The organism is Pseudomonas frederiksbergensis (assembly GCF_001874645.1).
Classification (GTDB): domain Bacteria; phylum Pseudomonadota; class Gammaproteobacteria; order Pseudomonadales; family Pseudomonadaceae; genus Aquipseudomonas; species Aquipseudomonas frederiksbergensis_B.
This window is the reverse complement of the sequence record NZ_CP017886.1, coordinates 5,247,882-5,305,552: the sequence shown is the minus strand read 5'-3', so window position 1 is coordinate 5,305,552 and position 57,671 is coordinate 5,247,882. Positions and strand designations below refer to the sequence as shown.

At 56.8% G+C, this 57,671-nt stretch carries 43 protein-coding genes and 1 pseudogene (2 of these 44 cut by a window edge); 16 read left to right on the top strand and 28 right to left on the bottom strand.

Annotated elements, in window-relative coordinates:
- A protein-coding gene (locus BLL42_RS25490) for an alpha/beta fold hydrolase (RefSeq protein ID WP_071555300.1) crosses the window boundary here: on the bottom strand, window positions 1-29 show its beginning. 796 nt of this gene lie to the left of the window's left edge; the window shows 29 of its 825 coding nt (coding positions 1-29); the start codon lies at window positions 27-29; its stop codon lies beyond the left edge, outside the window.
- A gap of 40 nt (window positions 30-69) precedes the next feature.
- Window positions 70-645, bottom strand: coding sequence for a flavodoxin family protein (locus BLL42_RS25485; protein WP_071555299.1), 576 nt, complete (start codon window positions 643-645; stop codon window positions 70-72).
- Window positions 646-1,020: 375 nt separating this feature from the next.
- Between BLL42_RS25485 and BLL42_RS25480 the strand changes: the two genes are divergently transcribed.
- Window positions 1,021-3,816 carry an ATP-binding protein gene (locus BLL42_RS25480; RefSeq protein ID WP_071555297.1) on the top strand — a complete coding sequence of 932 codons (2,796 nt, stop codon included), beginning with the start codon at window positions 1,021-1,023 and terminating at the stop codon, window positions 3,814-3,816.
- Here BLL42_RS25480 and BLL42_RS25475 read toward each other — a convergent pair.
- Together BLL42_RS25475 and BLL42_RS25470 are read right to left on the bottom strand one after the other, a co-directional pair.
- On the bottom strand, window positions 3,763-5,259 hold the full coding sequence (locus BLL42_RS25475) for an ATP-binding protein (protein ID WP_071555295.1): 1,497 nt from the start codon (window positions 5,257-5,259) through the stop codon (window positions 3,763-3,765). The genes BLL42_RS25480 and BLL42_RS25475 overlap by 54 nt on opposite strands.
- A 185-nt stretch (window positions 5,260-5,444) precedes the next feature.
- A complete protein-coding gene (locus BLL42_RS25470) occupies window positions 5,445-6,395 on the bottom strand; it encodes a GlxA family transcriptional regulator (protein WP_071555293.1) in 951 nt (316 codons plus the stop codon).
- A 223-nt stretch (window positions 6,396-6,618) separates the two neighbouring features.
- Between BLL42_RS25470 and BLL42_RS25465 the strand changes: the two genes are divergently transcribed.
- Window positions 6,619-7,341 carry a pirin family protein gene (locus BLL42_RS25465; protein WP_071555291.1) on the top strand — a complete coding sequence of 241 codons (723 nt, stop codon included), beginning with the start codon at window positions 6,619-6,621 and terminating at the stop codon, window positions 7,339-7,341.
- Between the two features lie 47 nt (window positions 7,342-7,388).
- Here BLL42_RS25465 and BLL42_RS25460 read toward each other — a convergent pair whose 3' ends face one another.
- The 5 genes and pseudogenes from BLL42_RS25460 to BLL42_RS25440 all read right to left on the bottom strand — a co-directional run bounded on the left by BLL42_RS25460 (window position 7,389) and on the right by BLL42_RS25440 (window position 10,898).
- Window positions 7,389-8,528 (bottom strand): FAD binding domain-containing protein, encoded by a 1,140-nt coding sequence (locus tag BLL42_RS25460; RefSeq protein WP_071555289.1) that lies wholly within the window; start codon window positions 8,526-8,528, stop codon window positions 7,389-7,391.
- Complete coding sequence (locus BLL42_RS25455; protein WP_071555287.1) at window positions 8,525-9,175, bottom strand: DsbA family oxidoreductase; 651 nt, start codon at window positions 9,173-9,175, stop codon at window positions 8,525-8,527. Before BLL42_RS25455 ends, BLL42_RS25460 begins: the two co-directional genes overlap by 4 nt.
- Window positions 9,176-9,302: 127 nt before the next feature.
- A pseudogene (locus tag BLL42_RS25450) lies at window positions 9,303-9,540 on the bottom strand (MFS transporter); the annotation flags it as partial.
- A 133-nt stretch (window positions 9,541-9,673) separates the two neighbouring features.
- Window positions 9,674-10,147, bottom strand: coding sequence for a DoxX family protein (locus BLL42_RS25445; RefSeq protein ID WP_071555283.1), 474 nt, complete (start codon window positions 10,145-10,147; stop codon window positions 9,674-9,676).
- A 106-nt stretch (window positions 10,148-10,253) separates the two neighbouring features.
- On the bottom strand, window positions 10,254-10,898 hold the full coding sequence (locus tag BLL42_RS25440; RefSeq protein ID WP_071555282.1) for a hydrolase: 645 nt from the start codon (window positions 10,896-10,898) through the stop codon (window positions 10,254-10,256).
- A gap of 887 nt (window positions 10,899-11,785) precedes the next feature.
- Here BLL42_RS25440 and BLL42_RS25435 point away from each other — a divergent pair.
- The 5 genes from BLL42_RS25435 to BLL42_RS25415 all read left to right on the top strand — a co-directional run bounded on the left by BLL42_RS25435 (window position 11,786) and on the right by BLL42_RS25415 (window position 15,981).
- Entirely contained in the window at window positions 11,786-13,474 is a 1,689-nt protein-coding gene (locus BLL42_RS25435; protein ID WP_071555280.1) for an FAD-binding protein, read from the top strand.
- Window positions 13,419-13,604: a DUF3761 domain-containing protein gene (locus BLL42_RS30815; protein WP_081427367.1), complete on the top strand. Its 186-nt coding sequence runs from the start codon at window positions 13,419-13,421 to the stop codon at window positions 13,602-13,604. The genes BLL42_RS25435 and BLL42_RS30815 overlap by 56 nt, the downstream gene beginning before the upstream one ends.
- Before the next feature lie 81 nt (window positions 13,605-13,685).
- The gene (locus BLL42_RS25425; protein ID WP_071555278.1) at window positions 13,686-14,228 is read left to right on the top strand and encodes a DinB family protein; all 543 of its coding nucleotides are present in this window, start codon (window positions 13,686-13,688) and stop codon (window positions 14,226-14,228) included.
- A 195-nt stretch (window positions 14,229-14,423) separates the two neighbouring features.
- Window positions 14,424-14,852 carry an N-acetyltransferase gene (locus tag BLL42_RS25420; RefSeq protein ID WP_071555277.1) on the top strand — a complete coding sequence of 143 codons (429 nt, stop codon included), beginning with the start codon at window positions 14,424-14,426 and terminating at the stop codon, window positions 14,850-14,852.
- 454 nt (window positions 14,853-15,306) lie between these two features.
- The gene (locus BLL42_RS25415; protein ID WP_071555275.1) at window positions 15,307-15,981 is read left to right on the top strand and encodes a DUF3313 domain-containing protein; all 675 of its coding nucleotides are present in this window, start codon (window positions 15,307-15,309) and stop codon (window positions 15,979-15,981) included.
- On the opposite strand, the gene BLL42_RS25410 is transcribed toward BLL42_RS25415, so the two are convergent.
- From BLL42_RS25410 to BLL42_RS29840, 8 genes are all read right to left on the bottom strand, one after another.
- Entirely contained in the window at window positions 15,974-16,702 is a 729-nt protein-coding gene (locus BLL42_RS25410) for a tRNA (adenine(22)-N(1))-methyltransferase (RefSeq protein WP_330220778.1), read from the bottom strand. The two genes, BLL42_RS25415 and BLL42_RS25410, sit on opposite strands and share 8 nt — an antisense overlap.
- 181 nt (window positions 16,703-16,883) lie before the next feature.
- Complete coding sequence (locus BLL42_RS25405; RefSeq protein WP_071555271.1) at window positions 16,884-17,096, bottom strand: DUF3079 domain-containing protein; 213 nt, start codon at window positions 17,094-17,096, stop codon at window positions 16,884-16,886.
- A gap of 1,632 nt (window positions 17,097-18,728) precedes the next feature.
- The gene (locus BLL42_RS25400; RefSeq protein ID WP_081427366.1) at window positions 18,729-19,691 is read right to left on the bottom strand and encodes an IS481 family transposase; all 963 of its coding nucleotides are present in this window, start codon (window positions 19,689-19,691) and stop codon (window positions 18,729-18,731) included.
- Between the two features lie 65 nt (window positions 19,692-19,756).
- Window positions 19,757-21,325, bottom strand: coding sequence for a hypothetical protein (locus tag BLL42_RS25395; protein ID WP_071555267.1), 1,569 nt, complete (start codon window positions 21,323-21,325; stop codon window positions 19,757-19,759).
- Window positions 21,318-26,180 carry an AAA domain-containing protein gene (locus BLL42_RS25390; RefSeq protein ID WP_071555265.1) on the bottom strand — a complete coding sequence of 1,621 codons (4,863 nt, stop codon included), beginning with the start codon at window positions 26,178-26,180 and terminating at the stop codon, window positions 21,318-21,320. The genes BLL42_RS25395 and BLL42_RS25390 overlap by 8 nt, the downstream gene beginning before the upstream one ends.
- Before the next feature lie 403 nt (window positions 26,181-26,583).
- On the bottom strand, window positions 26,584-27,798 hold the full coding sequence (locus tag BLL42_RS25385) for a cell division protein ZapB (protein ID WP_174553339.1): 1,215 nt from the start codon (window positions 27,796-27,798) through the stop codon (window positions 26,584-26,586).
- A 37-nt stretch (window positions 27,799-27,835) separates the two neighbouring features.
- Window positions 27,836-28,975 carry a hypothetical protein gene (locus tag BLL42_RS25380; RefSeq protein WP_071555261.1) on the bottom strand — a complete coding sequence of 380 codons (1,140 nt, stop codon included), beginning with the start codon at window positions 28,973-28,975 and terminating at the stop codon, window positions 27,836-27,838.
- Between the two features lie 89 nt (window positions 28,976-29,064).
- Complete coding sequence (locus BLL42_RS29840; protein ID WP_071555854.1) at window positions 29,065-29,847, bottom strand: DUF6650 family protein; 783 nt, start codon at window positions 29,845-29,847, stop codon at window positions 29,065-29,067.
- Between the two features lie 81 nt (window positions 29,848-29,928).
- On the opposite strand from BLL42_RS29840, the gene BLL42_RS25370 reads away from it, so the two are divergent.
- The 5 genes from BLL42_RS25370 (at window position 29,929) to BLL42_RS25350 (ending at window position 37,185) form a co-directional block, all read left to right on the top strand.
- Window positions 29,929-30,234 (top strand): pirin family protein, encoded by a 306-nt coding sequence (locus BLL42_RS25370; RefSeq protein ID WP_071555259.1) that lies wholly within the window; start codon window positions 29,929-29,931, stop codon window positions 30,232-30,234.
- Between the two features lie 2 nt (window positions 30,235-30,236).
- Window positions 30,237-31,103: an SDR family NAD(P)-dependent oxidoreductase gene (locus BLL42_RS25365; protein WP_129586980.1), complete on the top strand. Its 867-nt coding sequence runs from the start codon at window positions 30,237-30,239 to the stop codon at window positions 31,101-31,103.
- 362 nt (window positions 31,104-31,465) lie between these two features.
- Window positions 31,466-33,874 carry an ABC-three component system protein gene (locus BLL42_RS25360; protein WP_071555256.1) on the top strand — a complete coding sequence of 803 codons (2,409 nt, stop codon included), beginning with the start codon at window positions 31,466-31,468 and terminating at the stop codon, window positions 33,872-33,874.
- Window positions 33,867-34,436 (top strand): hypothetical protein, encoded by a 570-nt coding sequence (locus tag BLL42_RS25355; RefSeq protein ID WP_071555254.1) that lies wholly within the window; start codon window positions 33,867-33,869, stop codon window positions 34,434-34,436. The genes BLL42_RS25360 and BLL42_RS25355 overlap by 8 nt, the downstream gene beginning before the upstream one ends.
- The gene (locus BLL42_RS25350; protein WP_071555252.1) at window positions 34,429-37,185 is read left to right on the top strand and encodes an AAA family ATPase; all 2,757 of its coding nucleotides are present in this window, start codon (window positions 34,429-34,431) and stop codon (window positions 37,183-37,185) included. The genes BLL42_RS25355 and BLL42_RS25350 overlap by 8 nt, the downstream gene beginning before the upstream one ends.
- A gap of 139 nt (window positions 37,186-37,324) precedes the next feature.
- On the opposite strand, the gene BLL42_RS25345 is transcribed toward BLL42_RS25350, so the two are convergent.
- Window positions 37,325-37,930: a hypothetical protein gene (locus BLL42_RS25345; protein WP_071555250.1), complete on the bottom strand. Its 606-nt coding sequence runs from the start codon at window positions 37,928-37,930 to the stop codon at window positions 37,325-37,327.
- A gap of 202 nt (window positions 37,931-38,132) precedes the next feature.
- Window positions 38,133-42,014: a hypothetical protein gene (locus BLL42_RS25340; RefSeq protein WP_071555248.1), complete on the bottom strand. Its 3,882-nt coding sequence runs from the start codon at window positions 42,012-42,014 to the stop codon at window positions 38,133-38,135.
- Between the two features lie 569 nt (window positions 42,015-42,583).
- On the opposite strand from BLL42_RS25340, the gene BLL42_RS25335 reads away from it, so the two are divergent.
- The 4 genes from BLL42_RS25335 to BLL42_RS25320 are packed head-to-tail and all read left to right on the top strand — an operon-like array spanning window position 42,584 to window position 45,691.
- Window positions 42,584-43,114, top strand: coding sequence for an iron transporter (locus tag BLL42_RS25335; RefSeq protein ID WP_071555246.1), 531 nt, complete (start codon window positions 42,584-42,586; stop codon window positions 43,112-43,114).
- Entirely contained in the window at window positions 43,115-43,447 is a 333-nt protein-coding gene (locus tag BLL42_RS25330) for a cupredoxin domain-containing protein (RefSeq protein ID WP_071555244.1), read from the top strand.
- 22 nt (window positions 43,448-43,469) lie between these two features.
- A complete protein-coding gene (locus BLL42_RS25325; RefSeq protein ID WP_071555242.1) occupies window positions 43,470-44,324 on the top strand; it encodes an FTR1 family iron permease in 855 nt (284 codons plus the stop codon).
- A complete protein-coding gene (locus BLL42_RS25320; protein WP_071555240.1) occupies window positions 44,312-45,691 on the top strand; it encodes a 4Fe-4S binding protein in 1,380 nt (459 codons plus the stop codon). Before BLL42_RS25325 ends, BLL42_RS25320 begins: the two co-directional genes overlap by 13 nt.
- A gap of 36 nt (window positions 45,692-45,727) precedes the next feature.
- Here the strand turns inward: BLL42_RS25320 and BLL42_RS25315 are convergent, their stop codons facing one another.
- The 9 genes from BLL42_RS25315 to BLL42_RS25275 form a co-directional block, all read right to left on the bottom strand.
- Window positions 45,728-46,423 carry an anaerobic ribonucleoside-triphosphate reductase activating protein gene (locus tag BLL42_RS25315; RefSeq protein ID WP_174553338.1) on the bottom strand — a complete coding sequence of 232 codons (696 nt, stop codon included), beginning with the start codon at window positions 46,421-46,423 and terminating at the stop codon, window positions 45,728-45,730.
- Window positions 46,420-46,587: an anaerobic ribonucleoside-triphosphate reductase gene (nrdD, locus tag BLL42_RS30810; RefSeq protein ID WP_071555237.1), complete on the bottom strand. Its 168-nt coding sequence runs from the start codon at window positions 46,585-46,587 to the stop codon at window positions 46,420-46,422. Before nrdD ends, BLL42_RS25315 begins: the two co-directional genes overlap by 4 nt.
- 32 nt (window positions 46,588-46,619) lie before the next feature.
- Window positions 46,620-48,635, bottom strand: a complete 2,016-nt coding sequence (locus tag BLL42_RS25305) for a ribonucleoside triphosphate reductase (RefSeq protein ID WP_071555235.1) — start codon at window positions 48,633-48,635, stop codon at window positions 46,620-46,622.
- Between the two features lie 339 nt (window positions 48,636-48,974).
- Window positions 48,975-49,967, bottom strand: a complete 993-nt coding sequence (gene moaA / locus BLL42_RS25300; RefSeq protein WP_071555233.1) for a GTP 3',8-cyclase MoaA — start codon at window positions 49,965-49,967, stop codon at window positions 48,975-48,977.
- A 25-nt stretch (window positions 49,968-49,992) separates the two neighbouring features.
- Window positions 49,993-50,952: a peptidylprolyl isomerase gene (locus BLL42_RS25295; RefSeq protein ID WP_071555231.1), complete on the bottom strand. Its 960-nt coding sequence runs from the start codon at window positions 50,950-50,952 to the stop codon at window positions 49,993-49,995.
- Window positions 50,953-50,962: 10 nt separating this feature from the next.
- The gene (narI, locus tag BLL42_RS25290) at window positions 50,963-51,643 is read right to left on the bottom strand and encodes a respiratory nitrate reductase subunit gamma (RefSeq protein ID WP_071555229.1); all 681 of its coding nucleotides are present in this window, start codon (window positions 51,641-51,643) and stop codon (window positions 50,963-50,965) included.
- Window positions 51,636-52,391 carry a nitrate reductase molybdenum cofactor assembly chaperone gene (gene narJ / locus BLL42_RS25285; RefSeq protein WP_071555227.1) on the bottom strand — a complete coding sequence of 252 codons (756 nt, stop codon included), beginning with the start codon at window positions 52,389-52,391 and terminating at the stop codon, window positions 51,636-51,638. The genes narI and narJ overlap by 8 nt, the downstream gene beginning before the upstream one ends.
- Window positions 52,392-52,393: 2 nt before the next feature.
- Entirely contained in the window at window positions 52,394-53,932 is a 1,539-nt protein-coding gene (gene narH, locus BLL42_RS25280; protein WP_038982852.1) for a nitrate reductase subunit beta, read from the bottom strand.
- Window position 53,933: 1 nt separating this feature from the next.
- On the bottom strand, window positions 53,934-57,671 hold the 3' portion of the coding sequence (locus BLL42_RS25275; RefSeq protein ID WP_071555853.1) for a nitrate reductase subunit alpha. The gene runs 36 nt beyond the window's last position; the window shows 3,738 of its 3,774 coding nt (coding positions 37-3,774); the start codon falls outside the window, past its right edge; the stop codon is at window positions 53,934-53,936.

Sequence of the window (57,671 nt, the reverse complement as noted above, 5' to 3'; positions counted from 1 at the left end):
GTACCGTCGCGGGTGGTGAATGTGCTCATAGCGCTTGCTCCTTGACTAAGGTCGGGGTGTTTGGGTGAATCAAACCGTTGGATGGCCCATGCGTTCGGCCAGGCGCGCCACCCGCTCGCCAAGGTGCGCGGCGGTGCAGCGATCTTCGATCGGTGGCGCATGATCGGGGGACTGTTCGAGATTAGACTGGGCCATCGCCCCCAGGGAGCTGCCCAGGCGATTCAGCTGCCCATCGAACATGCCGGCGCTGGAGCGTGCCGGCAGCAAGTCGAGGCCAACCCAGATCATTGAGTGCTGAGCGGCGAAGACCGCCATCTGCAGCAAGGTGTTAAGTTTGTCGCCGCACAGACAACCGGAATTGGTGAATCCGGCAGCGAGTTTGTCGCGCCAGGGCTGGGCCAGGTAGAACGACGCGGTGGCCTCCATGAACCCTTTGAAGGACGCCGAGGCGCTGCCCATGTAGGTCGGGGCGCCGAAGATGATCGCGTCGGCGTGGTGCAAGCGCTCCCAGTGTTCGTCCACATCCTCGACCGGAATCAGCCAGCAGGTACTGCCCAAGTGCCGCTCCACGCCCAGGGCCACGGCCTCGGCAATGACCCGGGTATGCCCATAACCACTGTGATAGACCACCACCACGTTGCTCATTCCGGCATCCTCCAGAAGTGTTCGTCCTTTTGTTGCAAGAAGGCCAAGGCTTGCGTTGAACTTGAAAGATTGGATTTTTGAGCGTAGACCGGCACAGGACGAGTTAAACGTTGTTAATTTTCAACGGTGCGCGAAAAGCCCCGACGCCCCTATTCGCTGCTACAAGCCCAATAAATACGGAGCCTGTCGACGGTAACGGGAAGGCGACCCGGTGCAGGTCAACCCGTCAGCACATTGCGTTGACGAAAAAACCTGAGGAACATGCTCGGATACCGCGTGACAGACGGGGGTCAGACATAACACCTGCCCCTGATCCACCCTCCCCGCCAACGTGCAACGGGTGACGACCATCAGAGACGCAACAGGAGTGACCCGTTGACCCTTTCCCCCGAGCAGGCTGTGCATTTCGGCCCCTACCGGATTTACCCCGGACAACGTCTGGTCATGGAGGGTGACCAGCCCCTGCGCCTGGGTCGGCGCTCCATGGACATTCTGTTGATCCTGCTGGAGCACGCCGGAAATGTGGTCAGCAAGCAGCAACTGATCGCTCGGGTATGGCCCAAAAGTGTGGTGGAAGACATCAACCTGCGGGTGCATATGGCCGCACTGCGTAAAGCCCTCGGCGACGGTCAGGCTGGCCAGCGCTACATCATCACCGTCGCTCAGCGCGGTTACAGCTTTGTCGCGCCGTACTCCCTGGAGCCCGTCGAACACCCTCCGGAAAGTGATTCAGACGGCCCGTGTGACCATAACCTGCCGATCCGTCGAACCCGGATGATCGGTCGCCAGGCCCTGGTTGACAGCCTGGTAGGGCAACTGGTGCAGCAGCGCTTCATAACTCTGATAGGCCCTGGCGGCATCGGCAAGACCACCGTTGCCCTTTGTGTCGCCGAGCAATTGATCGGCCGCTATCGAGACGGCATTCGCCTGCTGGATCTGGCGCCGATCAACGACCCCGCAATGATCACCACTCACCTGGCAACGCTGCTCGATCTGTCCTTGCACAACGCCGAACCCATGAGTTGCCTGGCAACCTTCCTGCGCGAGCGGCAAATGCTGCTGGTCATCGACAACTGCGAACACCTGATCGACAGCGTCGCACTGCTCTGCGAAAGCATCCTGCGCGGCGCCCCACAGGTGCATATTCTGGCCACCAGTCGCGAGAGTTTGCGGGCCGAAGGTGAGTCCGTTCAGCGCCTCGAATCGCTGGACTGCCCGCCGCCCATCGCTGTGTTGGATCGCACCCAGGCCTTGACCTTTTCGGCCTTGCAGTTGTTCGTCGAGCGGGCAATGGCCAGCCACGACAGTTTCGAACTGATCAATGAAGAGTTGCCCCTGACGATTGAGATTTGCCGCCGTCTGGACGGTATTCCATTGGCCATCGAACTGGCGGCCGCGCAAGTGGGCAACCTTGGTCTGAGCGGACTGCTGGAGCAACTTCAGGGCAGCTTTCGCCTGCTAGCAAAGGGCTACCAAACCACATTGGGCCGTCATCAGACCCTGCGCGCGACGCTGGACTGGAGCTTCGCGCTGCTCGGCCCGTGCGAGCAGACCTGCCTGCGCCGACTGGGTGTCTTCAGGGGCGGCTTCACCCTTGAATCAGCGGCGGCGGTGATCGTTGGCGAACACATCGAGCCCAGCGCCGTGTTTGCCTCAATCACGCAACTGGTGGCCAAGTCATTGCTGAACGTGGAAGTGGGGGACGAAGAGGTGTTTTATCGCCTGCTGGACACCACCCGCAGCTATGCCCTGGAAAAACTCGACCAGGCCGCTGAACTGCCGGATACCCGCGAGCGTCACGCCGAACGTTGCCTGGCCTTGATGCATCAGGCTCAGAATGACTGGGAGCAAACCCCGTCCGGCCTATGGATCGAGCGTTACGCCCGAGGTCTGGAAGACATCCGTGCGGCTCTCGACTGGGGCTTGAATGCCCATGGCCCGCAGGTGCTGGCGATCCGCTTGGCCGCGGCCTCCGCGCCGCTGTGGCAGGAGCTGTCGCTGCTCGAGGAACACGGCGTGTATGTGCGCAAGGCTCTGGCACTGCTTGATGCAGCACCGGAGCCGTGCCCTCGTTTGACCATGGCCCTCAAGCTCGCCCTTGGCAGCTCCTGCTACCACGCCCAGGGTGGCACCGCCGAAACTGTCGAAGCCTTCGTGACCGCCAGAATCCTGGCCGAACGCTGCGATGATGTGGCCGGTCAGCTCAGGGCGGTGTCCGGGCATATGGCGGTCAACCTCTGTTGCGGCAACTATCAAATGGCTTTGGAGCAAAGCCTGCAATTCGATCGATTAGGGTCGCATGGTAATGCGGTGCTGTCCCTCAGCACCCACCGCTTGCGAGTGCTGGCCCTGCACTTTGCCGGAGATCAGCGGCTGGCCCGGGAAAACGCCGAGCTGGTCATCCAGCGAATGGCCCAGAGCGGGCACCTCAATCGCTTCACCCGTGGCTTTGGCGTGCAGTACGACCAGAGCGTCGCCGCCCTGACGATTCTGGCGCGGATCCTCTGGCTGCAAGGCCACCCGGAAAAAGCCTGGTACACCGCTCGCCAGGCCCTGGACATCGCGATCCAGATCAACCACGGCACCTCCATCTGCTACACCCTGGCACTGTCCGGCTGCCTGATTGCCCACTACAACGGCGACACTCGGACCGCCCGCGAGCTCTTGCGCCTGCTGCTGGAGCAAGCACAGAAGCACTCGGTGCTGCTGTTCTACACGTGGGCCCGGCACTATGCGCAGGTTATCGACAGCGCCGATGCGCACCCGACCTCGCAACCCGCTACCGGACTTATCAAGGAAATCATGGTCACCCTGGATAGCGGTTTCATCGATGACGCCTTGCTGGAACGCGCCGAAACCGGCACGGCGGGCTGGAGCACGGCGGAAATCCTTCGTGCCAGGGCTGACGCCTTGCTGTCAGACAATTGTCCGGGCGCGGCCGAGACTGTTCTGCTCAAGGCATTGAACGTGGCAAAGGCCCAAGGCGCATTAGCCTGGGAACTGCGCAGCGCCACCTCACTGGCACAGCTTTGGCAGCGTCAGGGCCACTTCCAGCAAGCCCATGACCTTCTTCAACCGATCTACGCCCGGTTCACCGAAGGCTTTGCCACGCCGGACCTAACCAACGTCCATCAATTGCTCGACGATCTGCAGCGACACCTTCCCGCCTGAACCCCAGCGGGCCCTGCTGATGTAGCGGGCATAACGCATTTCAAACACCCGCAGCAGCCCACTGCGTTCAAGCTTCTCCAGCGCGTAGGTGCGGGTGGTATTGAGAAAGCGGTAACGTGTCATGCCATTGCCCTGCTCAACCGACAGCAGCGATTTGCGCGCCAGTCGCTCCATCACCTCCACCAGACGGGTGGGCCGCAGCACCTCACAGCTGATGACGCCGATGGCCGCGTCCAGAGTAAAGGCCATTTTGAACACCGCCAGCCCCTGCAACACGGTTTGCTCCAGCGGGCTCAGCCGCTGATAGCTCCAGTCCAACGCGGATTTCAGGGTCTGATGCCGTGGAGCGGCGGTGCGCCGCCCCTGGGTCAGCAGTTGAAAGCAGTTGTCCAACTGGGCTTGCAGCCCCACCAGCGCCAGCGCATCGATCTGCGCCGCCGCCAGTTCGATGGCCAACGGCAAACCATCGAGCCGACGGCAGATTTCGCGCACGGCTTTGAGGTCCTGCTCACGCAGGGCAAACCCTTGCTGGCGGGCTCGAACGCGGCTGACAAACAGCTGTACCGCCGAATAGCCCATGACCTCGGCCACACTGTGCAACGACGAAGCCGGAGGCACCGAAAGGGCCGGTAAACGCTGCACTGTTTCCCCCAACGCCTGCAGCGGTTCACGGCTGGTGGCCAGGATAGACAGCCGTGGCGCCGACACCAACAGCGCCTCCACCATTGTTCGACAGCGTTCGAGCAGATGCTCGCAATTGTCGAGCACCAGCAAGGCATGCCGTGGTGCCAACGCATCCACACCAATGTCCAGTTCAAGGGTGTGAATCAGATGATCAACGACCTGCGCCGGTTCTTCGATTGCCGCAAAGTCAATGACCCAGACACCGTCGCGATAGTGCTGCAACAGCAATTCGGCCACGCGCAACGCGACCGTGGTCTTGCCGATCCCCGCCGGACCGACCAGCGTCATGAACCGGCGAACCGGCAACTGCCGGACCAGACTGCCGACCACCGAGTCTCGACCGGTGACCGGCGTGAGCCGTACAGGCAGGTTGTGCTGGTGCTTCTGAACGGTCTCGATCGAGACAAGCGCACCGTCCAACTCGCGCTGCACCGGGGCGATGAAACAATAACCACGCAGCGGAATGTTGACGATGTAGCGTTGCCCGCTCCGGCCGTCGCCGAGGGCCCGACGCAGGGCCGCTATATGAACACGCAGGTTGATTTCCTCGACTACCGAGGTCGGCCAGACGCGAGCGATCAATTCGCCCTTGCTGACCACGTTGCCGGCGCGCTCGACCAGCACCCGGAGGATATCCAGGGCTCGCCCACCCATGCGCAACGGCCGATCACCGTCCAAGATCAGCCGTTGCTGCAAGTGGAACACGTACGGGCCAAACCGCAGCACCGCATCGCTGTTTAAATCGCTGAGGCTGTTCATGCACACTCACGTGCTGAAAACCTGGCCCGGCCCAACGTACTGCATCATCCGTTGCGCGAGTTCGCCCAGGCTCCCGCACCTCCATTGCAAAAGTTCACCGGTATCTTGGCAGGCGTGGGTGACGGTACAACCACCACGGGAGGAGCGTGACAGCCATCGCGGTGCATGGAACGGACAAGAACGCTCTAGCTGAACTGTTCGCGGTACTGGGAGGGGGTCAGGCCGAGCTTTTCACTGAACAGAAAACGCATGTGCCGCACGCTGCCGAAACCACTTTTGTAGGCCACGGTCTTGAGCGGCAAGTCGCTGGTTTCCAGCAGATTCCTGGCGCAGTCGATCCGCGCGCTTTGCAAAAACTCCATGGGCGTCATGTTCACCTCACGAGTGAACATTCGGGCGAAGTGCCGCGCACTCATGTTCGCCAGGCTGGCCATGCGTTCGACGCTGAAGGCTTCATCAAGGTGTTCGAGCACCCGCTTCTGCACCCGGGTGACCGGGGTTTCATGGGGCGCCACCGCAGCCATCAGCGGACTGAACTGCGCCTGTCCGCCCTGGCGCTTCATGACCACCAGCAACACCTTGGCCACGTCCTGGGCGACTTTCTTGCCGTGATCCTGAGCGACCACCGCCAGTGCCAGGTCGATGCCCGCGGTGACACCGCCGGAGGTCATCAGGTTGCGGTCCTGAACGTAAATCTGGTCGGTCTCGACCGTTGCCAAGGGGAAGCCCTTGATCAACCGCTCCGTGTAATGCCAGTGGGTCGTCACACGATAACCGTCCAGCAAACCGGCATGCCCCAGCACGAAAGCGCCCGTGCAGATCGAGCCATAACAGGTCGACCGGCCGACGGCACCCTGAAGCCAGGCAAGCAGCGACGGATGTTTTTCGTTGTACGCCCCCGGGCCACCCGGCACCAACAGCAGGTCATAACCGTCACGCGCCTGATCGATATGCAGATCGGCCTGCACGCTGACGCCATTGGAAGCACGCAGCGCGCCGTGCTCAGTACCAAGCATCAACAGTTGATAGTGCTCGCCCGGTTCCAGATAACGATTGGCGATTGAAAACACCTCAATAGGCCCCGCCATGTCGAGCAGAAGAAAGTCTGGAAACAGCACCATTGCCACGGTTTTCATGGGTTGGAAATCACTGATATCAAAGAAAAAGACGCGTCACGTCGACACCGAACAGTATGGCCAAGTGTGGCGTGATCGTCGGATAAAAATACGTGATTTTCCGCACAAAACTGTCAACCTGAGTGAGACAGTATTTCAACTTTCACCTACTTATTGCACAAACCGGTAAACATTAACCTTCTCCTCACTCGGACGAACTCTCGTCCCCACAGGAGATTTCATCATGTTGACCCTTCGTAAAGCCTCTGATCGCGGCGCGGCCAATCATGGTTGGTTGAAGTCGTTCCATACCTTTTCCTTCGCCAACTACCGCAATCCGCGGGAGCAGGGTTTTTCTGACCTGCTGGTGATCAACGACGACCGGGTCGCAGCCGGCAAAGGTTTCGGCCAGCACCCTCATCGGGACATGGAGATTTTCTCCTATGTGCTCGAAGGCGCCTTGGAACACAAGGACACCCTGGGCACCGGTTCGGTGATCCGCACCGGTGACGTGCAACTGATGAGCGCCGGCAGCGGAGTGGCACACAGTGAATACAACCACTCGGCGACCCGGCCGGTGCACTTCCTGCAAATCTGGATCGTGCCGGAGGTCAGCGGCGCCAAACCGCGCTATCAGCAAGAGCACTTCAGTACGCAAAAGAAACGCGGTCGCTTGCAACTGATCATCTCCCCCGATGGGGCCAACGGTTCGCTGCGGGTGCGTCAGGATGCCCGGGTTTACTCCGGCCTGATCGACGGCAAGGAAAACGCTACCCTGGAGCTGGCTGCCAATCGCTACGCCTATGTGCATGTGGCCCGGGGCAGTGTCGAGCTAAACGGTGTGCAGTTGCAGGAAGGCGACGGCGTGCGGGTCCGGGATGAGCAGGCGCTGACCTTGAGCAACGGCGTGGATGCCGAGGTGCTGGTGTTCGATTTGCGGCCTCAGGAACTGCCTGAAATGCCATGACCTTAGTGGACCCGGGGGCTTCAACGCCCCTGGGCTTCATGTAGAGGTTATTGGGCTATGCCCATAATCCGGTTACCCATCCGCACGCCCCACTCGCCCATGCGCCCGCCTTCGTCAAGCTGTTGGTGCTGCCAAGCATGCAGCGCAGCATCCAGGTCGGTTTTTCCATCGAGGGCCTGGGCCAGCGCCAGAGCATTGGACGCTGCCTTGGCCGTGCTGCCGGCAGTGTGCGGGCGCGGTACGAAAGCGGCGTCACCCGTCAGTAGCACGCGGTCGAACACCATGCGCGGCACGCTGAAATCGAGGATCGCCTGGACGAAAATATCGTCGGTCTGACGAATCAGCTCGCGAAAGGCCGGATTGGCCAACGCTTCGCCCTTGGCGCGAATCCACGCCTCTTGTTCTACCGCCAGTGCACCCGGAGGAATGGAGTGGCTGCGTCGATGACCGTCGCGGTCAGTCAGCACCTTGTCCAGTTGCGGCCCTTGCTCCGCTTTCAGGTACCAGAGCCAGTTGAAGCGACGCTCACCAGGAGTTACCGATCCATCGATTCCCGGCACCATGTACTCCAGCATCATCGACTCGGGGTCATGCTGAAACACGAAGTCCTCGTAGATCTGCGCCTTGGCGAACTCGGGAAGGCGCGGTTCCTCGACCAACCCGCGCCAGACCACATAGCCCGAATACGACGGCCCCATGCCCGGCAACAACAGGCTGCGCACGGTCGAACCAGCCCCGTCGGCACCGATCAGCAAATCGCCCTCGGCGCTGCTGCCATCTTCAAACCGAGCGGTTACCCGGCCGTTGTGCTGGGCGAAACTGACCAGCTTCATGCCACGGTGGTAGGACTCGGCCGGAAACCCGGCGAGCAGCGTGTTGTAGAGGGTGTTCCAGGAGGTCTGGGTCTGCGGCATCGGTTGTTGACTGAGCACCGCGCCCAGGCGATCGAGGTAGAGCCGGTCATGGGAGCGCACACCTAATGCCTTGGCCGGTTTTATTCCGCTAAAGCGCAGGTGTTGGAGGACATCCGGTTGCAACACAATGCCACCGCCGCGGCTATCCATCGCCGCAGGGGAGCGCTCGTACACCTCGACCTGCCAACCAATGGCCCGCAGTGCCGTGGCGGCAAACAAGCCGCCGAGGGAGCCGCCGATCACCAGGGCCTTGGGTGCGTTTGCAAGGCTCATGAACGTTCTCCCGCGAGCAGGCTCTGGCTGATCACATCCACCGGCTGGGCACCACTGATAACGTCTGACCCCATCCGCAAGTGGGGGACCGAATGCACATCGCGGGCTTTGGCCGCCGCTTCCAGAGCCAGTACCTCAGAGATGCCTTCACTGGACTTCAGGAAACTCAGGGTCAAGTCGCGATCAAGGCCGTTTTCGCCTGCGATGTCGACCAACACGTCAACGTCCCCGATGTCACGCCCTTCGGCGAAATAGGCCTTGAAAATCGCCTTCACCAGTCCGGACGCATCCGTGCCGATCTGCTGTTGACGCCAGATCAACCGGTGCGCCGCGAGTGTGTTCGGGGTTTTCTCAGCGCGCTCGTAGTCAAAGACCAGGCCCACCGCGCGGCCGGCCTGGGTGACCTGTGCATCCATGGCCTGGCTGCGCGCCCAACTGCCGAACTTGCCCGAGCGGTAGGTCTTGCGATCCATTCCTTGCGCCGGCATGTTCGGGTTGAGCTGATAAGGGACATAAGTGATGCGGCGAGTGGCTGACAGGCCAGTAACGGCCAGAGCACGATCCAGATTTTCACCGCCAATCCAGCACCAAGGGCAGATGAAATCATAGGTCACTTGAATATCTGTGAGGGATGCTTGGCGTTTCATGGTGGTCTCCGTTGAAGGTGTTCAGGCCTTCACGTTAGGCCTGCACACTGACTCAGAGAATCCCGCGGTGGCGCAACGTTGCATTGCGCCGCAGGCAACGATCAGCGACTCGACCATGTTCGACCGGAAGGTGACGACGCAACCACGGCAAAAACATCGCACCCAGTACCGCCCCAATTCCAACGCAACCGAGCAGCACATTGCGCGGCACTGCCGTGCAACTCTCCCCGCACAATCAATGGCAATAGCGACATCCCGGCACTGGCGGGGCCCACTGCACGTGCCACATTGGTGCCCACACTGCTCAAGGCAATCGCCGCCGGCAACTCGTCACCGGGAACCAATTCTGGGGGCAGGGACGACCATCCCCGACCTCATGCATCCAGGTACCGATATTCGACGCGATACTGGCTAGCCACAAACCGCAGAAAATGCCATGGCGCTAAGAGCTCCAGGTTGAACGGACGGGTGTTGTGACGTGATTGTCGATGGTCTCGCTCATGAGCCGGATCTCGGCTGCAGCCATTTTGCAAACAGACGGGTCACCCGAGACATGAATACATAACGACGCGTCAAACGCTCGCCCAAAGCGAGTCGCCCTGCGCCGCCGATCAACAACGCTCCGAATACAATCACCAGCAACCAGGCAAACTGCCCTTCGCCCAGGCTCCACTCCGGGTGCACCAGCACCAGTGAAACCAACAGCAGGAAAAGGATCGGCAAACTGGCCAGTCGCGTCAGCACCCCAAACGCAATCAGCAGCGGGCAAAACACTTCGGCGAATATCGCCAGCATCAACGTCAAATGCGCTCCAAGCCCAAAGGGATCTTCGATCAGGCCCAGTTCATGCTGGAAGTTCAGCAGCTTGGGCAGACCGTGGACGCAGAGCAACAAGGCTGCGCCCGTGATCCGCAGCCAGAGCAAGGCCCAATCGGCCGGTGTGTTACTGGAAAACGTGGAGGTGGAGATCATGGCCTGACTCTCTGAAAAATCCGTGGCGTGAAGGCCTCTCTCACGATAGCCCTTGGCTGTGACGGCGCAGCGAACTGCGCCGTTGAGCCTCTGTTTTTTTTGCGGCTCACTTGACCTGACGTTGCGGCGCCTTGTGCACCATGGTGTAGGCGTAATCCACGCCCATGCCGTAAGCACCACTGTGTTCCAGTACCAGGCCCATCACTGCGTCGTAAGTCTCTTTGTGCGCCCAGTCACGCTGGTACTCAAGCAACACTTGCTGCCAGGTCACCGGCACCGCACCGGCCTGAATCATCCGCTGCACCGACATGTCGTGAGCTTCTTTGGTGGTCCCACCCGATGCGTCGGTGACGATGTACACCTCGTAGCCTTCGGCCAGCGCTTCCAGTGCCGGGAAGGTCAAGCACACCTCAGTCCACAGTGCGGCCATGATCAGCTTCTTGCGACCGGTGGCCTTCACCGCCTCCACCAGCTTTTTATCTTCCCAAGCGTTCATCGAGGAGCGCTCGATGGGCTGCTGATCCGGAAACACACTGAGCAATTCCGGCCAGATGTAGCCGCTGAAGCTTTCGGTTTCGACCGACGTCAAAATGGTCGGCACGTTGAAAATCTTCGCGGCTTTGGCCAGCGCAACGGTGTTGTTCTTCAAGGTTTGACGGTCGATCGATTGCACGCCGAACGACATTTGCGGCTGGTGGTCGATCAGGATCAGAGCGGAGTTGGTTGGGTTGAGCAATTCACGGATAGACATGGCGTGTTCCTTTTGATGTCGGTGTTCAGGATGAATGAGTTCGATTGACTGCAAGGCTCGGTGCGTACTCTCGTTGGAGGCGGTGCGCTACCGGCTTGGAACCTAATGTAGGCTCTGGATAAAACAGAAACAATCACCTAAAACCCATAATCATTATTTCCAAAATAGGGACAATCTTGGACCGGATCAAATGCATGCGTGCTTTTATGGAAGGTAACGCCCCAAACAGTTCAGTCGTAACAGGCAGACATCGGCCAGGAGCGGCCCCTCAAGGCAACATAATGTGGTGGCATGCATTCTTTCGATGCATGAGAGGAGACATGAAGCGATTTATTCGTCGGAAGACTGAGTCACGAATACGGCCCAATCCGACACCATGGCTTGACGTTTCTCAAACAAATCCCCGCGAAAATAGGCCACCTCCACCTGGTCTTGCCGCACAGGTGCCAAGGCCTGCTCACAGACCTCTCTTGGGTATTCAGTCGACTCCGCCGCCCAAAACAATCGAAAGATGACACTGCGCCCCTAGCCGCTACTAACCAACACAACCACCTTCACTAAAAGCATCGCGAAAAATTCACATCCATAAAATTCAACTGGCGCTTGAGCCTGTCGAACCGCCCCGCTCCAGAGAGACGGATATGTAGTACATCCTGCCATTATCTGCCACTACCAAATCCGGCAATCATCTATAACCATCCTAAATATAAACACAGGAGCAACATAACGTTAATTCACACACTGGAGACATGGACAGCCTGAAAATGTCGACTAAGGTGAGATGACTCCCAACGAAGCATGCATTTCAACGCCGTTGGGGCGAGAAGATTTCAGGGCATTTGCGCAAAGCATGAGCGCACAATTTTTCTGCAAGGAAGCGTACGTCCATGAAAACAACAAAGGGTAGTTCGGACTTCATTACAATAACTGAAGACAGCAAGACATTTTCAACCCTACAGAAAGGTTTCAATCTCCGCTGGCCCCCAAGCACCGGAACGGGCGCTAAGCGAATCTACGTATGCAAAACACCAGAGGAAGTGCTGGACGCTGCGAATGAAGCGCTATCGCAAGACTTTCGGATCACCGTTAGGAGCGGAGCACATTGCTATGAAGGTTTTGTATCAAATCAGTTAAACAACGAAAATTTAGCCATTATTGACGTGGGCGAACTCAAAGGTTTTTCTCATGACGCTGATGGCGAAATTCAGCCTTTATATGAGCATGACAGCCACAAACCCACACAGTATAAATACGCCGCTTTCACAGGCAATCAGAACTGGGACGGCTATGTGGCAATGTATAAACAAAGTGGCAAGACAATACCTGGCGGCTCATGCTACTCCGTCGGGGTCGGCGGTCACATTAGCGGCGGCGGATACGGTTTACTGTCCCGCCTTCAGGGTTTGACCGTCGACTGGGTGACTGGAGTGGATATTTTAATCCCAGACCCAGCCAATAGCGAAAAGATGTTGGTCCCTGTCCACGTCAGCCCAAACTCAAAACTTAAAACACATCGCGAGCTTTTCAAGGCTTGCTGCGGTGCGGGTGGCGGCAATTTTGGCATCATCATTCGATACTACTTCAATGATCTACCCGAGGCCCCACAAAAAGCTTACTGGACAACGCTCTCTTGGGAATGGTCGGACTTCGACAAAATCAGCTTTAGAAAATTCTTGCGCGGCTACTACGCCTGGTTCGCCAAAAACGACTCGAACGCCACCTCCAATATTTTGTCAACAGCAAACGGGGGGCTCTTCACTCTGCTGAAACTTAATCACATCGACTCCAACCCTAAAGTTATTCTGGCCATCCAATACACAGGACGTGATGGCATGGTGGGTGATCATGAGCGAGATGCTCCATTTAACAATTTTCTCTCCGCGATAAACAGCGCAGCGCCAGGCCACGGCAAACTGTATGACGGTTTCGTATTACCAAACATCGCCCCAAGGCCTCATAGCATGGCTGGCAGTACTATAACCAAAGCTTCGCCAGGGCTTCTTATGGACTGGTTTTACATCACCCAGATGATTAATGCATCCGGCAACAACCAAAGAGGCAAATACAAATCCGCCTACCAAGTGGACGATTTTACCGACGTTGAGTGTGATGCGTTTTACGATAACCTCAGCGTTCCCTCTACAGACGGGACCTTCAGTCAATCGCTAGTTCAGATTGACTCTTACGGTGGAAAAATCAATAGCCTTGGTCAAGGGGATACTGCCGTACCGCAGCGCAAATCCTTATTGAAGTCTCAGTATCAAACGTACTGGACCGACCCTGCACAAGATAACGTTCAACTCGCATGGATCAGTAAAATTTACGAAGACGTCTACGCAAGCCAACCTAATAAACGACCTGGCGTCGATGGTCGATATGAAGGTTGCTACATAAACTATCCAGACGTAGACATGTTATTAGTAAACGGCGTACCTAACGACAGTTGGCTTGAGCTTTACTATGGAAACAGGGGATTGGTAGAGGAGTTAATTCTCTTGAAAAACCAGGTAGACCCTAAAAATCTTTTCAGACACCAGATGTCGATTCCGCTGGCACGAGACAGGAAAAGACAATAAAAAACACGCTCGCCCTAGAGGCTGCCACCAGAAGAGCGCAACCGCCAAGTGTCGCGACAACACCTACAGTTTTAGCCAGCATCGACGCGGTGCGCGCTCACGACAGGGTGGCGTGATGGCGTGGCTTTAGATACGAAAAACCCTGCTCTAGCATGGGGCTTCGAGATGAGCATAGATCGCTTATCACATATTCACTCAAAGGATGAACACGATGAGCCGCACCCGCCATATCTGCCTGATGGCGACCTATAACGAGTGGATGAACGCACAGGTTTATGAGGCGGCCAGAAGCCTGCCCGATGAAGAGCTCTCAACGGACAGGAAAGCGTTCTTTGGTTCTATTCTCGGGACTCTGAACCACGTAGCAGCCGGAGATGCAGTCTGGCTAAAGCGATTCGCCAAGCACCCCGCGAATTACTTGGCTCTGGAGCCAATTCGACAGCGTCCTGATCCGAAAAACCTCGATCAATTATTATTCTCTAACCTTCGAGAGCTCTCAGTGCACCGGGAAGAGCTCGATCGGATAATCATCGAATGGGCTCGTTCCATTACAGAGCCCGATTTAGACCACACCCTCAATTACACCAGCATGAAAGGCGTACCCGCTGATAAGAACTTTTATAGCCTGGTCATGCATTTTTTCAACCATCAGACCCATCACCGCGGACAAGTTACTACCTTGCTTTCACAAGCGGGTATCGACGTAGGCGATACAGATCTGGTCGTTCTCATTCCATCCGAGTCCCACACCTAGCAAAAACGCCCAGCACTAGACTGGGCTTTTTCTTGCCCGTACAAACTCCTGAAGCCTCGGAGCTGTGCCCAGGTTTTGGTGCGTCAGAATTATGCCTCTCGGCGGCGTATGATGGAGGTCAACGCTCTTGGGCTCTCGTACTGGCAAGCTGCTGGCTTGAGCGTGGCATGAGACATAACGGATATCGAACTAAACATGATCAGAGCATTTGAAGCACGCGACGTAGAAGCCGTGCTGGACATCTGGTTAAAAGCATCACTGGTCGCCCATGACTTTATTGACGCCTCTTTCTGGCATTCACAAGTCGAGAATATGCGAAGCCTATACATCCCGGCTTCGGAGACCTACGTTATTGAGCAGGAATCAAGAGTGGTGGGCTTCTGCTCGCTGCATGAAAATCAACTTGCCGCTCTGTTCATTGCTCCTGAGTTTCAGGCCAAGGGTTTCGGCAAACAGCTGCTTGCTCATGCCAAAGCCCTGCGAACTGAATTGACTCTTGGGGTTTACAAAAGCAACACCGCCAGCTGTGCGTTTTATTTATCACAAGGTTTTGTTGTGACGTGCGAGCAGACCGATGAACAAACCGGGCACCCGGAGTACCTAATGCGCACCACCGAATGTTGAATGACTGAAACTTCTTGCGGAGCGCGGCGGTTCCGGCCATAGGTTTTCCTGCCTGCCAGAAACTCTTCAGACCCTGCATTTCAATTGAGTAACATTTTTACTGTATCGAAATAAGCTGGACATCTTCCAGCAAAGGACACGGGGCACTCTATGCAGGCCCCCTCATAAGGAATCTAGCGTGCAGGTTTAGCCCTACCCCCTATCACTGCCGTCGACTCCATGCGGTTCCGCCGTGCTCAGCCTGGAGTTAATCGACAGTGCTAGTGACCCCCTCTGACCGTCCCCGGCCCGATCAAGAAGGACGGCAGCTGCCCCAAACCAGTCAGTAGCGACAGACAGAAAGCGGCCACATCCGGGCAGTTCGATAACGCCTGGATTCAAGCCGTGACCGGCAACCTGGCGTTTCTGACGCCCTGCAACCGAATAGAACGTCTTAACCCATGGAGTACACAATATGAGTCTGTCCAAAAAATTGCTTGTTGGTATTGCCTTGACCAGCCTGCTGCTCGGCGGCTGCACCTCAAGAGTCACGGAGAAGGAACAGTACTCAGGGTTTCTTCCCAACTACAACAACCTGCAGGAAGTCACCACCTCCAGCGGCGAGAAGGCCATGCGTTGGGTGACTCCGTCCTGGAACCCGAACGCCTATGACACGGTGGCCTTCAAGCGACTGGAGCTGTACCCGACGCCACAGCCCAATGAACGGGTCAACCGTCAGACCCTGGACCAACTGCAAACCTACATGACAGACAATGCCAAGAGTGTACTGAGCCAAAAGTACCGCGTGGTACCGAACCTTCAATCGGCCCCTGCCGGTTCTCAAGTCCTGATCGTACGCGCCGCGATTACCGGGGTCAGCGCGTCCAACGAAGGCATGAAATGGTACGAAGTGGTTCCGGTCGCGGCCGCGATAGGCGCGACTCAGGCAGCCACCGGCCACCGCGATCAAGAGACCGAGTTGTACATCGAGGCCGAGATGATCGACGCGAGCAACGGCCAGACCGTGGCTAAAGTGGTGCGCAAGGTCTTCGGTGAACAACTGAAAAATGCAAGCCAACAGGTTACCGCCAACGATTTCAAAGCGGCGATCAAGAAGCTGAACAGCGATATGCAGGCATTCATCAAATAGCAATGAAGTGTCGCCCGGTTGAATCCACAGCCAGCAGCTCGGTGATCCACCGGGCCTGCCGGGCGATGTCTTGCACTTTTTCCTCGGGCACGGCCTGCCCCGCCCGGGCGAAGTGGGTCAGGGTCTGCTGTTTCTGGCGCAGCTTGCGCTGCCACTTGACCAGGAACGCCGGGCTGCGTACCTGCATCTGCAGCGGGCCGAAGTACAGCTCCTCGGCGGTGTACATCACCGGCCCGGCGCGCTCGGCGACGATGATTTCATAGTCGAAGCGGTTTTCCCGCAGCACTTCCTCGCAGAGGATGCGGTAGCCATTTTCCATCAGCCATTGGCGCAGTGGCTGCTCGCCGCCGTTGGGCTGCAGGATCAGGCGCTCCTGACCGCTCAGACGCGCCTTGCCGCTGTCGAGGATGTCGCGAATCGTCTCGCCGCCCATGCCGCAGATGCTGATCGCCGTGATCCCGTCTCCCGGCTCGATCGCCGCCAGGCCATTGGCCAGGCGCACGGTGATCCGCTGGTCCAGGCCGTTCTCGCGCACGGTGCGTTCGGCCGAGCGGAACGGCGTCAATGCCACCTCGCCGGCCACCGCCGCCGCGATGGCGCCACGGCGCATCAACGCCACCGGCAGGTAGCCGTGATCCGAGCCGATATCGGCCAGGCGCGCACCTGCTGGCATATGCGCCGCCACGCGCTCCAGGCGCATGGACAATGTCTGTTCGTTCAACTGCAGTTCCTTTTCACCACGAATGTCCGGCACCTTTGACATGAGTGCGAGCGGCCCATAATGCTTGGTGAGGGAAGCAGGGTAAAGCGCTTGCGCGGGTTATGTGATTGACATCCCTGTCGGCGTGCCCTGAGGAAGACAGGGCAATCCGAGCGTGGACTGATACGTCAAGGTCCAAAGCCTACCCGCCGTCATCCGGCGCCTTGTCTGTCGTGATGAGCGTCTCAATGCCCCAATCGACAGGCTGAGGCCAATCCTCTCCAAACATCTCGGCCGGATGCATCGTACGGTCGGAACCATTGCCGCAAGCCAAGGACTTCGCCGGGCAATACCGGTCGCAACCCCAACAGATCCGATCGGGGTGTTTAGGGTTGACGGGGAAGTTCTTGGCCATACCGATCTCCGATCATTGAGAGGCGTTCTCCCAACCTACAGCCCCTGCCCAAAGCCAGCCTTGATGCATATCAAGTTTCCCCCAGACCCGGTTTTACCCAGCATCCCTTGACCGCTCAAGCGGCAGCACAGATGACCCACAGCATCGAACGCGCCCGGCGATTTCGCAAACGTGACTGTAGGTTTTCAAAAAAAATGAGAAAAATGGCAAATAAATGATCCATTTTTTTCATTAACCAACTGTTTTATGTAGAAATTTTAAATCTGGTTGGTGCCGGAAATCGCGCGAACGACCACGTCTATTCGCTGCCGCCAGGGAAACTTGAGCAATGCTCTACATCTGCTAAATATCCATCTACGACAAAACGCGAAACTTAAATCAACGGTAACCATGAATGCGCAATGCACACTACGCACTGCACATTACGCACTGCACATTCACATAACAAAAAAACACAATAAAAAATTAGTAACAGTTACTTATAAACAACCTCGCCGCGAAGAAAATAAACGGGCTTCACTTAAAGAAAGGCATTGCCAGCGCGTTTTTCTATGTTTTAAGATCCAACCCTATCGGCGCGCCGACCTATTTCGGCGCGCAGGTGCTTATGCTCATATGTTGTCAGGAAGAAAAAGTACAGTTACGTGTTAGCACTTTTAAAGGCATGCGCCTGCATTACACTTACATGTTATCCACCGAAAGGTATGCACAGTGTTTATGCTTACGCGTTATCCCGTCACCGAAAGGTGAGGAGCTTTACTACTACGTGTAAAGGATTGTCAGTTCGAGACTCTAGCCGTGCTGGAGATCGCAAAGCCGTTCGTCATCTAAACGAAAAAAAACCAGAAATGAGTCTTAGACTCACTACCTGGCTTTAATAGAAGAGGAGGTTCCAGAATGTAAAACGCGGCCAACCTTGAGGGGTTAAGACCGCGACGAAACAAAAAGCTACTACTGGTGTGGTGCCAGTAGTTTCTTCCTTTTTTTCGTCGCCTGTCAACCCCCTCCCATAACTTCGATTTCAGCGAGGCCACTCGACGGGGAAGTGTTGCCCTTCGAAAGCCTCTAGTCCAATGCACCTGTCGAGCATTGTGCAGTCGCTCGCTCGTGAGGGAGTTACAGATACCAGTACGAAAAGTCGTAACACGAAGATCTAATCACTTCAGGGGATATCACCCATCCCGCAAGAACGGGCTTCCTATTGCCTGGGAATCTCAACTGGAAGCTAGTTTCCTGCGGCTGTTGGAGCTTTCCCCAGATGTTCTCAAGTACGAAGTCCAGCCGTCATTGGAGGTACTGTCCATAGGCAGCTTGGAAACAAAGTACATTCCGGACGTGTGTGTCAGCTTTATAGACGGCACCACCGGATGGTTCGAAGTCAAACCATCGATGCGCCTTCTGAACCATAAGGTGACGCTGAAACTACAAGCGGTTAATGATCACTTCGAAAGAACCGAACGCGTATTTCATGTCGCAACAGAAAAGTTAATTCTTGCAACGCCCATGGCTGATAACCTTTTAACGTTGATGTACCACCGCCGTGGAGCGGATGTAACTGATACGTACGACGAATACCTTAAAGCAGAATTCGAATGTTCCTCCCCTGAGACATTGGCTGACTTGATAGAAATACTAGGTGTGTGGTCCCGGAATGAGGTGGTGCGGATTAATCTTGAAGCGCTCTGGAGTCAGAGTCCAGGCTTCGCAGATCACCCTGAAGGGCGTTCGCCATCTCAGCGCCTTCAGATGTCTGGCAAAGTTGTAGGCCGCAATAAAGGCCAGTGTATGGGCTTTCAGTGCGCCCCAATCCGGATAGTGAAAAGCCTTGATCGTGGCCTCTTTTATCGTGCGATTCATGCGCTCGACTTGGCCGTTAGTCCACGGGTGGTAGGGCTTGGTCAGTCGGTGCTTGATACCGTGCTCATGGCAGACACGATCAAAGATATGCCCGCCGAAACGGTGAGTAGCCCCGCTTCGGTACCTGGGCTGCTCAGTAAACGCAGCTCCGTTATCAGTCAGCACCGTATGAATTTTGTACGGAAAGGCATCAACGACTTCCCGCAAAAAAGCTGCGCCATTACGTTTCGTCGCCGCATCGAAAAAAGCCACATAGGTGAATTTGGTGACTCGATCGATAGCGACGAACAGATGCCGTTTACCATGCTCCAGGCGTAGCTCGGAACTATCGATGTGCAGATACCCCATCTCAACCGGTGAAAACTTTCCGCGCTTGGTTTCGTTGGTGCTGCTGGCCCGTCGGCTGATGCCATGACGAACTAGGCAACGGTGCAGGGCGCTGCGACTCAGTTGGGGAAGGCTCTCGTGAAGATGTCCCAGCATGTCGTCCAATGGCAGCATCGTGCGACGACGGAAGTCGACCACCATTGCCTCTTCCGACACAGTGAGGCAGGCACTACTGGGCTTGGCAGGCCCCATTCGTGAGTCTTGGGTTGTTGAGCGAGCTCGCCACTTGGCAACAGTTTTCACGTTCAATCTGTAGCGAGTGGCAAGCTTTCGATTCGACTCTTGCGACGCTTGGAGCTCGGCTCTAATTCGCGGCGTCGTTCGGGCTGAGCCATGGATACGTCCTTCCAAAATGCATCCTCCTTTTGAGGGGTTAAGGATGCACCATGACTTTCCGGGACTGAACACCTAGCAGGTCAGTCAGCAAGGGATCGTGGGGAAGTGACATAGCGATCAAGGAAAGAGAAATCACTTACGTCGGCGTCGTTGAACCAGAGCTTGCGCCCTTCAGGTGTGCTACCGCTTCCCCGACCTGAGCCGTAGAGCGACGACGCCAAGGCAGCCCGAGTAAATTCCACCATCTTTCGCAGCTTCGCTTCAGACTGAGTCACAAACCCCAAGGGCACATTGTACCGGTCGGCACTCGGCACCACCCATTGGTATGTTGCCGCGCCGAAGAACCCTGGGATCAGTAAAATTTCGAAGCATTCCTGCTTGGGCTGGTATGTTCCTAGGAACACACGGCTGAAACCCGCATCGAGCAGATGGCGTGCACGCTTGACGAGCCCATCCCTGTTCTCGTCTTGGCGACAGGGCGCAATGGCGACGACTTCCAGCGTTGTACCCAAGCCCTCCTTGAGCTCGGCCTGGATATCGTCGATGAGGTCACGAACCAGGCTAGTGCGCCCCCATAGTTCGGAGTCCGGGATCACCCAGAAGATGGCCGCTGGCCGCTCGGTGTTCGTCGTCCTCTTGAATGCCGCGAGCGCCTTACTCAGCCCATTCAAAAGGCGCGACCGGCATTTTGGCATATAGGGAGCGCCAAGAAGCGCCTGGCTCTTCCCGGCGTCGTACACTTCGCCGTTCACCTGTCCATGCACATCGTGTACATACCGCCCGAAGTCGATTACTTGGTCTTTGCGCAGGCCCATTTGCCCATTGGGCTTAATCAATACGCTCCTCTCCCCACTGATCGGCGGTGTCAGCAGATACCGCGTGAGCAGCTCATCGTCGAAGAGCTCGATGAAGGCACGCAGGTGGTTGGTCCGGGTTGAGAGGGCGGCGATCCGGTCGGATGTCAGGGTCCGCACCTGCGAGCGCAGAGACTCAGGAAGAAGTTCAAGCTGGGTGTCGATTTCAAACGCGACGTTGCCCTCGACATCGACTTCGAAGTGGACAGGAAGTGGCACACTGAATGGGCGCCCGGCGCGGATCTCGTCCACTTTGTAGCAAGCGTAAGCCCGCCGGTTTTCATCTTCCTGTTCGAAGCGTTCGATGTCGTGGAAGTGTTTGTGAAACGCTGCCTCCGCCCTATCAATGGTTTTGCCTACAGCGGGATCGTCGGTGTTCCACTTCAGTTCCAAAGCGTTGTCCCAGTAGCTGCTCGATAGCGCCTTGGGCAGTGGCGTGTAACTCAATAGCTCAAAGACGGGGCGGCTTTGCCGCTCGGCGATTCTTGTGAAACGCGGCATTCCGTCTGATGACCCCGCGAAGCGCGATTCGGCATAGGAGGTCAACGAGATACGGCCGTTGATCTCGCCGACGAGGCCTTCTTCTCGTAAGAGTTCAAGCAGATTCCGTACCTCGCCCGCGGAGAGGCCGAAGTACTCCCGTAGTGCGCCGACCTCCAAGGGACCGCTCAGGTGCAGTAAGCGCACCGCGAAGTCCGTCATGACTGGCACCTGACGGTCGACGGAGACATGACAGCGTACGTTGAAAAGCTGCGCAGGAATCGCAACTGCGATGGTATTGAAACGCTCACGCATTGGACAGGCTCCGCTTCAGTTCCTTGGATGGCACAAACAGGGCCAGGTGTCTCTCTGCGAGGCGTTCGACTTCATCGAGCACGCTTTTCATCGGCGTGGCCGCCCGAGTCCGCCACATCGAGGAGGAACTGACGATCACCAGTCGGTCCTTCGATCGAGACATGGCCACGTTGATGCGCTCCGGATCGCTCAAAAAGCCAATGTTCTCGCTGGTGTCGTTGCGCACCACCGAGAGTATGATGATGCGGTTTTCCTTGCCTTGGTAGCTGTCCACTGTACCGACTGAGAAGCAGTGACGAAGCCCGGACGCCCATTCAGCCTGCTCGAGCTTATTTCGGATTAGGTCCCGCTGAGCGGAGTACATGGCGATGACCCCGATGATGGGCTCATGGTCACCGTCCTTCTTCTGAACCTGTTCCAGGAACCTAGCAGACGTAAGGATTGCCCGAATCACTTCCACGACGGCCAAGGCTTCCTGCTCGTTCATGAGCGCACCTTCATGGGTGCCAGCCGAGCGGTGGAAGGCCTCGCGTCCCTGATCTTGGGTGTCGACCCACACTACCTGCGAGGCGAGGAATGCTGGCAGCTTCTCGTACTCTGCTCCCGGAGGAGTACGTCCAACCTCAAGTGCATCTCCGTAGAAGCAATGCGACACGAGTCGGTTGATGTGCTCCGCCATACGGTACTGCACACGCAATGTTCTTCCCACCGACTGGCCGTAATTCGATGAGAACGCACGTTGGAAATTGTTCATCCGCCGGAAGTCCTTGCGCGGCATTCCCAGTAGGGCCGACGCTTGGTCCTCAACAGCGCGGGGGTACGAAGGCGGCAATTGTAGGTGATCGCCCACCAGTAGCACGCGCTTTCCCGCCTGCATCGCGACGACGAGCTCCATTGGCGATGCCCGCGCGGCCTCGTCGACGATTACCCAGTCGTAAGGAACTTCCGTAATACCCAGCGCCTGCTTTCCAACGCCTACGCAGGTGCCCGCCACAATGCTGGAGCTGCGAGCGAGAAACGCGGTGTAGTTAGAGCGCGGGCTACGTAGCACCTGGGAGAATTCCGTAGAAAGGAGAGCAATCTGTTCCAGGCGAGCGCACTTAGCCGGGCTCGGCGAACCGTGCTGGTGAGCCAAGGATTCAAGTTTCTGGCCCAGCAGATCGCGTAAATTGGCTGCGTCGTCGCTGGTCGATGCGTGGATGCCGAACTGGCGCTCCGCGACCTCGACGAACACTTGCCTGAGCCGCCGCAGATGCTCCTTAGCCGAGGGGTCCTTACCATCGGCCTCGTCTATGGTGCATATGAGGCGGTCAATACTTTGGAGCAACGGGCCCAGTGTGATGTGAAGCTTCGTCGCGGAACGCACGTAGCCTTCCGGAAGCCCCATGGCCACGCCCACCGCTCGGACACGATCCATGCTTTCCGCGTCAAAGCTCTCGCGGTAGCGCTGACGTAACGAATCCTCTTGGACATTACGGAGTCCGGGCGAAACCATCGATTGCAGACCGACGCGCACCATGGGCACATCCATACTCGACGCACGCAGCGAACCCGCCACCTTGTCCATGACATTGTTCACGGCCTCATGCGATTGGCTGACCAGCAAGATGTTATGAGCCAGCCCTCGCGACAGCAGCAGGTGTACAAACGACGCGATGAACTTGGTCTTCCCTGTTCCTGGCGGTCCCTGCAACAGTGAAACCGGGCCATAAGACAGAGCGATCCGCAAGGCCTCTTCCTGGGAGGAGTTAAGGTCGTAGTTGCTGAGGTCACCCAGATCAACCGCGACATTGCGCTTCGGCATTCGCTCAGTGTCTGGATCGAAGTAGTCAACAAGCGAAGGTATGAGGCCACCGCCCGCAAGTACCCGCTTCATCGCCGCGACCCGCCGTTCAGACGCCACCTTTTCGAAGGTACCGCGCACGTGCATGACGTCTCCCGTTTTCGGCGAGAACCGCATGTTTTTGGCACGCACTCGCATCACGTCGCGTCCGAGGTCGGGTGAGACCCAGCCAACAGTAAACCAGCGCTCGCTGCCGTCAGTAGCGTCCACGCCGCGCTCCAGTAGTTCGATTTCTTCGCCCTCAGAGAAATCGAGCACGCCCCCCTCGCAGTCGAAGGGGATGAGCCACTCGTCGCTATCCGGCGAGAATTGCTTCGCCCCATTCCGCACCGTGATCTTAGTGACGTTCATTTCATCGGTGTCGGATAGTGCGGTCCAGAGTGCTGTTGCCGATACCCTTTGATAGGGTGCACGCTCGGACTGACGGGCGTAAGGGTCGGCACCGAGAGCGACTGCTTCGTTACCTTCCAGATCATCCGGAACGTTCGCGCAGTAGAGCTGGTACAACCAATCGGCCAGCAATGCGACGTTAACCTCTTCCGCAAAGGAGACATGAATCTCACCATTTAGCGAGAACATCTTGCGCCGGTGGGCGCTGACGAACTCGATGTGGTCGATTTCCTTAACTGCGCAGTCAAGTACAGCGTCCTCTTCCGGGTCGTACTTGATGTAAAGTTCTTGCCGCATCCCTACGACGTTGAATCGAACGTGTCCAGTCTCGGTATGCCGGGTCGCGCGCACCGAGTACTCGCCATTGTTGGAGACCAGGTCCAACGACGAAGTATCACTGCGGCCGCGAGGCCTTAAGACTGCCTGGAAAGTCGAGATTGAGCGCTGTTTCGGGTGAAGTTCGTCCTGCAGTGTCTCGGCCAGCAGGTCTAGCGGCGGCAGTGTATCCACTAGCTCGATGGCTCGATTCACGTCGTTTCGCGTGCCCGCGAAATCCTCAGGCAACAGTGTCAGTACAAGCGTACACACGGCAAACGCGTCACGGTAAAGCGGGGATGCGCTCTCCAGAGCCGGCGGCACCGTACCAAGCGTTACTCCTTCATCACCATCGGCGCTTAGGTCTGGAATGTCCACCAACACGATCTGTGGCAGCTGCGCCTCTGCCGTCTGCGAAACGATGATGTTGTCCGCTTTTACGTCGCCGTGGGACAGTCCCAAGATGTGGAGGCGCTGCACAGCGTTGAGCACAGCGTGCGCGACGAGCGCGCGATGACGCCCCTCTGGGTTACTTGCCAGCCAATCGGTGAGCGTCTGACCCTCAGTCCATCGCGTAACGAGCATCAGGCCAAACATGCTCAAGCCAAAATCCAAAACTTCTGGGGCGGCGTCGAACCCTGACTGTCGCATGGACCTAGCTTGCTGGAGGAACGCAAGCAACCTTAGATTGCGCGCTAGATACTTCGGGTCGTACTTGAGCTGTGGCCAGCACTTGACCAGTACTCGGTCACCGTTCTGCTCTGACTCATAAACCATCTTGGAAGGCGTAGACAAGATCATTTGCTTAGGCGTGAGGGTAATCGGGCTGGCATCGGTCTCGTAGCCCTCGAAGTCTTCGGCGCAGACGTCCGGCCCAGCATCGACGGCCAAACAAGCATTCAACGCGTCGAGTGCCTCGGAAGCGTTGCGGTATCGCGTTTTAGGATCCAGGTCCATAGCTTTGGCGTACCAAGGTGCCAGCGCTGGTACGCCGAGAGTGACTGTGTCGTCGTAGACCGGCACATTGTCGAGACGCTCTAGTTCGTGGCCCTCCAGCATCTCATAGACTAGTACCCCCAGCAGGAACATGTCGCGAGCGAAGGGATCAGCAGAACGAGCCTGCGCAGCGACGCCTTCATCCTCCGGCAGTTCGATGGATCCGGTCTCTAGCTCGAGGCGATGAACGCCTACGGTCTGGGCTTGCGGGACGCGTGCGGCAGCGAACGTCGATAGGATCACACGGGCCGGTTCGAGCACCCACAGCGTGCGTTTGGTAATGTCGCGATGAGCAATTCCCAATGCGTGTAGTTTCGAGAAGCGTGCCAGGATACTTTTTGCCAGCAAGCGCCGGTCTTGCTCGTTGTTGCTGTTGCGGTCTAGGTGCTCGGAGAGACGCGCAATGCCAGTGGGAAGACGGTACGCCTCGACGAAGTTGGTGGTGATGTCGTCTGCCGTCGCGGACCCGATCGGTTCTAGCAGGTCTTCATGCAGCTCGGGTGCTTGGACGCGCAGCGTCTCGTTCAAGCGCAGCTCGCGAAGGCCGATGGTCTGTCGCTCGACGGTAGACGTGCCGCCGCCGGCGAGCTCTTCGAAATTCCACTTTCGCAGCAACGCTTTTGAGCTTCGGCTCTCTTGGTGCTCAGCCAAGAACTCCGACCAGATTTTTCGGGGATGGATGTAGTCAGCCTGGTCATCGATCTGCTCAAAGCCATGCAGCACGGTGCGACGTTTGAGCACCGCCGGGTTGGAAGTGGAAAAGATGGCGTTGTACTGCTGCCGCTGCGGCAAGGGGTCCGCGGACCGATAGCTCCACGTCGGCGGGATGTCGGGGAAGCGTTTGTTGTAGCGTGTCGCGTCGGAGGCCGCATGCACGAAGTCCGGGAGCATTGCAACGAAGCGGCGCTGCTCGTCCGGGAAGTTGATTAACCGGCACTTGGGGTGGCACAGCACCACCAGCGACTCAATGAAGGGCAGCTTCAGGGAGGAATTCTTCGCCTGAATGAACTGCCTTAAGGCGCGGGCTTTATTGTCTGTGGTATCGACCGGTGAGGGCATGGGATCGCCGCGATGGAGCCACTGACCGGACGAATACGAGATGTCGCCGGACCAGTTCTTCAACTCGACCACGAGGATTCGATTGGTTGTCAGCAGCAGCAGATCAATATCCAGCGGCTGCTTGGAGCCTCGCGTTACCAACCGAAATGCTGCGTACGCACCCCATTCGCGGGGTAACTTCGCTTCGAGCTCGCGCAAGGCGGCATGCTCGACCTCCAGGACACCCTTGGGGCTGAGATAGTTGATGCGCAAAGTTGAGATCTCCCTATCCTGATTTATTCGCCAGCCGTCTACATTGGACGGTTCACCCGACTCTCGAATTGTGCCATCACGAACTCGAAAATACTTAAGCAATCGGCGGACAGCCTAACTGCTCCTTTTGCACACTCAGTGATCCCACACGCGCCGGGCGACTGGTCACTTTACGCCGTTTTCAGCCGGTCTCCACAAGCAGAAACCGGTCATAAGCGGACGTTTGATCTATCAACGAAACGAGGGTGATTCAAAGGTTGGCGTGGAACTGCATCGCGAAGTATGCGGAGTCGTTTGTCGAACGCTGAGCCATTAATTGAGGAAGGCAGTCAGTCGTGTTGCGGATTTGCATTCGACGTCCGTGACCTCGTAGAGCCTCTTGAACATGGTTGCTGGCAGGAATCTAGCCGGAGCAGCGGCCTACCAGGAAGACTACAACGACCAACAACGCCCAAAGCACATACCTATTGGCCGGGCGACCAGTCTGGGGTGGGGTGTCAGGGGCATGCCGGCCAGTTGCATAGTGCCGCACCCCCTCCCGTGCCGCATACTCGGTTTTTCCCTTGGCATGCCCACTTAGCATCGCCAATTGCTCCCTCAGTTGAGCGTTCTCCCGAGTCAGGATATCTGCGTTTTCGCTCAGGGTGCGTGTGCGCTCGACCAGCGCCTCCCGCTCAGTAACCGTGCGAATCGCGTCGGCCAATGTCTGCCCCAACACCGATGGTGTGGCGAACGCTTGGTCTGCGTGTTTGTCCAGTAACAGCACATCTTTGTCGTGGCCGAGTGCGGTATAGAAAGCTCGACCACTCGCCAGTAGCGCGGCTGCCACTTCATACGAGTCACCAATGGCTGTCAGTCCGCCGCCTCCGCCGCGGGAAATGACCAAAACCTTGATGGCAGGATTACGGCAGACCTCGAGTAAGTCCTCAATGAAGCAGCCAGGCTTCATGAAGTTCGTTACCACGTGCCGACAATTGACAATCGCTGGCACGGCTGAAGCTGCATTAGTCAGGTCCTGCCAGGCGGTATCCGTGGTGAGGAATGCCACCGCGCTTGGGCCATGCCTGGCGACCGCCGCCTCAAGCGTCAAGCGCGGCTGATGCCGGGCGAGCGGGGCGAGAGCCTCTTTGGTCCGTCCATCGTCCTGCGAAGCGTCTTCAGGCAACCAGTTGCCGACCTTGTCGCCCACCAAAATCACCTCATGGGTGGTGCGTAAGGCTTCTGAGGGTTTGATGCGCAAGGTGCCATGCAGAATCACCGGCTCGTTGTTTTGGATGCTGACATACGGCTGCAGCTCAAATCGGATGGAGGCATCACCGAGCCCGCCTAGGCGCCCATAAATTTTCGAAGCCCGAATGCCTCCTGGCTTTTTCCAATAATGCACTTCGGTGGCAATCCCTTTCACAGTGACCGAGCCAGTAGGCGCTGTGATCTTCAACAGGTTGTTGAGGGATTCGGATGTAAGCGCAGGGGCCGCCATGGGGACGGCATCGGATGACATTTCAGTAACGTTATTCATTGCAACAAGCCCAAAATTTACGATGTGAACGGTGAGCTGAGGGCTGATCGGCAGCGCTAGCCAGCCCGCACCAGAGCCAAATGTTTTTGAACGACTCACCGCAGCGGCTGCTTGGCGCTTCGCGGTGAGCTTTTGGTCAACGATTACTGGGGGGCACAGAGATCGCTTCGACAAACAGATTAATGCTGCCCTTTCGGAATGCACTCGGATCGAACACGGTGCTCGAAAAGGCCTCCTTGAGTGCCGTGATTTGCTCCGGACTAAAGTTCTCCTCGATGTAATTGGGACCGTAGGCAGAGTTCTCGGCGTAGTTGAGCAGGATGTTGGAAAGACCAATTCTAAGAGATCCATTATCCAGTTTGAGCAGGCGCTCAATCGCATCCTTGAAGGTTTGGTTTCCCTTGGAGAATGTAAAGATGAAATGCGTCCTGCCAGCTTCTGGAAAAACATTGAGCATTACGTTTTTCATTTCCAGGCATCTTGTCGCGCGCGACAGAGCCATCCGCCGTTCATCCTGCTCGGAGATGATGCGATTACCATCGTGGTCGAAGTACGGGATATACGACGTGCAGCAAGCTACTGGGCAGGCTCCCTCGAGAGAGTGATAAACATGTTCGAATTCCGATGGGTGATCATGGTCTATCGCACCCGTCAGGTCGTCGCAAATCTGGCGCAGCTCCGCGATGTTGTGTTCGCACTGCTTGTGCCTAATCTTAATTTGCTGCTTTGCCGCGCCCTCCAGCATCGCTTTCTTAATGAAGGGTGGCACCTCCACGAGGCCTTGCAGGATCAGCGGAAGCATCGCCTGGAGGTGGGGCGGGAAATCTTCTACGCCAAGCTTGTCTCCCAGTTGGATCTCACAAAGTCTCTTCGACTCAAGATTGGCATGAAGCTCCTTGGCCGCAGCGCGGTAAGCGTAGATATCCTTTTGCTTAGCCGTTGCGGTGAACACCACATCCTCAATGGGCTGAAATATTGATTTGTCGTGCCACCCGCAGAAGCCACTGAAGGTACTGAATTTCTTGATTCCTTCCAGCTTGAACTCTGGAATCATTGATGTCATGTCGTCTGCGGGAGCGAGACCCAGGTAATAAACCTTCCCTGAACCGCCATCCGCGATAGATGCGAGAATTTTCCCCCGCTGAATGGAATGGGCCTGCACAATTTTACCGGCGCATCCCGCTTGCTCATCTCCACCGCGTAAGCACCCTTTGACACTAGCCTCTTTCTGCTTCTGGCCCAAAGTCTTGTTGAATTCGATCTGATCCTGATTCACTTATCCCCCCTCACTCCATGTCGGCAGACGTCAACCTTATTAAAATCCGACGCGACGATGCGGCTGCGCAAATATGTGTTGTTGTGCAATTAAGCCCTGAGCGGCGCAATACGTTGCAGATCCTCGCTCAACGCAATGCCATAGGCATCTGAGAGGTTGGCAATCTGCAGTCCGATGGCATTCCTAAGCGTTGCCAGTGCATCGCTGAACTGAAGCCATTCAGGATCACCCCCATTACAGCGCAATGTCCTCAGGTCTGATGATTCAACCACATTGAAGAATGCCAAGATGGTCTTGGTCAGTGACAGCAAAATTCCATCAAGTGGTGTTCCATCCAGCAGTTCGGAGCGAATGGCAGTGAATCGCGAGCGAAGATCGTCCAACGATTGTCTGACGCGGTCGGGAAATTCGGCGTCGAAAGTGACCCACAGCGACCGGCGATCCTCCATGGAAGCGATGATTTTCTTCGCAATTTGCGGCTCCATGCGACCGCTCTGGAGCAATGCGAGACTGCGCGAATACCCTTCGGTGCGAATTTCCGAAACCATGGTTTCGTGGTCTGTCTTCCATTTTCTAAGCTGGTTGTCAGTGTGTCCGAGTTCATCGCTGTCTACGATGACTCCGCATTCCCTGCACAGCCAAATGCCGTTTTCAATCGATACACGCTCTTCAGGGGTTTGCGTTGCCTTGTAGCGGGGGCCTAGCTTGGAAGCCGCATGAATATGCGCAGCATGGCCCGTGGTCAGGGCTTTGGTCGGCACCGAAGACGGTCCGACGGTGAGCTTGAGGCAACGCGGATTGGAACAAAAGTGCGCTGCCCGGAGGGCAAGCGCTGTCTTAGTGGCGGCGGTAAAATTGTCTCTCGTGGTCACTACCAAACTCCCTGTGCAGTAAATGGCGATTTGGGGCGTCTTCTTCACGCAATGATATCGCTTTGACATCGCCAATCTCCAGTGATTGACTCGGGATGTGATCGCGCCGGTCAATGGGCCGTGCTGGCCAGCGGGATGCCCGGTGATGAACGCGCGTTGCCCATCCGCGCCGACGCCCGCGTGCTGGGCGCGACGCTAAAAGCCGGTCAGAGCTTGAGCACCGTTTGCGCTATGGCTCGCCACGCCTATTTGGTGCCGACGCTCGGGGCAGTGAGGGTCAACGGCGAAAGGGTCGACGCAGGCAGCGGCGTGGCCATGACCGACGAGGCGTTGCTGGTGGTAGAGGCCATCGACGATACCGAAGTGGTAATGGTCGAGGTGTTTTGAGCATGAATACGATCATCATGACCGGCGGGACTTTTGGACTCGGTGCGGCGGCCGCGCAGCGTTTGAGCGCGTCCCCTGACACCCGGCTGATCATTGGTGGCCGAGAAACCCATATACCGCTCGACCTCGCCAGTCAGAGCAGTATCAGGCGATTCGCCCGGCAAGTGCTCGACACACTGGGCAAGAGCAGGATCAACGCCTTGGTCCTGAATGCCGGGCTGAGTTTCCCGACCGTAGCGCGCACGGAAGACGGCTACGAAACCACGTTCGCGGTCAATCACCTGGGGCACTATCTACTACTGCGTCTACTAGCACCGTTACTGGCGCGCCATGCAATCGTGGTGCTAACCACCAGCAATACTCATGATCCGCGGTACAGCCCGGTCGCGCCGTTTGCGTTTGTTGATGCACAACAACTCGCGCATCAGGACCTCGGTAAAGGCCCGCGTGGCGAGGTGGCATTCGAGTCCGGTTTCCGAGCCTATGCTACGTCCAAGCTGTGCAACCTGCTGACGGCCTTAACTTTCGCCAACTCAAACGAGGCCAAGGCTCGGCGCTTGCGGATTATCGCGTACAACCCAGGCTATACCCCCGGTACCGGCCTGGGACGCAATTTGCCGAACGGCACGCTACCGGAACCAGCCATGGCACTAAGCCCCTACTTCGCCGAGAACATGCGTATTCAGGCTGGAGAGGTCCTGGCCGACCTGGCGCTGGGGCGAATCGTTCCGCCCATAGGGTATTTTTATGCGTCGTTGGTTAGAGGTCAACTGACATGGCCAGAGCCATCAGAACTGGCTTGTCGTGAGGATGTTGCTCAGCAACTATGGGGCGACAGTGCTGTGTTGACGGCGATGGACTGTGATTAGTTGTAGGGCACCCACCCTCGCCTATCGGGCACTGGCATCGTTTAAAGTCCTGGATACTCAGTTGAACAAAGGTGACTGGATTCTCACCAATGCTCCATTACGTCGACTGTCGGAGCCGGCATTCAATCAACCAAGCCCCTTCCCCGCCAAGAGCGTCTGGCTACTCCTCGCTACTCGAATTATGATGCTGGCAGCTTGGCATTGCGCGCGCCGTCGACAGAAGCGTTTCTGGGCTGCGTAGCTATCCAAACGCGAGATGGATCTTGAGGCCCACATTTCACTGTATCGTCCTCAAGGGCTAACGTCCGCAAGGAAAGCGCGCTATCCACACAATGCCAGTCACTCAACGCTAGGAGCGAAAATTGGCCGTAGAAGAAGTGTCATTCGTCACCTCAGAGGAAGAAACCGCGATAAGAGAGGACAGGACAAACGCTCCCGAACTGTTCACTTTTGACTGCGGGCAGCTTCCTTTCGAACGCATGGGTGATGCTCATTTCGAGCTTTTGGTAGCCGATATCTACAGAGCCGAGCATGAGGATGGCACTCAAAACTGGTATGACACTGTAAGCCGCCTGAATGATGGCGCCGACCAAGGTCGAGACGTTGTCATGTACAAAGGGGGAATCCCGACAGGAGTAATACAGTGCAAACGTCTTAAAAAAAATCTTGATTTGGCCTCGGTCACTTACGAGATCTGCAAGTTTTTTCTGTATGCACACATCAGACCCCAAATTGCCCCTCAGCCTGGAACTGCCTTTAGATACTTCTTCGCAGTCGCCGATAGCGTTACCAAGGACGCTTTCGAGTTCTTGCAGGAATCGGGGCAGAAGCGTTTCGACGACAAACTTTCCTCATTTCAAGAGCAATGCGGAAAAATTCTCGAAAACTCCAAAACGCTTCAAAAAAATCCAACTCTCAAAGGCCTTTCTCCCGCACAGCTATGCGAGATTGTGTGGCAGTGGATACCCCTTTTAGAAACGAAAATCCTGAAAAAAGATAGCCTCTCCAGTTTGGTGCGCAAGCACCCAAAGGTGAGGAGTACCTATTTCAAACTGGATTCAGATGCTACCGAGATAATCGAGGTCATTCGTCAGTATCTAGCATCCCAAGGTGGAACACTTTCTGGAGCTGATGAGGCCTATCTTCAGAAGATTCGTACAGAGTACGTCGATCAAGAGTTACGTGAGGGAGACCAGCTCAATATTGGCCTCATCCAAGGCACCGATTTGATCCCCTTCCTGCAAGGCATGCTTGCTCCAGAAGAGGGAGCCTTTGAACAGAATTTCGGCAATCGCCCTGTGGTACTGACAGCGGGATCAGCGGCTGCAACTCACACACAATGGCACGACATAAACGAATTGGTGAAAGCCTATCCGAACCCCCTCGTGTTCATGGTCGGATGCGGAGAAGTCACCGGCTCCGTGCTTCTCAGTTGGAAAACAGCCGATGGAATGTCTTGGATAGATCCTTCCTGGAAACCAGCTGCAGCACCGAAATTCAAAGCGGGATGGTGCTGGGTTACCGACCCTGCCGAAGGAATCATCAACTGCTATATCTTGGTCGAAAACGAGCCTAAAAATGCGAGCTTTGGTCGCGGTAGTGTTTCTCTACGACTGGCCTTCAAAGACGTTATCGTCTGGCCAACATTAGGAAATGACTTTACCAACTCAGTCCTGAGCAAAAACTCCCAATTGCGCAGAATCATCGCAAGCCAAGCCGAAGACAGACTCAAACGTCCAAATTTGATTCTGGCATCTCAGCACATCTCTGACCTAACAGATGTCGTGAAATCTCTTTTGGACTACCACGCACGTCGATTAGCGTCCCCAATTGCGGTTGCGGCCGCTAACAGTGAGCGGCTACGTGATTGCCAGTTGAAGCTTCACAGCGCCACAGGCGTATTTCCTTCTACAGACAGCGAATACAATACCCGTTCGAGCCCACCTGCAATGCAGCCACCAAGTCGTGTGATGCGCAGGAGCACCAGCGGTGGTCTGACTCTTACATTAACGTGGGATGCGAATCTCACGCTGGAATGTGCGAAGGGTCATAGATTACAAGGAGGCGTCGTCCAAGATGATCTAGTGCCGGCAACGCTGGAATTTCACGAACTCTTCGATCGACATCCGCCTGACGCTGATTGCCTCGACGTGGTTAAGAAGGAACTCGCACAGCTCAATAACCTCATCCAAGCGGAAGGTATCAAGGACTCAAAGGACTTTGCCTATCAGACCCGGTATGGGGTGACATCAGCGAAAGAATTCACATTGGAGGATTTGGCGTGCGCCGGAAGATATGTGATGAAGGCGGTGCAAGCTCTGAGCTACCTCAAATCCCACAAGGATTCGGCATGGATTACTGAGCCAGGGACAAAGGGCCATCTGCAGTTCAGTGACCCCAATGAGGGTGATTACAACGTACTGGCGTGGACAAACGACGAGTATCGTGTAAGGCATATGGCGAACGATCTTTATCGATGGGCGAGAGATACTTCCAACCATCCACAGCTCGTCGTATTCGCTAATGGTGTTGGGAAGGTTAAAGATGAAAAGCCCAGTGAGCCCAGTGACTCAAACGAATCTAGCCGAGAGCGTTTCGACATCGCGACTGCGCCTAGTGTGAAAGGCTCCTTCACCGACGTCGCAATGGTAAACAGAGTCTACTTTTTTGCCCTCAATGAGATTGAGTCAATGTACGACGAGGCTGATGCCATATCGGCTGAAGATTTCATGGATGACATATCATCTCGCAGGAAACACCTAGATGCTTAGTGAACTGATAAAGCTCTTGGATGAGCGCGCGATCGACGCGGGCTTCACGTCCCCCGAAGACGATATCCTGGTATTCGCTGATGACCCGCACTGGCCTGGCCCTCCTTTGACGACACAAGTGAAGTATTGGTCGACAAAATTCGCGTCGGTTCTGCTTATACAAATCGACTGCAAAACGCCCGAAGAGGCTTGGATACAAACGAGGCATGCGGAAGCTTTTCTGGATGCTGCACTCCTACGACTCGAAAGAAAGGGGTCAGTGGTTGATGGTTATCTTGTCCTGGCGTTGACAACGTTGACTGACGAACTCAAGCAGTTCATCAATGATGTTGAGAGGGATACACGCTTCGTAAGGAAACACGTCGTCTTCCAGAATGCTAATGGCTGGCAGCGTTGCCAACGTATCACACCGTTGGGGCTGGTAGGCCCAACGGAGCAGGCCGAATATTCTGGGTTTGTGCCTGAAAATAAACAAATGACTGATCTTTTGGCATCCCTTGCGACATCAAAAGGGAAGGAGCTAGCGCGCCATCATGGAAAGAAGTGGGATCTGAATGAGTAACTTACCTATCAAATTTCTTTCAGTGGAGATCAGGAATTTTCGTGGCGTTCCTGATTTTCTGCAGATCCCACTCAACGCACCGTTGACCATTATTCATGCAGCGAACGGCACAGGTAAAAGCACCATTTGCTATGCATTAGAGTGGCTGCTCACCAACAAAGTGGACGACCTTCCAACAACCACAGATTTTTCCTGTCAGTGGGGGTTAGGTGAAACTTCGGTCAGTGCTGACTGCGAGATAAATGGCGAGCTACATCATCTGGAGCGAGTCAACGGGAAAGCCTCAATCAAAAAGCATGGGGAACGTAGAAAAAAGCAGATTAAGGATGCCGCCCTGCTTGAAATGCTCACACCGTCCTCAGTTTTGGGTAGTAGCACTAAAGCCACGACCAAGGCGCGTCGCGACTGGCTCCGCAATTGCCGGTGGTTGTATGCAAATTCATTGGCCCTGCTTGTTGACAACAGCAAGTCGGAACTCCGGCAGCAAATTTTTGCTGACATACTTGGGTTGGGCCACCTTGCGAGCACGCTTAGCAATCTGAAGGAATACCGAGGTGACCTCCCCAGAGTTCACGGACTGGAAACGAAGCTGCAGAATCTCATTGCTGAAATTCATGCGCTTGAAGAAAAGCTGAAAGCAAGCCAATCCGGGCGCGAGCAAGTCGCTTTCAAGTTGAGCACGATACTAGAAGGGTTTCCTGGTACTCCGGTGACAGGCAATCTTCTAGATGATTTCAAAACAGCGCAATTGGAAGTCGCCAAGCTTCTGCAGGCCGCTCAGCGCCAAAAGAACATACTGAGCGAACTGCTGGAGGGATGGTCAGGGTACGAATCTAGCCTGCAACAGCTCGAAAGTAGTCGGAGTTCGCTAGCAAACATTACCCAGACCAGCACCACCTTGACCAATGACCATCGTCGACTAGCTGAACAACTCGCCACTGTCGAAACCAATAGAGCACAAGGTAAGATAGGCGTTGATTGGGCAAGAAAAAACACTGATGCGCTCAAGGCCTGGGAAGCCATCACTTCGGAGCCAGCCTTCGCTCGTGCATTCCCTCAAACTGACCTAAGTTTCCAGCTCTTAGAGCAAAACTTCGTTGAGTATGCCTGGGACAGTGACAAACAGCAGCGTTGGTTGAATTCGATTGAATACCTGATCAGCAATGGGGATGTCTTGTTAGATCTCCTTAAGGTCAAACGAGATCTATCCAGCAATATCGTCCAGCCGCCGGTCAATATGGTGGAGCTATCGAAATCTGCCGATGAGGCTAAGCAGGCGAGGATTACAGCGCAGGGGGAGTTCGACGCTCTTTCAAATGTGATAAATCGTTTGAGGGCATTGGGGCACGAAGCGGCACATTCCCTTACGAGCGGCCACTGCCCTCTATGCGACCATGACTGGAAATCGGCTGATGCACTACGGGGGCAGCTTTCCACTGCCAACCTCACGCCCGAGTTGCAGACAGCAAGCCGCAAGCTAGTGGATGCTCAGTCGAATGAACAGCTCTGGGTAACGACAGTACACAACGCCAACCTGCAGCAATCCTCATTTGAGACTTACACCGCTCGTGTTAAATCTGCGAACGATAAACTGAAGCACATTGAGGAAAGAACAAGCTATCTGAGCATCATGGGTAAGCCTGATTTTTCAGACTCTGATATTAACGATTTTCCACACCTTCTGGCGCGTATCAAGTGCGCGATTGGTGCGAAGAAAATCGCTGAAGTTATGACCCAAGTTGAGGATTTCTTTCAGATTCCGTCCTCACCGAACGCAAACACTGGCATTGCCGAAGCGCGTGAGGTGCTTGAGAGATACACCCAGCACTTCCAGCAACAACTTGATTCAGCCAGTTCTGAGCAGCCAAGTCTCGCCCGATCAGTGATGGAGAAGCTCGAAAGTATTCAGGCCAAAACCCGAGAGGCGCACCAGGTCAACTCTAGCATTGCAGCAATTTCTCAAGTGGTGAATCGCTTTCAAAGTCAATGGAACGAAGTCATTGGTATTCTCCCTATCTCTAAGGACTTGCACACTGCCACCCATGCAAATGTGGAAGTAGAACTCCGAAGAGCCGAGGGGTACGAATCAGAGCTCCGTGAGTGTCAGATCTCCCTGAATATCGATTCTGACTCTGAGCAGTTGATCAGGCTTCAGAGAGAAAAATCAGTGGTCGCTGAAAAGCTCCAGACGGGCCTGAGCCACATACTGGTAGCAGACAATGCGATTACTCAATATGGCGATCATGTTCGTAATGCGACCGTGTCTAGCCTTGCCCCTCTCCTGGTGCCAGCGACTGAATTGTTCTCCCGGATGCACGCGAATGAGGTGTATCACCAACTGAGTGTTTCTGGGAACGACCTGAACTGGATGGTGTTTGCTGAAGGTCATGAGGCACCGTTGGAGGCAGAGGAAAAACTCAGTCAAGGGCAGCGGCAAGATTTGGCGTTATCTCTCTATCTTGCCAGAGCAAAAAATACCGGTGGCAGCTTCCTCTTGGATGAGCCAATCGCTCATTTGGATGACCTCAATCGTGTAGCCATGTTGGATATTTTCAGGCTCGTCGCAACCTCAATGCCGAACATGAATCTGATCCTGACGACTGCAAGCGACAGTTTGGCCCGTCATCTGGCGCAAAAATTTTCCAGCCTCCCAGATGTCCACCTGCTGAACACAATTTATCTGGAAGGAAATCCCCGTACAGGCGTCAAAGCAACTGTGACTAGAAATTCAACAGGTACAGCCGCGTGACCCTTACATACCGTCGTGTGTAACTCATTTTTATGCGCTGTTAACTGCGGTGGTTAACAGCGCGTAAAATAGGTTTACCAGGTGGTGAATTAGCCGCATGGAGTACCCACGTCGAGAGGGCAGCCTGCAAACCGTGGAATTACCTTCCAGGCCCCGAAGGACTGAATGTGGGGGTGGGTGCTGGTGGCGGAAGCAGTACCGGTCCAGGGAAAAGCGTTGGTGCATATTCATGCAGTGAAATTGCACCTACCATCAGCCCGTCAGCTGAAACACCGATTACCGCAGACATTGCCTGCGCCGTTACGTGCCCTAACCCTCGACCACGGCCATCCTCTTCCTTATGCTCAGCCAAAGCATGTAGATACTCATCAAAAACGAGCTTGCTCACCCCATGCTGTAAAACTGTTATCCCGTCAAAATAGACACCAGCTACAAAATATCGCTGGGCCAAAAGCTCCAAATTCGTATGACTATCCATGGCGAGCTCACCAAACACGATGAAATGATGCTTGTATTGACTTAAAGCAGCTTGAGCATCCCCATAGTTTTCGAAGAGAGTTTCTTCAGTTGGGACGTCTGAAAGGCTGCGCTTAAACTCCACAAGTACTAGCCCACTGCCCTTGCCAAAAATTGCATCACCAGCAGTCCTTTCATAGCGTCCTGACAGAGGTGCCGCAAAGTCGCACATCCCATTTGCCACGACATCGGCAACAAACCTGTACTCGACAGTTTTTTCCCACCACATGTAATTACTCCTATCTCAGCTGATCCTAAATTCAAGTGCAGTGCTTTCAAACATCAACATTTCTGACGTTAAAACCCCGGGCAAAAGGTAGGGCAATTGCGCCTACCCCTTTACTTTGATGCACACCAACAGATGTTCACTTCTGGCCGATTGCTGCCGGTTAGGACGGGCAGCAATCAGCTAATGGAACCGTCGGGCTAGCCTATTCGAAGCTACCAGTACGCTCGCGCTCTTCTTCGTCCTCGCGAAGCTCTTCCGCTGCAATTCTTCGTTCGAGGCTCGCTCTAGCTGTCGCCAATACTGGCTTCAGCTCTTCCGCGTTGCCGAGATTCAGTGCATCGAGAAGCGGAATCCGTTTCTTCAGGATTTCGGCCAAAGAACCGGACCAGCCTGAAGGCGTAAATCGCATTAAATAGCACTCGACTACAGCCTTCTTATCAGGAGCATTAGCGAGCACTGCGAGCCCGGCCTCCGAAATAACCAACTCAGAATCGTCCACTGAGTCGATGTTGGCATGCTCTTCACTCGCTCGATTTCGAGTATCGAACAGCTTACAGCTCTGTGCCGCGAACACGTAACGATCAGACGGCGAGGTATTACACCAATCGATCAATACATCCACTGGGACTACGCTGAGTGCTGTCTCTTTCCGATTACTGTGAGGGTGCCCAATCACCGGCGACATCTGACCGAAGTGAGCTTCTTCACCGGGAACATAGATTGCGTCGAGCGCTCGTCGCGGCATGTGCCTGAGGAACGGCGAGATGGCGTCTTTGATGGCATCCCTATCGAAATAACTACATTCCGTCGTGCGCGCAAAGGCAACTAGACCGTTCAATACCTCCAGCGCTGCTTCGGAAGAAGCTAATCGCTTCAGCGAAAACTCCAATATGCTTTCAAGGCGGTAACCGCTATTGGCACGATCCCCCAGAGCCTTTCCCCATTCGGCTGCGCCCAGAAGATTTAGGCAGGTTGCCGCCAAGGACTCCTTATATGCATCATCGTGATCTGCCGCGCAGTGGACGACCATGGAAAGGACGTCGAGAAAAACGACACCACCATCAGGCAGCAGTGCTATCGCAGAAAGCAGCTCGCCAATCTCTGCAACAGAAAATGAATCAGTTTGTCTGCCCATCCCGAGATAGGAGTATTGCCAGGCAGGAGTACTTCCAGCCTTGATTGATTGGTGGATTCGAGCGTAAGCCGCTTGGTTCATCGGTATGCTGCAATGCAGGTCCATGATCCACTTGACCCAAATTGCATCACTCACCGCGCTGTCGAGGAAATTCTCGGCAGAAGCGGGAGATGCTTGATGCCAGCCGTTGAGCAAGCCGCGAAGGAACAAGACACCGACTGTTCCGGGCGTGGCAGTGGCGATATGTTCCTTGGCCGCATCCAAAATCCAGCTCGGGTCCGCAATCTGCTTTCCAACCCCAACCCCCAAATGAAATGCACTGGCTCCTGCCTTGGTTGAGATCAATTGCGGGAGTAGCTCCAAGAGAAGGCCTTCAATGGTGGCAGCAGCCTCCCCAAGCTCCTCCACGGCTTGGTTTGATCTGCGGATGCGCTCACCAGCCGTTTCAGCGCGCTGATCTGCATCATCGTCATCAAGATATAGGTCGAATTGATTCGATTCTAGAAGTCGAGCTCGAATCATGTCGGGTATAGCCTTCGGCTTGAGAAAATTCTCCAGCTCGCGCAGCTCGTTCTGAATTGACTCGTCGCATTTGCCCAAGTCAAAGCGAAGGATGCTTTTGACTCCAAACCAACCTTGAGGCCAGCTCACGACTGAAGCCAGCTCTATTACGGCTGCACACACTTCTGGCCTCAGATTCGTGCCAACCCAAAGTCCTCTTAAACGGCGACCCAAAATAGACCTGCAACTTTCAGCAAGGTCGGACTTCTGCTTACCAATGTCGAGTGCCATGCGGATGAATGGCATAAACCATGCCTCAACGTCTGAGCGGGATACCGGAGCCCATCCATCGCTCCGCTTTCGAGCTCCGAAATCGAGTCTGCTCACGGAGGTAAAATGCCCTGCCTCAAGCGCCGCATCGAGCGCCAACAGCCCCAACTGCTCTCGCTCGGCATCGCCGGATTCAAGCAATTTTCTGACGAACGCTGCTCTTTGCTTTGGGGGGGCATTCGTACCGGATAGCACGCAGAAAAACAGAGACTTCAGAATTTCCACAATAGATTCTTGTCCCCTATTTCCCTGGGGATTTTCCAAGGCGAACCGGACAAGAATATCGGCGGCGATATCGAAATCTTCTTCTTCGAATGCGATGGCTTTCAACGTATGCGCATACTGAGCACGCTTGCTGTTTTCGTCCGAAAGGAAGCTAGGGATATTGGCGGCCCGTCCAATCGCCGCTAGGGCAACCCTCGGAGATACAGGTGCAATGTTGTGAAAGATCTCATGGCCAATGTCATTGAGAGCCGTTAGGTCGCCAAAACGCCCGGATGGCGAGAGCCAGTCCCGTATGAGCTCGGCGGCTTTTGCGCTTTCATGTAGGTAACCAAGTCGCCGCGAGAACGACCGGACAACACGGTCGCTAGCGGTATCGACAAAGATATTCACGATTTGCGATTTGGGTATCACTTCTAGTGCCTGGGCTGCGAGTCGATTGGCAATCGCGTGTGGCAAAACAGCACGCCATTTGCTACGCGCCTGTACGAGACCTCTTCGTTGTAGATCAACCACTTTCCTCTGTAGGGTGATCAATGAAACGTCAGCAACAGCGGCAATTTTGTTGAGTTCTGACCCAGGGCCATCGTCCTCGCCTTCGAACGAGTAAAGGATACTGGCCGCTTCCGCGCATCTGAGGAGATCTTCATTCTCGACGTTCTTCTGATGAAACAGACGCTTGAACAGCTCGGAGTCTCGCAACCGTGCAAGTTCACCAGTCGTCGTTACCGTCGCTGCCAACGCAAACGCGACGCGAGCGTTACCGTCTGAGAATGCCGTGATGGTATCAACATCACTGATTGATAGGACCGGATAGCGCCGCTGAAGAAGCTGCCTGATTACATCATCGGAGGAGCCTTCAAGACGGTAGCACCTCGTGGCGTCTGGTAAGTCGTCTCGAACGTCGTACTCAACTGTAACCAGGCCAATCTTGTTGCCAGATGTCTTAAGCAGCTCGGTGAGCTTCTGATGTGTGTCAGCTCCGCAATTGTCCACGACGAGAACACACTGACTTCCGTCTTCAATCAGCGCTTCGAGCATCGCTGACGGTTGAGGTGAAGGTCCGTCTGAAAGGTCCGTGTACAGCACGTCATCAGCACTCAGTGCAGCCTGATTCGCCTGTACACGCGGATCGAAGAGCGCCTGTACTAATCTCGTTTTGCCGACGCCAGATAAGCCGACAATGCGTACGCTTGCCCCCTTCGACAGGTCGATACGCAGGCGATCAATGGTGGCCGAGACATTAATGCCCTTCTCTGCGTCAGGCGTGAACACTTTGACTCGATCATCGAGTAAATATTCTGAGTCGACGGTCGACTCCTGGTAGGCCCAACCCGAGTATGGGCGCCAACCCACCAGTGGCTTGCCTAGCTGGTGTTTGACCCAAGCTACGATCGCTGGGTGTTGCTCGACCCAGTCTGCAATCTTTCTTGCGTCATAGAAGGCAACATGCGGCGAGGAGCCGAGACCGTTGGCCGACAAGCAATCTCTCATCGCATTAAGACGTAGATCGAGAGCGGACTCGGAGGTGTCGTCTCGCGTCGCGGCAATGACGTAACTTCCTTTGGTCGTAGCGAGGTCGCGTATTGCTTGTCTTAGCACTCCCTTGGGCGCCATTTCCCCAGGTATCTTGCTGGGGGGGAACACTTCGGCTTTTACCTGAAAGGCTGTGTGGTCATTGGGCAGATAGCCAGATATCCCCAGTGGCGGATTTATCTCTACCCTGACATCCACCCCTCCATCTTTTGCTCTTTGATCGCCACCCCAGGTGACGGCCGACTCGGAGCCCCCGTGCTTGCGAATCTCAGCCCGACACAATCTTGCGATCAGTGCGCGCGCTTGCTCGTCGTTCAGGGCTTTTATGTCCGCTGTATCTACGTGAAATAGTGTATGCATTTTGGGGGCGTCAAGCTGACTGAAGCCTTAGTTTATAGCCTGAAGGCGCTTTTGACGCAGCAAGGACTGGAGAGACGTAATAGCCGAGGGTTGCTTCCACCCGGCTAGCATGGTTGCCAACAAAACCGGGAAATCCAGAATCCTCCGGGTATTCACCTCTGGCCGGTAGGACCCTTCTCGTGGTGAGGTTTGGCGTCTTCGGTGTAACTGCTTGGCAGCCTCGATGACTGCTATGGGGCCGATAGGTGCCTTCAGCCCTCGGCAACACGAACTGAAGATGCTACGACACCTGCAAGGTCCGCACAGACGGAAAAAACCAGCCGAAGCTGGTTCATTTTTTTCGAAAATTTCAAAGGTTTTTGTCAACAAAACTGAAAACCTCATGAAGCAGTCCTGTCAAAATAAGTGCGCAACTTATTGATTTTATAAACCATGAAGACTCATATTTTTTGAAGGCCCACAGTGACGAGCCGTCGGTTTAATTGCACAAAACTTGATAACAATCATTATTGTTCGCAGGAAGTCTTCCTAGACTCGGGTCCCTACTCGTCAGTGCTCAGGAAGACATTATGCGTACCCCTTTTTCGTTGTCACTCGCCCTCCTCTTGCTCTCACCACTGGCTCACGCCAAGGAATATCCGATCGGGGAGCCACAGTTGTGTCCGGGGCTGGAAGTCGGGGCGGTGTATCTGCAACCGATCGAGATGGAGCCTGTCGGCATGATGCGGGCCACTGCTGATTCCGATGTTCACCTGGAAGCTGACATTCGGGCCACCGCGGATAATCGACAAGGCTTTCAGGAAGGCAGTTTCGTGCCCTACCTCAATGTTTCGTTCAACTTGAGCAGAGCAGGCAACCCGGGCGAAATCAAGGGCGACTTCCATGCCATGGTCGCCAATGACGGCCCACACTATGGCGACAATGTGAAGTTGCTGGGGCCGGGCAAATATCGGCTGACCTTGACCGTCCTGCCGCCCAGCGGTCACGGCTCCCTCGGGCGCCATACCGATAAGGAAACCGGTGTAGCGCCCTGGTTCGAACGCTGCGAACTGCACTACGAGTTCATCTACGCCGGCATCGGTAAAAAAGGTGGCTATTGAATGAAGCGCCTGCCTCTTGCCTGGCTGATGGTGGCCGGAGCCGTTGCGCCGTTGACCGTCCGTGCCGAGTTACCGAGCTACGAACTGATCCTGCGCGATGGCCACTTCACCCCTGCCTTACTGGAGGTGCCGGCCGGACAGCGCTTCAAGATTGTCCTGAAAAACAGCGGTCAAGGACCAGCCGAATTCGAGAGCACGCCGTTGCGGGTTGAAAAAGTCCTGTCGCCGGGGGTGACAACCTTCGTGGTCATTCACCCCCTGAGTCCCGGTCACTACCCCTTCTTCGACGAGTACAATCCGCAACTGCCCGAGGGCGGCATCCTCGCGAAATAACCCGCGCATGCACGGAGTTTCCATGAATCAATCAATGTTCATCGTCTGGCGCGAAAGCGTCGAGGCGCTGCTGGTGATCGGCATTCTCCAGGCCTGGGCCAGCCAGCAAGGCCGGGGTAATCGACTGGTCAAATTCCTGTGGGCCGGTGTGATGCTGGGGTTGATGCTCTCGGGCCTGCTCGCAGTGCTGATTCTGTTTGCCGGCGAGGCCATGAGCGGTTCTGCCAGTGAATGGTTCCAGGCCGCACTGGCACTGGTTGCCAGCCTGCTGATGGTACAAATGGTCGGCTGGATGCATCGCCACGGGCGCACGCTCAAGCATGACTTGCGACGACACGCCGATACTCACCTGGCCCGACAGGGCGGTGTAGGGCTGTTGCTGCTGGCAATGCTCGCGGTCAGCCGCGAAGGCAGCGAAACCGTGGTGTTCCTCTATGGTGCCGGCGCTCGCTTGCGAGGCCCGCAACTCGGTTTGTTTGTGGTCGGCGGCGTATTGGGACTGGTGCTGTCAGCACTCACCCTTGCCCTGCTGCACAGCAGTCGCCGGTTCATTTCATGGCAGCGATTCTTTGCGATCAGCGAAGTCATCCTGCTCATGCTCGGCGCGGCGTTGCTGGTCAGCGGCACCGAGCGAATCGGCGGTCAACTGCTCGCCCTCGATTTGCCGGAGCAAGTTTACAGCGTCATTGGCGAAGCGCTTTGGGACAGCGGCGCATTGTTGAGCGACAGCCATGGATTAGGGGGCTTTCTTGCCGGCTTTGCCGGTTATCGAGCGACACCCAGTGGTATGACCTTGCTGGTGTGGGGCGGTTACTGGCTGTCCGTCGGCGGCTGGCTGCGGCAGCGTAATACGGGAAACGTCCCATGCCCGACCTGAGTCGCTGTAATCGATGGCTGCAGCGCCTGGGTGACGGGATGCGTCGCCATGCGCCCGTCATTCGCGCGGTGCAGTGGGCCGTTGTACTTTTCTATGCGCTGCTGGTGGTGATACCGGCGATGTTGCCACTACCGGACAGCCAGGCACGGATACTCGACAACCTGACCGTGCTCGCGCAGTTTTTGTTCTGGGGTATCTGGTGGCCGTTCGTGCTGCTGTCGATGGTGCTGTTCGGCCGACTCTGGTGCGGTGTTCTGTGCCCGGAAGGTTCCCTCAGCGAATGGGCCAGCCATTACGGTACAGGCCTGGGTGTGCCGCGCTGGTTGCGCTGGGGCGGCTGGCCAACCTTGGCGTTCTGCCTGACGACCCTCTACGGTCAGTTGATCAGCGTTTATGACTACGCTCAGGCGGCGTTGTTGATTCTTGGCGGCTCGACCGTGGCGGCGGTCGGCGTCGGGTTATTGTTCGCCCGGGGCAAACGGGTCTGGTGCCGCTACCTGTGCCCGGTCAGCGGGGTCTTTGCCCTGCTCGCCCGGCTGGCTCCCGTTCATTTTCAGGTCGATGAACAACGCTGGATGGACAATGCCGCACCCCGACTGCCGCCGCCCAACTGCGCCCCGCTGCTCGATATCCGCCGCCTGCAAGGCGCCAGTGACTGCCATGCCTGCGGACGCTGCAGCGGGCAACGCGGCGCGGTTCAGCTGATCGCCCGTTCCAGCAATCAGGAAATTCTTCACGCGACGGCGCAGACGCTGTCTCGCTGGGATGCACGGTTACTGCTGTTCGGCGTCATCGGCCTGGCTATGGGCGCGTTTCAGTGGACGGTCAGCCCATGGTTCGTTGCCCTCAAACAGACCCTCGCCCAATGGCTGATCGAACGCGACCTGCTCTGGGCGTTGCAGGACAATGCCCCGTGGTGGTTGCTCACCCATTACCCTCAGCTTAACGACAGCTTCAGTTGGCTCGACGGTTTCAGCATTGTCGTTTATCTGGGTTTGAGTTCGATGCTGCTCGGCACCACGTTGATGATCCTCCTGCGCCTGACGGCCCGCCTGGCGGGTGATCGTGCACTGTATTGGCCCCTGGCGCTGGCGCTCACGCCCCTGGGGGGTGCCGGACTGTTTCTCGGGCTGTCGGCAACCACCGTGAAATTGCTGCGCTATGAAGGCCTGCTGCTGGAATGGGTACAACCGGCCAGGGCCTGCCTGTTATTGGCCGCAATCAGTTGGAGTCTGCTGTTGGGCTGGAAACGGCTGGATCGAGAAAGTATTGCCCTGACGCGGCGCGTGTCCGGCAGCGTTTGCCTGTTGCTCGCCAACGGCCTGATCGGATTCGGCTGGTGGCTGCAATTCTGGGGCTGGGCCTGAGTATTCCAGCGTCCGGATATTGAACCGCCGCCTCGGTCAGCCCCGCAACACGAAGACTGGAAACAATTCGCGCATGGCTTCCCAAAGACCCGGTAGCAAGGCGTGTGCCGAAACACTCGGCAGCAGCGGATCGAACATCTGCTCGGTGCGCACCCGTTGCACGGCGAAGCGTTTGACGCCGAGTTCATTCAAGCGCTGCGCCAGAATCAATAGACGTGCCGGTTTGAACAGATGCCAATGCACAGTGGTACGACATTCGTAATCCACACCACTGGCCAGCAGATGCTCAAGGCTGCGCCAGTTCGCCGTTCCACTGCCCTCGACCCCGGTGATGGCCTGGCAATCCTCAGGCAACGCCTTGACATCGAAACCGACCCAATCGGCGCCGGTCAGTGCCTTGGCAAACGCCGCCGGCTTGATACCGGCGCTGTGCAGTCCGATGCGAAATCCCATCCCCCGCACTTCTTCCATGGCGCCGAGCAAGCCGTCTTGCAAGGTCGGCTCACCGCCGCTGAACACCACAGCATCGAGCAAGTCCTGACGTCGTTGCAGAAATGCCAGCACCCGCCGCCAATCCACTTCGTCAGTACCACGAGGCGGGATCAACTGCGGGTTATGACAGTAACGACAACGCCACGCGCAACCTTGGCAAAACAGCACGCAGGCGAGCTGACCCGGATAGTCGATAGTGGTCAGGGGCACCATGCCCCCAACCCGAAGCATTCGACTCATTGGCGCCCGGCCAATGCCGCGCTTTCAGTGAAGTGCACCCGCTCGCGGTGCTCGGACTGTTTACCCGAATTGAACGCCGATACCGGGCGATGATAGCCCATCACCCGGGTCCAGATTTCGCAGCGTTGACGTTGAGCCTGGGGCAGTGTTTGCGATGCAGTCATAGTGAAGCTCCTTGCGGTTGAGTGGATCGAAATCAATGAACGGTGCCGCGTTTCTGTTCTTGCAGCAGCAGGACCTCGTCGCACTTGGGGCAGAACTCATGCTCGCCATCGAGGTAGCCGTGCACCGGGCAGATGGAGAACGTCGGGGTCACAGTCAGGTATGGCAGACGGAAGCGCCCAAGGGCTTTGCGCACCAGTTGCTTGCAGGCTTCGGTCGAGGAAATCCGCTCGGCCATGTACAGATGCAAGACGGTGCCGCCGGTGTATTTGCATTGCAGTTCGTCTTGCAGCTCCAGGGCTTCGAAGGGGTCATCGGTGTAGCCCACCGGCAGTTGCGAGGAGTTGGTGTAATACGGCGCCAGCGGGCTACCGGCCTGGAGAATGTCGGGGTAGCGCTTGAGGTCTTCCTTGGCGAAGCGATAGGTAGTGCCTTCCGCCGGTGTCGCTTCCAGGTTGTAGAGATGACCGGTTTCTTCCTGAAAACGCAGCAACGTGGCACGCACATGGTCCAGCAGATTCAGGGCAAACTGCCGGCCCTGCTCGGTGTGCATACCCTGCTCGTCGCCAGTGAAATTGCGCAGCATTTCATGCAGGCCGTTGAGGCCGATGGTGGAAAAATGGTTGCGCAAGGTGCCCAGGTAACGCTTGGTGTAAGGGTACAAACCGGCGTCCATGTGGTGCTGAATGACCTTGCGCTTGACCTCCAGACTCTCCATCGCCAGTTCCATCAGCGTGTCCAGACGCTTCAGCAAACCGCTGGTATCGCCCTTGAACACATAGCCCAGGCGCGCGCAGTTGATCGTCACCACGCCGAGCGATCCGGTCTGTTCCGCCGAGCCGAACAAGCCGCCACCACGCTTGAGCAACTCACGCACATCCAGTTGCAACCGGCAGCACATCGAACGCACCTGATTGGGTTGCAGATCCGAATTGAGGAAGTTCTGGAAATACGGCAGGCCGTAACGCGCCGTCATCTCGAACAAGCGGTCGGCGTTTTCACTGTCCCAGGGAAAGTCATGGGTGATGTTGTAGGTCGGGATCGGAAAGGTGAACACCCGCCCTTTCGCATCGCCGGCCTGCATCACCTCGATATAGGCGCGGTTGAGCACATCCATCTCGACTTGCAGGTCGCCATAGGCAAACGGCATTTCCTCACCGCCGATGACAGGTATCTGCTCACGCAGATCCTGCGGGCACACCCAGTCAAAGGTCAGGTTGGTGAAAGGCGTTTGGGTGCCCCAGCGCGAGGGAACGTTGAGGTTGTAGATGAACTCCTGGATCGCCTGACGCACCTCCTGAAAACTCAGTTGGTCCTTGCGCACATAAGGCGCCAGATAAGTATCGAACGAGCTGAAGGCCTGCGCGCCGGCCCATTCGTTTTGCAGGGTGCCGAGGAAATTCACCATCTGCCCCAGGGCACTGCTCAAGTGCTTCGGCGGACCGGCTTCGACCCGCCCGGGGACACCATTAAGGCCCTCGTGCAACAAGGTGCGCAACGACCAGCCAGCGCAGTAACCCGCCAGCATGTCCAGGTCGTGCACATGCAAATCCGCCTCGCGGTGAGCCTGACCGATGGCCTCGCTGTACACCTCGTCCAGCCAGTAGTTGGCCGTGACCTTGCCCGACACGTTCAGCACCAACCCGCCCAGGGAGTAGCCCTGATTGGCGTTGGCTTGAACTCGCCAGTCTTCACGGTCCAGGTATTCGTTCATCGAGGTCGCCACTTCGACCAGGGTCCGGCGGTCGCGACGCAAACGCCCGTGCTGTTCGCGGTAGACGATGTAAGCGCGCATGGCGAGGAAATAACCGGCGTCCATCAACACTCTTTCGACACGGTCCTGGATTTGCTCGACATGCAGCCTCGGCAACCCTTCCAACCGGGTCAGCACTGCCTTGAGCAAACCTTCAACCTCAACCTCGGCGTACTCCCCGGTGGCCTTGCCGGCGGCGATCAACGCTTGACGGATTTTGTCGGCATCGAAGGCGACCAGATTGCCGTCGCGCTTGTGCAAACGGTTACATCCCACTGAGATCAGCGTGCTCTGCATTCGGCCTCCAAATACTACATATAGATTTTTACAAAGTAAAAAACACAACATGCAGTGAAGACTACGGACAAAGTGCCGATGTGCAATTGATCGATATCAAGATTGCGCGGCGAAAAAAAACCGCCAGAGGCGGCTTAAGGATTTCTGGCTTTGCACATTCCCTCGTAGCAGCTGCCGAGCTTTGCGAGGCTGCGTTCGGCTGCGAAGCAGTCGTAAAATCAGGCACTGCGGTATTACAGATAAACCGCGATGATCTGATTTGCGACTGCTTCGCAGCCGAACGCAGGCTCGCGGGCTCGCCAGCTGCTACGGAACGCGTCGTTGCCTTAACATCCAGGATCAACCACCGCTCATGTTCATGAACCGTACGATCTGCACCTCCCCTTGCGCGGTGAAATCGTGACGCAATGGCTTGCCGCGCAAGGCTTTTTGCACCGCCTCGATCAGCGGTTGATCATCCAGCGGATACCGCCGCAGCAAACCGCGCAAATCCAGTGCGTCGTCTTGCCCCAGACAGAGCAACAGCTTCCCTTCAACGGTCATTCGCACCCGGTTGCAGCTGCCACAGAAGCTGTGACTGTTGGGTGAAATGAAACCGATCCGGGTATCGGGATGGCGTTCCAGGCGCACGTAGCGCGCCGGTCCGCCGCTGTTTTCGGTACTGTCGAGCAACCGATGATGACTGGCGATCAGCGCCCGCACTTCGTCGCTGGAACAAAACGACTCGCCCCGTGAACGGCCAACATCGCCCAAGGGCATTTCTTCGATAAAACTGATGTCGATGTGTTGATCGATGGCGTATTGCACCAACGCCGGGACTTCATCGAAATTGCGTCCTTTCATCACCACACAGTTGAGTTTTATCCGCTCAAACCCCGCGCCCCGCGCCGCTTCAATGCCGCCCAGCACCTGATCGAGATCACCATTACGGGTGATCGCACGAAACTTTTGCCCGTCCAGGCTATCGAGGCTGATGTTCATCCGCTTGACCCCTGCCTCCGCCAACGGCCGGGCCAAACGGCCCAGTTGCGAGCCATTGCTGGTCATCACCAGCTCGCGCAAACCGGGTAAGGCGGCGATGTTGCGACACAGTCCGACAATGCCGGGACGGATCAGCGGTTCGCCGCCGGTGAGGCGGATTTTGCGTACACCCAGGCCGACGAACAGCGTCGCAAGGCGCTGCAATTCTTCCAGCGTCAGGACCTGCTGACGCGGCAGGAAGGTCATGTTTTTCGCCATGCAATACACACAGCGAAAATCACAACGGTCCGTCACCGACATCCGCAGATAGTCGATCTGCCGCCCAAAACCATCCTGCATGACAGCGTTCATCACATCTCCCCGTTTGGCCCAATGCTCACTGCACCAGCGGTGAGTCGGCGCCCTGCAAGTGGATACCGCGAATATCCGCCGCGCCAATCAGGGTTTGCAGGTATTGCACCAGGGCTTTTTGCCAGACGCCTTGCTGCAACTGCGTGCGGATCGCCGTCGACACCACTTCATAGGGCAACGGCATGCCTTCGATCCGCTGATCGACACTGACCACATGCCAGCCGTAACGGCTTTCCAGCGGTTTGCTGGCCAACCCCGGTGCCAGGGTGAACAACTGACGTTCCAGCTCGGGCACGGTTTGGCCCTTGCTGATCTGCCCCAGAGAACCGCCTTGAGCCTTCGACGGACAAGCCGAGTATTTCACTGCCAGCTCGGCGAAACTGCCGGGCAAATCCGCCAGCCGCTGCAGCAGGATTTCGGCCTGGACATGCGCAAGGGCACGGGCCTCGGCATCATCCGGTGCACACTCAAGCAGGATGTGCCGCACCGCCAGCAACGGCGCGCTGTGAAAGCGCCCGCGATTGTTTTCGTAGTAACGAAGACTGGTTTGCTCGTCACACTGAGGCACCTGCACCTCACGTTCGAGCAACAATCGAGTGGCCGCTTCTTCTTCGTTCTCACCGGCGCCGATTTCCATCGACACGCCGAGCTCGGCAATGCGTTGCTGCAACAACTCGCGGATCACCAGCGCCCGGGCGGCCAGATAGACCGCCTCTTCGCGGCTTTCCGCCGGGTGATATTGCAGCTCTAGCGCCATCGCTTCCGGGGTGATCGACACCTCGTTGACACTGATGATCGGCCACTCCTGTTCGCTACTGGCGATCAACTGCGCCGGGGCGTCATTGACCGCTGGCTCAACCGGCAGTGCGTCAAACTGCACCGCCCCGGCCGGCGCTATGTCGACTACCTCAGGCTCCGCTTTCTTGGAAGAACCGCAGCCACCGCTGCCCCCGTTACCGCCGCCACATCCACATCCACCTGACATGATTGTCTCCTCAGAATTTCTGCCGAACGATTTGATAGCGACGCCCCAAGTACCAGACCGGTGCACTGATCATGTGTACGAGACGGGTGAAGGGGAACAGCACGAACAAGGTCAAACCGAGAAACACATGCAGCTTGTAGGTCAGCCCGACCGGGGCAATGGACGCCGCTGCTTCCATCGGCCGCAGCAGCACAGTGTTCTGCGCCCAATCGGCGAGCATCACCATCACCGAGCCGTCCATGTGTTCGGTGGACGCGACGATTGTCAGCAGGCCGAGCAGCAACTGCGCCAGCAGCACCAGCAGAATCAGGATGTCAGAAGGGCTGGAAGTAGCGCGAACCCGAGGGTCAGTCAGTCGCCGTTTGATCAGCATCAGCAGACCCACCAGGCAAAGCAGGCCGAAGATCCCGCCGGAGACCATCGCCAGCAACTGCTTGTTCTCAGTGCTGATCACATGGTGGTAAACCGACGCCGGGGTCAGCAGGCCGACGAAGTGCCCGGCCAGCACAAACAACACACCGATATGGAAGAAGTTGCTCGCCACGCGCATGCCGCGCTGGTTGAGCATCTGGCTGGAGCCCGCCTTCCAGGTGTACTGCGACAGATCGAAGCGTGCCCAACTGCCAATCAGGCAAATCGCCAGGGCGACATAGGGATAGATCCCGAACAACAACAGATTCCATTTAGACATTGCCTACCTCCCCGGCTGGCACGGCGGCCAGCCCTTCATGCTGAAAATCCACCCAGTGCAACGGCACCGCGCTTTCCTCGCGGGCCTTGCCCGGTGCGCTTGGCAGCGAACTGCAACGGTCCTGCTGTTCGGCCTGGAGAAAGTCCACGGCCTCCTCTTCCCAGATCTTGTCGAGGGCTTCGAGGGAGTCGTCGCGAGGTTCCGCGGCGACCTGTGCGCGAAGGTCGGCCACCGCCTGATGGGGCTCGGCTCCGGCAATTTGCAGCAGCGCCCGGAAGCAACTGGCATACGCGCTTTCACGCTCCTCCAGACGCGCCGCGAGCAAGGCCAGCAAGTGCGAAACATCCGCCAGGCCCTCACGGGCCTCGATCTCTTCGCGAGTGGAAAGGAACTCCAGGTACAGCGGGATATAGTCCGGCAGCTCCTTGACGCCGATGGCAAAACCGGCGGCTTCGTACTGCGCCATCATGTCGACCATGGCCTGGCCACGGTCGCGGGATTCGCCGTGCACGTGCTCGAACAACAATAGCGACAGCGAGCGCCCCCGGCCGAACAGCGCACCGTAGTGCTCCTGCCCGTCCATCAGGTCATTGGCGCAGATCAGTTCCAGCAACTCGAACAATGCGCCGCGCTGCTTCGGGCTGATTTCCCGGGACTGGATAATCGCTTGCTCCAGTTCGTCGCGCCCGCCTGTCAGCATCTCGGTCGGGTAGTCGAGCAGCAGCGAAATCACTTTGAGAATTTGCATGCTCATTCCTCCCACAACTGCACGGTTTTGAGGATGTCGCGGCGGTTGGCTTTCTTCGCACCAAACATGTTGGTGTCGGAGCTGCCACTGCAACCGCTGCCAAAACTGAAGCCGCACCCGGAGCGCTCGGCGAAGGCGTCGCTCATGGCGTCTTCACGGTGGGCGCTCGGGACCACGAAGCGGTCTTCATAGTTGGCAATCGCCAGGTAGCGATACATCTCCTCGACCTGGGCCACGCTCAAGCCGACATCCTTGAGCACTTGCAAGTCCTGGACACCATCGACTTGCTCGGAACGTTTGTAGGCGCGCATCGCCAGCAAACGTTTCAGTGCACGCTTGACCGGTTTTTCATCGCCTGCGGTCAGCAGGTTGGCCAGGTATTTCAGTGGAATGCGCAGGCTGTCGACATCCGGGATCACCCCGTTCATGCCCACGGTGCCGGCGGTTGCGGCGTTCTGGATCGGCGACAGCGGCGGTACATACCAAACCATCGGCAAGGTGCGGTATTCCGGGTGCAGTGGCAGCGCGAGTTTCCAGTCCACGGCCATTTTGTAGACCGGCGAGCGCTGCGCAGAATCGATCACCGACTGCGGTACACCATCGGCCAAGGCCTGACGGATTACCGCCGGGTCGTTCGGATCGAGGAAGATCTCCAATTGTTTCTCGTACAGATCCTGCTCATTGGCGGTGCTCGCCACTTCGCTGATACGGTCGGCGTCATACAGCAGCACACCGAGATAACGAATACGCCCGACGCAGGTTTCGGCGCACACGGTCGGCATCCCGGCTTCGATACGCGGGTAGCAGAAGATGCACTTCTCGGACTTGCCGCTTTTCCAGTTGAAATAGATCTTCTTATACGGGCAGCCGCTGATGCACATGCGCCAGCCACGGCATTTTTCCTGGTCGATCAGGACGATGCCGTCCTCTTCGCGCTTGTAGATCGCGCCGCTCGGGCACGACGCCGCGCACGTCGGGTTGAGGCAGTGCTCGCACAGGCGCGGCAGATACATCATGAAGGTGTTTTCGTACTCGCCGTAAATGTCCGCCTGGATCTTGTCGAAGTTTTTGTCCTTGCGCCGCTTGGCGAATTCGGTGCCGAGAATTTCCTCCCAGTTCGGGCCCCACTCGATTTTCTCCATGCGTTTGCCGGAGATCAGCGAACGCGGGCGCGCCGTTGGCTGGTGTTCGCCCAGCGGTGCGGTGTGCAGGTGCTGGTAATCGAAATCGAACGGTTCGTAATAGTCGTCCAGGCTCGGCAGGTCCGGGTTGGCGAAAATGTTTGCCAGCACGCGGAATTTACCGCCGATGCGCGGGTTGATCGTGCCGTTGGCATTGCGAATCCAGCCGCCCTTCCACTTGTCCTGGTTTTCCCATTCCTTCGGATAGCCGATGCCCGGTTTCGATTCAACATTGTTGAACCAGGCATATTCCATGCCTTCGCGGCTGGTCCAGACGTTTTTGCAGGTGATCGAACAGGTGTGGCAACCGATGCATTTGTCCAGGTTCAGAACCATGCCGATTTGTGAGCGAATCTTCATCTCAGTTCTCCTCGATATCGGTCGGCAGCGGACGCGGCAGGTCATCGCCGGACGAACCATCGAGCCAGTCGACTTTGGACATTTTGCGCACCACGACAAACTCATCGCGGTTGCAACCGACGGTGCCGTAATAGTTGAAACCGTAGGCTTGCTGGGCGTAGCCACCGATCATGTGGGTCGGCTTGAGCACGACACGGGTCACTGAGTTGTGGTGGCCGCCACGGGTCTTGGTGGTTTCGGAACCGGGCACGTTCACGATCCGTTCCTGGGCGTGGTACATCATCACCATGCCGTCCTTGACCCGCTGGCTGACCACCGCCCGGGCGGTCAGCGCACCATTGACGTTGAAGCACTCGATCCAGTCGTTGTCCTCGATACCGGCGCTTTTCGCGTCGTTCTCCGAGAGCCAGACAATCGGCCCGCCACGGCTGAGGGTCAGCATCAGCAGGTTGTCGCTGTAGGTACTGTGGATGCCCCATTTCTGGTGCGGGGTGATCCAGTTCAGGACGATTTCGATCTCGCCGTTGCTGCGTTTGCCTTTCACCCCTTCAATGGTGCGGGTGTTGACCGGCGGCCGGTAACTCATCAGTTGTTCGCCGAACGCCTGCATCCACGGGTGATCCTGGTAGAACTGCTGGCGGCCGGTGATGGTGCGCCATGGGATCGCCTCGTGAACGTTGGTGTAGCCGGCGTTGTAGCTGACGTGATCGTCTTCGAGACCCGACCAGGTCGGGCTGGAAATGATCTTGCGCGGCTGGGCTTGAATGTCGCGAAAACGAATCGCCTCGTGGGCCTTGGACAGCGCCAGGTGGCTGTGGTCGATGCCGGTGAATTCCGACAGCGCGGCCCAGGCCTTCACGGCGACCTGGCCATTGGTTTCCGGCGCCAGGGACAGAATCACTTCAGCGGCGTCGATGGCCGTGTCGATTTTCGGCCGACCGTGGCTGATGCCAGCATCGCCTTCGTGGTGGTTCAGCTCACCGAGGAATTTCACTTCGTCTTCAGTGTTCCAGTTGATGCCCTTGCCGCCGTTGCCGTGTTTTTCCAGCAATGGCCCGAGCGACGAGAACTGTTTGTAGATGTTCGGATAATCACGCTCGACCACATGCAGGTTCGGTGCATTTTTACCCGGCACCGGAGCCACACCGTCGCTTTTCCAGTCGGTGCCGCCAAACGGCTGAGCCAGTTCGCCGACGCTGTCGTGCATCAGCGGAATGGTCACCAGGTCCTTTTCAACGCCCAGATGCCCTTCGGACATGCTGGAAAACGCCTTGGCGATGCCTTTGTAGATTTCCCAGTCGGAACGCGATTCCCACGCCGGGTCGATGGCAGCCGACAACGGGTGAATGAACGGGTGCATGTCCGAGGTGTTCATGTCGTCTTTTTCGTACCAGGTCGCGGTCGGCAAGACGATGTCGGAATAGACGCAGGTCGACGACATGCGGAAGTCCAGCGTGGTGACCAGATCGAGCTTGCCGATGGCGCCCTCGTCCACCCATTCGGCTTCTTCGGGTTTGCAGTCGCCGACCTGGCCGATGTCTTCGTTCATCACGCCGTTTTTGGTGCCGAGCAGGTACTTGAGCATGTACTCGTGACCCTTGCCCGAGGAGCCCAGCAGGTTGGAACGCCAGATGAACATGTTGCGCGGGAAGTTCACCGGGCTGTCCGGCTGTTCGCAGGAGAAGCGCAGCGAACCGTCCTGCAGCGATTTGACCACGTAGTCTTTCGGGTCCATGCCGGCGGCGGCAGCATCGCGGCAGATGTGCAGCGGGTTGGTGTTGAGTTGTGGTGCGCTGGGCAGCCAGCCGGCCCGTTCGGCGCGGATGTTGTAGTCCAGGGCATGTTCGGGAAACTGTGATTTATCGGCCAATGGCGAGAGCACGTCGTGCATGCTCATTTTCTCGTGGCGCCATTGCGAACTGTGGGCGTAGAAGAAACTGGTGCCGTTCATTTGCCGTGGCGGACGGTTCCAGTCCAGGCCGAACGCCAGGGGCAACCAACCGCATTGTGGACGGAGTTTTTCCTGGCCGACGTAGTGCGCCCAACCGCCACCGGTCTGACCGACACACCCGCAGAGCATGAGCATGTTGATCAGCCCGCGGTAGTTCATGTCCATGTGATACCAGTGGTTCATCGCCGCGCCGACGATGATCATCGAGCGGCCCTTGGTCTTGTCGGCGTTGTCGGCAAACTCACGGGCGATCTGAATGGCTTTTTCACGGCTGACGCCGGTGATTTTCTCCTGCCAGGCCGGGGTACCCGGCACCGAGGCATCGTCGTAATCCTTGGCCACGTTGGCGCCGCCCAGACCACGATCAATCGCCAGGTTAGCCGCCGACAAGTCGAACACGGTGGCCACTTTCGCGACGCTACCGTCCGCCAGCACCACGTTATGCACCGGCACGCGGCGGTATTGCACGGCATCGCCAGCGACGTGCTGGAAGTGCTCGTGGGACTCGCCGGCAAAATACGGGAACGCCACTTCGGCAACATCATCGCCGATCAGACTCAGCTTCAAATCGATCTCACGCCCCTCGCCGCCTTCACGGGCAAGGATGTTCCACTTGCCCTTCTCGCCCCAGCGATAGCCGATGGAGCCTTGGGGAGAGACCAGTTCACCGCTGACATCCAGGGCGATGGTTTTCCATTCCGGGTTGTTTTCCTGGCCGAGGTTGTCGGTCAGGTCACTGGCACGCAGGAAGCGGTCCGGCTGGTAGCCGGCACCCGGTGCCACATCGACCATTTGCTTGAGCAGCACCAGCACCGGCAAATCGGTGAAGCGCTTGGCGTATTCGGTGAAATAGGCGCTCGGTTTGTCCAGGTGGAATTCTTTGAAGATCACATGATTGAACGCTTGGGCCAGCGCCGCATCGGTGCCTTGTTTAGGGTTCAGCCACAGGTCCGTGAGCTTGGCGACTTCCGAGTAATCCGGGGTGATCGCGACAGTCTTGGTGCCCTTGTAACGGACTTCGGTGAAGAAGTGCGCGTCCGGGGTCCGGGTCTGCGGAACGTTGGAACCCCAGGCAATGATGTAGTTGGAGTTGTACCAGTCGGCCGATTCCGGCACGTCGGTCTGCTCGCCCCACACCATCGGCGAGGCTGGCGGCAAATCGCAGTACCAGTCGTAGAAACTCAGGCACGCGCCGCCGATCAGCGACAGGTAACGCGAGCCGGCGGCGTAGCTGACCATCGACATGGCTGGGATCGGCGAGAAGCCGACGATGCGGTCGGGGCCATATTGCTTGATGGTGTAGACGTTGGCTGCGGCAATGATCTCGTTGACTTCCTCCCAGTTGGAGCGAATGAAGCCACCCATGCCGCGTTTGCTTTTATAGGAGTCGGCCTTGACCTTGTCCTCGACAATGCTGGCCCAGGCTTCGACCGGCGCCAGGGTCTGCCGCGCGTCGCGCCAGAGCTTGAGCAACGGCTTGCGGATTTTCGGGTACTTGAGCCGGTTGGCGCTGTAGATGTACCAGCTGTAACTGGCGCCACGCGGGCAACCACGGGGTTCATGGTTGGGCAGATCGTTACGGGTGCGCGGGTAGTCAGTTTGCTGGGTTTCCCAGGTGATCAGGCCGTTCTTGACGTAGATTTTCCACGAGCAAGATCCGGTGCAGTTCACCCCGTGGGTGGAGCGCACGATCTTGTCGTACTGCCAGCGCGAACGGTAGACGTTCTCCCAGTCGCGAGACTCTTTACGAGTCTCTCCGTGGCCGTCGGAAAACTCGTTTTGCTTGCG

Excerpts from the sequence above, each read along its gene's own strand:
- BLL42_RS25485 (WP_071555299.1), bottom strand. The coding sequence starts at position 645 with ATGAGCAACGTGGTGGTGGTCTATCACAGTGGTTATGGGCATACCCGG.
- BLL42_RS25475 (WP_071555295.1), bottom strand. The coding sequence starts at position 5,259 with ATGAACAGCCTCAGCGATTTAAACAGCGATGCGGTGCTGCGGTTTGGC.
- BLL42_RS25470 (WP_071555293.1), bottom strand. The coding sequence starts at position 6,395 with ATGAAAACCGTGGCAATGGTGCTGTTTCCAGACTTTCTTCTGCTCGAC.
- BLL42_RS25465 (WP_071555291.1), top strand. The coding sequence starts at position 6,619 with ATGTTGACCCTTCGTAAAGCCTCTGATCGCGGCGCGGCCAATCATGGT.
- BLL42_RS25460 (WP_071555289.1), bottom strand. The coding sequence starts at position 8,528 with ATGAGCCTTGCAAACGCACCCAAGGCCCTGGTGATCGGCGGCTCCCTC.
- BLL42_RS25455 (WP_071555287.1), bottom strand. The coding sequence starts at position 9,175 with ATGAAACGCCAAGCATCCCTCACAGATATTCAAGTGACCTATGATTTC.
- BLL42_RS25445 (WP_071555283.1), bottom strand. The coding sequence starts at position 10,147 with ATGATCTCCACCTCCACGTTTTCCAGTAACACACCGGCCGATTGGGCC.
- BLL42_RS25440 (WP_071555282.1), bottom strand. The coding sequence starts at position 10,898 with ATGTCTATCCGTGAATTGCTCAACCCAACCAACTCCGCTCTGATCCTG.
- BLL42_RS25435 (WP_071555280.1), top strand. The coding sequence starts at position 11,786 with ATGAAAACAACAAAGGGTAGTTCGGACTTCATTACAATAACTGAAGAC.
- BLL42_RS25425 (WP_071555278.1), top strand. The coding sequence starts at position 13,686 with ATGAGCCGCACCCGCCATATCTGCCTGATGGCGACCTATAACGAGTGG.
- BLL42_RS25420 (WP_071555277.1), top strand. The coding sequence starts at position 14,424 with ATGATCAGAGCATTTGAAGCACGCGACGTAGAAGCCGTGCTGGACATC.
- BLL42_RS25415 (WP_071555275.1), top strand. The coding sequence starts at position 15,307 with ATGAGTCTGTCCAAAAAATTGCTTGTTGGTATTGCCTTGACCAGCCTG.
- BLL42_RS25405 (WP_071555271.1), bottom strand. The coding sequence starts at position 17,096 with ATGGCCAAGAACTTCCCCGTCAACCCTAAACACCCCGATCGGATCTGT.
- BLL42_RS25395 (WP_071555267.1), bottom strand. The coding sequence starts at position 21,325 with ATGCGTGAGCGTTTCAATACCATCGCAGTTGCGATTCCTGCGCAGCTT.
- BLL42_RS25365 (WP_129586980.1), top strand. The coding sequence starts at position 30,237 with ATGAATACGATCATCATGACCGGCGGGACTTTTGGACTCGGTGCGGCG.
- BLL42_RS25355 (WP_071555254.1), top strand. The coding sequence starts at position 33,867 with ATGCTTAGTGAACTGATAAAGCTCTTGGATGAGCGCGCGATCGACGCG.
- BLL42_RS25350 (WP_071555252.1), top strand. The coding sequence starts at position 34,429 with ATGAGTAACTTACCTATCAAATTTCTTTCAGTGGAGATCAGGAATTTT.
- BLL42_RS25345 (WP_071555250.1), bottom strand. The coding sequence starts at position 37,930 with ATGTGGTGGGAAAAAACTGTCGAGTACAGGTTTGTTGCCGATGTCGTG.
- BLL42_RS25340 (WP_071555248.1), bottom strand. The coding sequence starts at position 42,014 with ATGCATACACTATTTCACGTAGATACAGCGGACATAAAAGCCCTGAAC.
- BLL42_RS25335 (WP_071555246.1), top strand. The coding sequence starts at position 42,584 with ATGCGTACCCCTTTTTCGTTGTCACTCGCCCTCCTCTTGCTCTCACCA.
- BLL42_RS25330 (WP_071555244.1), top strand. The coding sequence starts at position 43,115 with ATGAAGCGCCTGCCTCTTGCCTGGCTGATGGTGGCCGGAGCCGTTGCG.
- BLL42_RS25325 (WP_071555242.1), top strand. The coding sequence starts at position 43,470 with ATGAATCAATCAATGTTCATCGTCTGGCGCGAAAGCGTCGAGGCGCTG.
- BLL42_RS25320 (WP_071555240.1), top strand. The coding sequence starts at position 44,312 with ATGCCCGACCTGAGTCGCTGTAATCGATGGCTGCAGCGCCTGGGTGAC.
- BLL42_RS25315 (WP_174553338.1), bottom strand. The coding sequence starts at position 46,423 with ATGAGTCGAATGCTTCGGGTTGGGGGCATGGTGCCCCTGACCACTATC.
- nrdD (WP_071555237.1), bottom strand. The coding sequence starts at position 46,587 with ATGACTGCATCGCAAACACTGCCCCAGGCTCAACGTCAACGCTGCGAA.
- BLL42_RS25305 (WP_071555235.1), bottom strand. The coding sequence starts at position 48,635 with ATGCAGAGCACGCTGATCTCAGTGGGATGTAACCGTTTGCACAAGCGC.
- moaA (WP_071555233.1), bottom strand. The coding sequence starts at position 49,967 with ATGAACGCTGTCATGCAGGATGGTTTTGGGCGGCAGATCGACTATCTG.
- BLL42_RS25295 (WP_071555231.1), bottom strand. The coding sequence starts at position 50,952 with ATGTCAGGTGGATGTGGATGTGGCGGCGGTAACGGGGGCAGCGGTGGC.
- narI (WP_071555229.1), bottom strand. The coding sequence starts at position 51,643 with ATGTCTAAATGGAATCTGTTGTTGTTCGGGATCTATCCCTATGTCGCC.
- narJ (WP_071555227.1), bottom strand. The coding sequence starts at position 52,391 with ATGCAAATTCTCAAAGTGATTTCGCTGCTGCTCGACTACCCGACCGAG.
- narH (WP_038982852.1), bottom strand. The coding sequence starts at position 53,932 with ATGAAGATTCGCTCACAAATCGGCATGGTTCTGAACCTGGACAAATGC.